Raw genomic sequence first — 55,808 nt, 5'->3', positions numbered from 1 at the left:
GCAGTCCGCAATCGAGCTCCGGCTCCAACGAAATGGGCAGCAAACTGATCGTCGGTCCCAACATCAAACTCAAGGGCGTCGAGATCAACGATTGCGACACGCTAGTCGTTGAAGGCCGCGTTGAAGCGACCATGGATTCGCGTGTGATCCAGATCGCAGAGAAGGGCGCCTTCAAGGGCTCGGCGGAAATCGACCTGGCGGAAATTCGCGGCGACTTCGATGGCGATCTGACCGTGCGCCAAAAACTGGTGATCTACTCCAGCGGCAAAGTGTCGGGCAAGATCCGCTACGGCAAACTGGTCATTGAAGAAGGCGGGCAGCTCAGCGGCGACGTGCAGGTCGGCGGCGCAACAGAGCAGCGCGAACTCTTGCACAAAACTGCATAACTTGACCAATACGTCAGCCAACGCGCCGATTCAGCGCATCACCTGATAGAAACTGAAGGCCGTTTGCAGCATCGGCGGCTCTTTTTTGTTTTCGGCATGACAAATGAAGCCTTCCGGGCGGCGTCCGGACGGTTTTATCGTTGTTTGTTGTCGCTTATTGCCGTTTGTTGTCGTTTATTGTGGCTCTCAGCGGCTTGTACGCGCGCCGCTTAGTTTTGCGCGTATTTGATCTTTCGGGGGCCGCCTGTGGCGGGACCGGGGCTTTGTGCGCATGCGCCGGGCATGCGACAATAGCGCTTTTCGTCTTTTCAGATGCTCTTTTGCTGCATTCGGGAAACATGCACAGGTAAATGCCGCATGCGACCCGGGATGCGGGTGAGCAGCGGACGACAGTGTTTTTAAGATTGACTATGGCCCACCCGGAATACATCCTCACCATCTCCTGTCTCGACCAGCGTGGCATCGTTCATCGCGTGTCGGGTTTCCTCGCCGACCACGGCTGCAATATCATCGATTCGGCCCAGTTCGGCGATGCGCAATCGAAGCTGTTCTTCATGCGCGTGCATTTTTCTTCGGAAGACGCCGGCGTCACCGATGCAGCGCTGCGCGCCGATTTTGCCGTGCTGGGCGGTTTGCTCAACATGGACTGGCAACTGCACGACGCCGCCGCCAAGCCGCGTGTCATGCTGATGGTGTCCAAGATCGGCCACTGCCTCAACGACCTGCTGTTCCGCTACAAGAGCGGCCTGTTGCCCGTAGAGATTCCTGCGATCGTGTCGAATCACACCGATTTCTACCAGTTGGCGGCAAGTTACAACATCCCGTTCCACCACCTGCCACTGGCGGCCGGTGCATCGGAAGAGGCCAAGCTGGCGCAGGAAGCGCGCATCCTCGAAATCGTCGAAACCAACCAGATCGATCTGGTGGTGCTGGCGCGCTACATGCAAATCCTGTCGCCGTCGCTGTGCAGCGCGCTCAAGGGCCGCGCCATCAATATCCATCATTCTTTCCTGCCCAGCTTCAAGGGCGCCAAGCCTTACTATCAGGCGCATGACCGCGGCGTAAAACTGATCGGCGCCACGGCCCACTTCGTCACCAGCGACCTGGATGAAGGCCCGATCATCGAGCAGGGCGTGGAACGCGTCGATCATTCGATGGGCCCGGATACGCTGACGGCCATCGGCCGCGACATCGAATCCGTTGTGCTGGCGCGTGCGGTGAAGTGGTTCACCGAGCATCGCATCCTGCTGAACGGTCATAAAACCGTCATCTTCAACTGATCCAGAGCTGAATTTGGTCTGAACCGGATCTGGCTAAGCGCTTTTGCAAAGGCGCTTGGCAGACCCAGACCAGGTTTTTTAACGCCGGCGCAGATTCTCTCTGCGGCCGGCGTTTTTGCATCTGTGGCCGGGGTTTGTGCAGCCCGCCGCGAGGGGCTTCCCATTTTTGGCGAAAAAGCAGGCTACGGGCGGGAATCCGCTGCTTTCGCGTATGGCAATGCGGCAATGATTCGGCCATAATGCCGGTGGAGCAAGAATCTCGCGTTTTATCGATATTTTTGCAAAATAAATTTCGCGCTTCGTCGCTTTATACCGCTCAGGTCGTTGCGCCGTATCTCTTCTTCCTCAGGAAAGCCCGCTCAGCATGAAAAATTGGACGATCAAACAGCGACTACTCAGCAGTTTTGCGGTCATCCTGATCCTGATGGTCATCATGGCGGCGGTGGCTTCAACGCGTCTGGCGAAGATCGATGATGAGGCCACCAGCCTGCGTCAGGACTCGACTCCGGGTTTGTACTACAGCACCATGATCAATGCCGCCTGGTACGAAAATCTGTTGCTCGGCCAGCAGATTGCTCAGGTTGACGAAAGCGACGCCACGCGCCAGGCCGACATCGCGCTCTTGCGCGCCAACGGCGAGCGCCTGAATCGCTTGCAGGAAGAGTACGACAAGACCATCTACAGCGCCCGCGATCGCGCGTTGTTCGACCAGTTCAAGCAGGCGCGCATGGCCTATCGCCAGATTCAGCAAGACATCCTGAAAATGGATTTGTCCAGCCCCAGTCCCGCCGTCAACAAGATCATCGCCGAGCAGCTGCGTCCGGCCTGGCGTACCGGCTATGCCCTGACGCAAAAGATGGTCGAAATCAACAAGACCATTTCCGATGACTCCGCGCAGCGTATTACCGACGCGGTGACGCAAGCCAAGACCAGCATGCTGATCTCCGTGATTGCAGCGGTGGCGGCGGCCGTCGTGTGCGGCTATTTCCTGCTGCGCGCGATTACGGGGCCGATGGAGCGCCTGATGGGCATCCTCGACGTGATGCGCGCCGGCGATTTTTCGCAGCGTTTGTATTTCGAGCGCCGCGACGAGTTTTCGCATCTGGCGGCAGGATTCAACCGTATGACCGATGAACTGACCGCGCTGGTGGGGCAGGCGCAGAAGTCGTCGGCCCAGGTGTCGACCTCGGTGACTGAAATCGCCGCCACCTCCAAGCAACAGCAAGCCACGGCTGCCGAGACCGCAGCGACGACCACGGAAATCGGCGTGACCTCGCGCGAAATTTTCGCCACCTCGCGCGACCTGGTCCGCACCATGAATGAAGTCTCGCTGGTCTCCGAGCAAGCCGCCACACTGGCCGGCAGCGGCCAGACCGGCCTGACGCGTATGGAAGAGACGATGCACGACGTCATGGACGCGGCCGGTTCGGTCAGCGGCAAGCTGGCCATCCTCAACGAGAAGGCCGGTAACATCAATCAGGTCGTCACCACCATCACCAAGGTCGCCGACCAGACCAATCTGCTCTCGCTCAACGCCGCCATCGAAGCGGAAAAAGCCGGCGAGTACGGCCGCGGGTTCTCGGTTGTCGCCACAGAAATCCGCCGTCTTGCCGACCAGACTGCGGTCGCCACTTACGACATCGAGCTGATGGTCAAGGAAATCCAGTCGGCGGTCGCCGCCGGCGTGATGGGCATGGACAAGTTCTCCGATCAGGTGCGCCGCGGCATGTCCGAAGTGCAGCAGGTCGGCACCCAGCTGTCGCAGATCATCGCGCAAGTGCAGGCGCTGGCGCCGCGCTTCCAGGTAGTCAACGAAGGCATGCAGGCGCAGGCCAATAGCGCCGAACAGATCAATCAGGCGCTGCTGCAACTGAGCGAGGCCGCCCAGCAGACCGTCGAATCGCTGCAGCAATCGAGCCAGGCCATCGACGAATTGAATCTGGTGTCCAACGGTTTGCGCAACGGCGTCTCGCGCTTCAAGGTATCGGCCTGATGGCAATGCGCGCAATGACAACCGTCACGGCAACGCGGACAACACGAGTCTGAGCATGCTTTTTTTGATTTTTCAGATCGGCAATGATCGATATGCCCTGGACGCAAACCAGGTCGCCGTCGTGTTGCCGCCTGCGCCGTGCAAGCAGGTGCCGGACGCGCCGGTCTGGGTGCGCGGGATATTCAGCTATGACGGACGCAATGTGCCGGTGCTGGATATCAGCATGCTGGCGCTCGGCAAGCCGGCGGCAGAACGCCTGAGCACGAGGCTGGTGCTGGCGCATTACACGCCGGCAGGACGAGAGCCGCAGTTGCTCGGCCTGGTCGTTGAAAAAGCCACCGACACGCTGCGCTGCAACGCCGAAGACTTCACGGCATCGGGATTGCTGCACGAGAACGCCCGTTATCTCGGTCCGGTCCTGCGGCATCAGGGTGAACTGATTCAATGGATCAGGGTTGAAGACATGCTGGACGACGCGGTGCAGGCATTGTTGTATCCGGAAGAGAGCCGGGCATGAGCGCGCAGATGAATAACGTGAGTCACAACAATCACGGTCTCGGCAATGGCGCCGCCAATGCCCAGGTGATCGAGCAGATCGCCGCCATGCTCAAGCAGCATATGGGGCTGGATGTCGCCGCCGTCGGCAGCTCGCTGATCGAGCGCGGCGTCCGTGAGCGCATGAGCCAGCTCGCGCAAAACGATATCTACGGCTATTTGCACACCTTGCAGTCGGGTGTCGGCGAATTGCAGGAACTGATCGAACTGGTGGTCGTGCCTGAGACCTGGTTCTTCCGCGACCGCGAAGCAATCCTGACCGTGGCCCGTCTGGCCCGTGAAAAGATCGTGCGCTCGCCAAGCGCCGGCGTGCGGATACTGAGTCTGCCATGTTCGACCGGCGAGGAGCCGTATTCCATCGCCATGGCGCTGCTTGATGCCGGCGTGCCGGCGGGACAGTTCCGTGTCGATGGCATCGACATTTGCAAGCGTTCGCTATCGATCGCGCAGCGCGGCATCTATGGCCGCAATTCCTTCCGCGGCAAGCAACTCGAATACCGCGACCGGCATTTCACCGGTTACGACAACACGGCATCGGCCTTGTCGGAAGAAGTACGTCGCCAGGTTGGTTTGCGCCATGGAAATATGCTGGCCGCCGATTTTCTGGCGAACGAAGCGCCTTACGATTTCATCTTTTGCCGTAACGTGCTGATCTATTTTGACCGCGACGTGCAGGCGCAGGCCGTCAAGGTACTGGAGCGTTTGCTCGACCAGGACGGTTGCATTTTTGTCGGCCCTGCCGAAGCGGGCATCATGTTGCGCCCGCATATCGAATCGATCGGCATTCCGCTGACTTTCGGCTTCCGCCGCAAATCCGTGACGGCGGCGAAAGCGGAGGCACCTGTCTTGCCACCGTTTGCCAAACCGGCCGCGCCCGCCTGGATGCCGACATCGGCACAGGTGCCTGCTCCGGTTCGGGAGCGCAGCAAGGTGTTCGCATCATTGCCGGTCACGCGGCCTGCCATCGAGAAAGTTTCCGTTCCTGCGCAAGACTTGCTCGTTCGTGCGCGCGCCTGCGCTGACCGTGGCGAGCTGGCGGAAGCGCAAGACCTGTGCGAGCAGCACCTGCGCGCCGCAGGTCCATCCGCTGATGCTTATTATTTGCAAGGCTTGATCAACGATGCGCGCCAGGATACGGCGACCGCGTTACAGCTATACCGCAAGGCCATCTATCTGCAGCCGGATCACCGCGATGCCTTGCTGCATTTGTCCGGTTTACTGGCGGCGCAGGGCGATGCCGCAGGTGCGCAGCGTTTGCAGCAGCGTGCCGAGCGCGCGCAACTGACGCAGGACAATGAGGAGCAGCCGCATGTCTGACGTTTTGCAAGCAACGCCGGCACTGGACGTGGTGGTTGACGACTGCTGGAATCGCATCGGCGTGCGCGGCGACAACAGCTGCCCGAAGCTCAAAGAATATTTCCGCTGCCTGAATTGCCCGACCTTTGCCGCCGCTGCTTCGGCTTTGCTGGATCGGCCGGTATCTGCGGCCGGTACCCGTACGCCAGGCGATACGAAATTGCAGGAGGCCGCCGGCAAGGATGCGCTCAGGCGCGGCCGCGGTGACGCCACGGCATCGATGCTGGTGTTTCGCGTCGGCGAAGAGTGGCTGGGCTTGCCGACCACGACGATCGTCGAAGTGATTGAGGCGCGCGCGATTCATTCGCTGCCGCATCAAGCCAATCCTGCGGTGCTGGGACTGACCAATATTCGCGGTGCGCTGAAGATCTGCGTGTCGCTGGGGCGGATGCTGGGCATCGGTGCCGTTGGCGCAGCCGATATGCATGCCGGGCAGCGTCTGCTGGTGGTGGCGCATGAGGAGCAGATCCTGGCGTTTCCCGTCAATGAAGTATCGGGGGTGCATGCCTACGCGGCTGACGCGGCACAGTTGCCGCCGTCCACCGTGGCGCAGACCGGTTCCGCCTACACTCAGGCCGTCATCGGCTGGCGCAACAAAAAAGTCGGCCTGCTCGATTGCGGTCTGCTGTTCTATGCCTTGAATCGGAGTCTGACATGAGTTCGACCGATATCCGGCAGATGACCATGCTGGAATTATTCCGGCATGAAGTGGAAAGCCAGGTTCAGGTGCTTAACGCCGGCTTGCTGGAGCTGGAGCGCGGCAGTGATCACGCTGGCCACAGCGACCGCGAGGCTTTGCTCGAACCGTTGGAGGCGTGCATGCGTGCAGCGCATTCGCTCAAAGGCGCGGCGCGCATCATCAGTCTCAACGCCGGCGTCAATGTTGCGCACGTGATGGAAGACTGCTTCGTGCTGGCGCAGCAGGACAAATTGCGTTTGCGGCGCCGGCAGATCGATGCATTGTTCAAGGGCGTCGATTTGCTGACGCGCATCGCCAATGCGCCAGGCGATGATGAAACCTGGGGCGAGCATGCCGGCAAGGTTGAGATCGATACCTTCATGCTGGCGCTGAGCACCGCGATGGCAGACGATAGCGACGACGGCATCGCACCTGCGGCCGTGCCGGCCGATGCAACGACCGCTGATGCCGTGCCTGTGGCGGCAGCCTTAACAGCCACCGCAACGGCAGCACCGTCGATACATGTGGACAGCCGCGAGCAACGCGAACTGCGCGATGCTGTTTCACCCAATGGCGTGCGTTCGGTGCGCGTCAGCGCCGACAATCTTGATCGTCTGCTCAGCCTGAGCGGCGAGTCACTGGTCGAATCGCGCCGCCTGAAGTCGTTTGCCGCCTCGATGCTGCGCCTTAAGCGCATGCAGCGCGACGCCGCACAAGCCCTCGATCTGTTGCAGCAAAAAATGACCGGTAGCGACGAAGCCACGCACGTTGCGCTGGCGGAAGTGCGGACGCTGATGGTGCAATCCCAGCACATGGTCGGCGATCAGTTGGCCGAGCTGGAAATGTTCGACCGCCATTCCGTCAACCTGTCGCAGCGTCTGTATGAAGAAGCGCTGGCTTGCCGTATGCGCCCGTTTGCCGACGGCACCGGCGTCGGCTCGGGCAACTATGCGCGGATGGTGCGCGACGTCGGACATTCGCTCGGCAAATCGGTACGGCTGGAAATCGTCGGCAACGCGACACAGATCGATCGCGACATCCTGGAAAAACTCGATGCGCCCATCGGCCATCTGTTGCGTAATGCCGTAGACCACGGCGTCGAATCGCCGCAGCAGCGCGCGCTGGCCGGCAAGCCTGAACAAGGCAAGGTCACGCTGGAGGCACGTCATAGCGCCGGCATGTTGCAGGTGAATGTGGCGGACGACGGCGCCGGCATCGATTTTGATCGTCTCAAGCAAATCATCGTCAGCCGCAAGCTCTCGACCGAAGAGATCGTAGCGCGTCTGAGCGAGTCGGAGCTGCTCGATTTCCTGCTGTTGCCGGGTTTCAGTCTGCGCGACACGGTGACCGATATTTCGGGCCGCGGAGTCGGTCTCGACGTGGTGGCCGATATGCTCAAGCAAGTGCGCGGCACCGTACGCATCACCAGTACGGCCGGGCAGGGCACGCGCTTCCAGTTACAGTTGCCGCTGACCCTGTCGGTAATCCGCAGCCTGCTGGTCAGCATTGACAACGAACCCTATGCTTTTCCGCTGGCCTACGTCAATCGTACGCTGGAGTTGCAGCGCGATCAGCTGGATGTGCTCGAAGGCTATCAGCACTTTCATTTCGAAGGCCGCCAGATCGGCCTCGTCAGCGCACACCAGATTTTGCAAAAAGGCGAGTTGCGCGCCAGGGGCGAGTCGGTCATGGTAGTGGTCATCGGCGATAACGAAAACACCTATGGCCTGGCAGTTGACCGTTTCCTCGGCGAACGCATGCTGGTGGTGCAAGCCCTCGATTCACGCCTCGGCAAGATTCCCAACGTGCAAGCCGGCGCCCTGATGGAAGACGGCGCGCCGGTGCTGATTCTGGATGTGGCGGATATGTTGCGCTCGGTGGAGAAGCTCAGCGTCTCCGGTCAATTGGAAAACGTGCAGCATGCCACCAGTGAAGATGCCGGGGCGGCGCGCAAGAAAGTATTGATCGTGGACGATTCGCTGACCGTGCGTGAACTGGAGCGCAAGCTGCTGGCCAATCGCGGCTATCAGGTCACTGTGGCGGTCGACGGCATGGACGGCTGGAATGCCGTGCGTACTGAGCAGTTCGATCTGGTCATCACCGACATCGACATGCCGCGCATGGATGGCATCGAACTGGTGACGCTGATCCGGCAGGCGCCGCATCTGCGCACTTTGCCGGTCATGATCGTGTCTTACAAGGATAGAGAAGAGGATCGCCAGCGCGGCCTGGAAGCCGGCGCGGATCATTATTTCACCAAGAGCAGTTTCCACGACGAGACCCTGTTGCAGGCCGTAGTGGATTTGATCGGAGCCGCCTGACGTGAAGATCGCAATCGTCAACGACGTGCCCATGGTGGTCGAAATTTTGCGGCGGGTGCTGGCCGAGTGGCCGGAACATCAGTTGCTGTGGGTGGCGCAAGATGGCGCCCAGGCGGTGGAATTGTGCGCCTGGCGACTGCCGGATCTGGTCCTGATGGACATCGTCATGCCGCATGTCGATGGCGTTGAAGCCACGCGTCGGATCATGCAAAAGACGCCTTGTCCGATTCTGATCGTGACGGCGGATATCGGCGCCTGCGCCGATCAGGTGTATCAGGCGCTTGGTTACGGTGCACTGGATGCGGTCGATACGCCGGCCTTGTCAGGCAGCGATTTGCGCCAGGGCTCGGCGGTATTGATGGAAAAGATCGCGCGTATCGGCCGCATGGAACACAAGCCCGCCGCAGCAAAGCTGACGCCGCAGCGAGAGCGGAGTGCCGCCAGGCCGTCCGCACTGGCCGGCGTATCCGCGCCTGCCGGCGTATCCGACAAGTTGGTGGCCATCGGTGCATCGGCAGGCGGGCCGGGTGCATTGGCATCGATACTGCGCGAACTGCCGAAGGATTTTTCGGCTGCGGTGGTGATCGTCCAGCATATCGACCCCGGTTTTGCCGGCGGCATGGCGGCATGGCTGCAGCAACAAACCGGCTTGAAGGTGCGCGTGGCGCAAGAGGGCGACCGGCCGCAATGCGGGACCGTGATCATGGCCGGCACGAATCAACACCTGCTGTTCAAGAATCGCGACACGCTCGGCTACATGCCGGAGTCGCCGGAGGATGTCTACCATCCTTCGATTGATGTGTTTTTCCAGAGCCTGGTCCGGCAGTGGCGCGGCCAGGCTGTGGGGGTATTGCTGACCGGCATGGGGCGCGATGGCGCCATCGGTCTCAAAGCCATCCGCGATGCGGGGTATCACACCATCGCGCAAGACCGACAAAGCAGTTCCGTCTACGGCATGCCGAAGGCGGCTGCGGCGCTGGATGCCGCCACCGAAATCTTGCCTCTCGGCGATATCGCCAAGGCATTGGTCAGTCAATTTACGTAATAAGGAACGACAACATGGAGTCACCGACTCTTACCAATAGCGACGATAGCGAGCTGGGCATACAGCTACCGCCGGCGGACTACAAGATCATGGTGTTGCTGGTCGATGACCAGGCGATGGTTGGCGAAGCAATTCGCCGTGCTTTGCTGAGTGAATCCGACATCGATTTTCACTATTGCCCGCGCGCTGAAGATGCCGTACGCGTCGCCGAGAAAACCCAGCCCACCGTGATTCTGCAGGATCTGGTCATGCCCGGCGTCGACGGTCTGACACTGGTCAAGCAATACCGCACCAATCCGCTGACGATGGACATTCCCATCATCGTGTTGTCCAGCAAGGAAGACGCACTGATCAAGCGCGATGCGTTTGCCACCGGCGTCAACGACTACATGGTCAAGCTGCCGGACAGCATCGAACTGATTGCGCGCATCCGCTACCATTCGCGTTCGTACAACAATCAACTGCAGCGCGATGCCGCTTACCGTGCATTGCGCGAGAGCCAGCAGCAATTGCAGAAGACCAATTTCGAGTTGCAGCGTCTCACCAATACCGATGGTCTGACCAGCATCGCCAACCGCCGCTATTTCGACGATTATCTCAATGCCGAGTGGAAGCGCGCCAAGCGCGTGCAGCAAGAGATTTCGCTGCTGCTGATCGACGTCGACAACTTCAAGCTGTACAACGATAACTACGGCCACGTCGCCGGCGATCAGGTGCTAAAAAATGTGGCACGCGCGATGGAGGCAAGTGCAGTGCGTTCCTCCGATCTGAGCGCGCGTTTTGGCGGCGAGGAATTTACCGTGATCTTGCCGAGTACGGATGAAGCCGGCGCGATTGCTGCCGGAGAAAAGTTGCGCGAGATGGTTGAAGCGCTGCATATCGGTCACGCACATTCCACCACCGGCGAATGGCTGACCGTCAGTGTCGGCGTTGCGACGATGATTCCGAAAGATGAACAGACTCAGAGCGATCTGATCCGCCTGGCCGACAAGCGTTTGTACAAGGCTAAACAGCAAGGCAAGAACCGCGTGATCGCAAAAGACGACTGAACGAGCACAACCCGGCAGGTCAGCTCATGCTGAACGCTTGCGTCGATTCCGGAAATGAAAATCCGGAATCGACGCATTTTTTTTAGCCGGGATATTGTTCGCGCATTACACGCTTGTTGAGCTTGCCGACGCTGGTGCGCGCCAACTCGCTGACAAACTCGATGCGATCCGGCACGCCGTATTTTGAGATCACGCCATCTTCGGCTGCGGCCAGCACCAGCTTGCGGATGTCGTCGACGCTGACGTCAGCGGCCCGGCCCGCTTTGAGCACCACCAGCGCCACCGGGCGTTCGCCCCATTTGGCGTCCTTGATGCCGATGACCGCCGTTTCCGCCACTGCCGGATGGCGCGCGATGATCTCTTCGATTTCCAGCGACGACACCCATTCGCCGCCGGTCTTGATCACATCCTTGATGCGATCGGTCACCTGCAGATAGCCGCGCTGGTCGATGTTGCCGATGTCCTGCGTATGCAGCCAGCCGTCTTCCCACAAATCTTTCGACGCCTCCGGATTGTGCAGATAGCCTTGCGTCAGCCAGGGTGCGCGCACCACGACTTCGCCGGTGCTCTTGCCGTCGTGCGGGCAGTCGTTCATGTCGCCGTCGACCGTGCGCAAGGCCACCAGCGGCAGCGGGCGGCCGGTCTTCACGCGCGTGGCGACGTCCTGTTCCGTACCCAGCTCTGCTGTCGGTACGTGCGCCAGCGACAGGATGGGGCAGGTCTCCGACATGCCGTAGCCGGTGAACACATCGATGCCGCGCTCGCGTGCCGTCTGCGCCAGTGTGCTGGTCATGGCGGAGCCGCCGATGATCATTTTCCATTTCGACAGATCGACCTCTTTGGCGGCGGGCGCGCTCAGCACCATGTGCAGGATGGTCGGTACGCAATGCGAAAAGGTGACTTTTTCGGTATCGATCAGCTTGAGGATGGTGTCGGGGACGTAGCGGCCGGGATAGACCTGCTTGAGTCCGGCCATGGTCGCGACGTAGGGCAAGCCCCACGCGTGCACATGGAACATCGGCGTCAGCGGCATGTAGACGTCGTCGCGATGCAGGCGGCCCTGTTGCGGCGCCAGTGCAAGTCCTGCGGTCACGGCCAGGGTGTGCAGCACCAGCTGGCGATGGCTGAAGTAGACACCCTTGGGCATGCCGGTGGTGCCGGTGGTATAGAAGGTGGTGGCGCGAGCATTCTCGTTGAAGTCGGGGAAGTCGCACCTGGGCGAAGCCTGCGCCAGCAAGTCCTCGTACTCGCCGGCAAAGCCGGGGCCCCGCGGCGCCGGTGTGCCGTCATCGGTAATCAGCACGCAACGCGTGAGCGTAGTCAGTTCGCCGCGGATCTGTTTGAGCACCGGCATGAAGTCGGAATTGACCAGCAGCACGTCGGCCTGCGCATGGTTCAGCGTGTAGGCAATCTGTTCCGGCGACAGGCGCACGTTGACGGTTTGCAGCACGTAGCCAAGCATCGGGATCGCAAAGAAACATTCCAGATAGCGGTGGCTGTCCCAGTCCATCACCGCGACGGTATTGCCGGGTTGCAGACCCAGTTCGCGCAGCATGTTGCCCAGACGCTGGATGCGTTCGTACAGATCGGTATAAGTGTGGCGGCGCTGGTTGGCGATGCCGTAGACGATTTCCTGATCGGGCGCGGTCGCCAGCGAAGAGTGGAGCAGTTGCTTGATCAGCAGCGGGTAGCCGTAAGCCTCGGGTGTGGTGTCGATGATGTGGGCGTTCATGGGGTCTCCTGTCTTTGTTGTAGGGGACGGCGACGTGGTCTGTCGCCATCCTCATGTTCATCAACCGATGATAGCCCGGTTTGCTGTCGCGAGTCTTACTTCTGTGGAGCAAGCTCGATACTGGTGACGGTCAGCACGCCATTGATTTTCTCTGCGGTGAAAAGGACCTGATCGCCGGCCTTGACCTTGCCGAGCATGTCGGGCGATGCAGCACGAAACACCATGGTCATGCCCGGCATCTCCAGATTGGGGATCTCGCCGTGGCGAATGGTGATCTTGCCGGTGTCGGTATCGACCTTGCGGATTTCACCGTTGACTTTGGGGATGACGTCGCTCTGTGTTACGACGGACATTGCATGGTGCATCGTGTCTGGCTTCATCTCCTGCGCGGCTGCGGGCAGAGCCGCCGCCCCCACTGAAAATACAGCGGCAAGCAACACAGTACTGAAGAAAACGGTGTTCATATTTTTTCCTTTTTTGATGGTGAATCGGTATCAGTGTTTGTGCGCGCCATCGGTGGCGGCGGCAGTCACGACGGTGACGCTGCCTTTCATGCCGGCGTCGTAGTGACCCGGCTGCAGGCAGGCGAAATTGACAGTGCCGGCTTGTGTGAACTGCCAGATCAGTTCGCCGTTTTTGCCCGGCGCCAGGCTGATCTGGTTGTCGTCGGCGTGTTCCATTTCGGGATTTTTCAGCATGGCGGCGTAGTGTGCCTTCAATTGCGCTTCGGTGCCGAAGACCATTTCATGTTTGATCTTGCCGCTGTTACTGACGACAAACCGAATCGTATCGCCGGCTTTCACTTGCAGTTTTTCCGGCGTGAAGCGCATGTTGTCGCTCATGTCGACCTTGACGGTACGCGTGACTTTGCCTGCGATGCCGGGCTGGCCGACTGTGTCGTCGGCATGTTCTGCATAATGATGCGACCCTGGATGCGACCCCGGATGCGACATGGCCTCCCTGGTTTGTGCGCCGGCACTCCATGAGGCTGCGGTCAGCAAGGCGGCGATGAGGAGGTTTTGTGTGTACATTTTCTTCATGATTTTTCCTTGATCAGTGTTGATGATTGCGTCGGATCACGTTGACGGCGTTGCCGTCCGTGCTGAGTTTCTTGTCGGGCGCGGAAGCCGCCGGCTGCCCCGCGCCGCGCCATTCGTAAGCTACCGTGCCGGGCGGCGCCTTATACCAACCCGGGTCGCGGTAATCGTTGCGTCCCAGGTTCTTGCGTACCTTGACGACGCTGAACATGCCGCCCATCTCCAGCGAGCCGTACGGGCCGCTGCCACCCATCATCGGCAGCGTGTTGTCGGGCAGCGGCATTTCCATCTCGCCCATGGAGCCGCCTTTATCACCCATCACCATGTAGTCCGGAATGAGCCGGTTGATCTTCTTCGCCAGATCGCGCTGGTCGACGCCGATCATGGTCGGCACGTTGTGGCCCATGGCGTTCATGGTGTGATGCGCCTTGTGGCAATGCAGCGCCCAGTCGCCTTCTTCGGTGGCGTCGAATTCGATGGCGCGCATCTGGCCAACGGCAATGTCGGCGCTGACTTCGGGCCAGCGCGAAGCAGGCGGCGTCCAGCCGCCGTCGGTGCCGGTGACCACGAATTCATGGCCGTGCAGATGGATGGGATGATTGGTCATCGTCAGGTTGCCGACGCGGATGCGCACGCGGTCGTTTTGTCGCACCGGCAGCGGATCGATGCCGGGGAAGGCGCGGCTGTTCCAGGTCCACAGATTGAAGTCGAGCATGGTATTGACCTTGGGCGTGGCGGCGCCGGGCTCGATGTCGTAGGCATTGAGCAGGAAAACGAAATCGCGATCCACACGCATGAAGCTCGGATCCTTGGGATGGGTGATCCAGAAGCCCATCATGCCCATCGCCATCTGCACCATTTCATCCGCGTGCGGGTGGTACATGAAGGTGCCGGCGCGGCGCGCAGTGAATTCGTAGACGAAGGTTTTTCCGGGCGGGATGCCCGGCTGCGTCAGGCCGGTGACGCCGTCCATGCCGTTGGGCAGGCGCTGGCCGTGCCAGTGCACGGAAGTGTGTTCGGGCAGTTTGTTGGTGACAAAGATGCGCACGCGGTCGCCTTCGACAACTTCAATCGTCGGGCCCGGACTCTGGCCGTTGTAGCCCCACAGATTGGCTTTCATGCCAGGTGCGATTTCGCGCACCACCGGTTCGGCGACGAGGTGGAATTCCTTGACGCCGTTATTCATGCGCCAGGGCAGCGACCAGCCGTTGAGCGTGACGACAGGATGGTAGGGACGGCCATCGGGCGGCGTCAGCGGTGCTTGCGTGCCGGCGCTGTTTTGCGTGGCCGCTTCCGGCAGGGAGGCGGCGCCGATGCGCGTGACCGCAGTGGCGCTGACGGCCAGCGCCGAGCCTTGCAGGAATGCGCGCCGGCTTAGTGTGTTGGTGGAGTCAGTCATGGATTTTTCCTTCAGTCTTGTTCGGTGCCGATGTCGTCACGCTCGACGCCGGCCCGCCCAGCGCCAGTTGCAAGTCGCTGTCGGCGACCCAGTAATCGCGTGCGGCGTCGATGGCGGCGTTGACGGCATTGGCTTGTTCGCGTGCATCGGCCAGCAGTTCAAACACGCTCGCCAGCATGCCGTTGTAGCGCAGCAGGTATTCGTCGGAAATGCGTTTGCGCAGCGGCACCACTTCGTCCTGATATTGGCGCGCCAGCAGGTAGGCGTGCTGTTGCACGGCATAGGCGCTGCGTACTTCCGATTGTGCTTGTACGGCAGTGGCGGCGAGACGATGCACGGCCTGCATGTAGATTGCCTCTGCCTTGGCGACGCGCGCGCCGCCCCAGTCGAACAGAGGAATCTCGATGCTGGCCTGATAGCCGATCTCGGCAGGCTTGCCGCTTTCCGCATTGCGCACATAACCAAGATCGAGCACGTTGATGAAGCGCGTGGCTTTGGTCAGGCCGAGCGAGCCTTGCAGCGCGGCGACTTCCAGCTTTGCCGATTGCACGTCGAGCCGCTGTTCCATCGCAACTTGTTCGCTGTCGTCGAGCGTGACGGCGCTCTTCGGCAGTTCTGGCAGACGTGACGGTAACTGCAAGGAACCGTCCTGCTTGCGCAGACCGAGCAGGCGGATGAGATTTTCCTGCTCCTGCACTGCCTGCGTTCGAGTCCGTGTCAGCTGCGCAGAAGTCTCCAGATAAAACGCTTGCTCGCGCGCCGCATCGAGTTGCGAGAAATTGCCTTGCTTCGCCATGCGGGACGCCAGTTCGTGTGCGACTTCTGCGGCCTGGCGAACCTGCTCCTGATAGCGCACGCTCTGCGTTGCTGCGATGCTCTGGTAGTAGGCCTTACGCGTCATCGCTGCTGTTCGCAGCATGGCGTCGGCCAGCTTCAGTCTGGTCTGCTCGAAGCGGCGCGCTTCGATGCGTGATGCCGCCGGCATGGTCAACAAGCTCATCACCGACAGCGTCAGGCTGCGGTCGATCTTGATGTCGTCGCCGGTGTGCGTACGGCCGAAGTTGAAACCGGGATTGGGCAGTCGTCCGGCCTGCACCAGATCAGCTTCGGCAATGCCGAGCTCACTGTAGGACGCTTGCAGTTCGCGATTGTTGAGCAAGGCGATCTGCACGGCGTCGCCGACGCTGAGCGGTTTGGCCAGCATGGCGCGCACGCGTTGCGCAACGCTGTCGGCATCCTGCTCGGAACGACTCCAGCCGGTTTGTTTGTTGAGCCGCTGTTGTGCGACTTGGTTGACGGCGTCAAAGCCGCCGTCGTCGCTGAAGCTCGCACAGCCGCTCAGCACAATGGCGAGCAGCGGCGGCGCGAGTTTCCGCAAAGGGGAAAGTGCATTCATGTAAGCCTCGTGCAAACGAAATGTTCACCGGCGGGAGTTAAATGCCGGAACGGTTGCAGGAAGCTGCAAGCCGGGCGACACCAACTCGCCAGACTCAGGCAGCTTCAGTGATTACACGGACAGTGAAGGGGGACGTTCGGGATTTTCCGGCGTATAGCCGACGAAGCCATGTTGAACCATGGCGACATGGATGTCTGCCGCGACGGGCAGGTTGATGAGTTTGTCCAGCGCCAGCGGCAGGATGGCGCCGATGGTGCAGACGCTGCAGGAACTGCACGAAGCAGCGGAGGCTTTGTGCTGATGCGGCATGGCGTGACCGGTGGCGGAGCCGGTGTCGGCTTGCGCACTCATGCTGGTGTCTTGCATGGCGTGCATGGTGTGCATCGCATGCATGTCATGAGCAGCGTCGTGATCCATTGAGGCTGAGGGTACCGCGACCTCATAAATTGCCGGAGTCAGTTGCGAAGGCGCGCAACCCATCTGTACCGCGGCAGCGAATCCCTGAACGGGAATCGCAAAGGCCAGCAGCCAGAGCAGGAGGATTTTTACGCGCGAAGTCATGGGCCGTAGTGTAGCACTGCCTGGAAATGGACTCGTTATTTTACGAGCTTTGTTGCGAGATTCGTTACTGGATTCATGAGGGATGAAAGCGGGCGCGGCCCGGTGTAAGCCGCGCGCGGCCGGATCAGTTCACCGGTGGCGCGTTGCTCCAGCGCTTGCGCGATCCAGCCCATGCCGCGTCCCAGTGCGAACAGACCGAAAGCTGCACCGACCGGCAGTTGCAGATGGCGCCGTACGGCGACCAATGCAAAATCGACTGAGGGATGATGGCCGATCAGGGCATGAGCCGCCTTGATCATTTTCTGCCATTGAGGATGCTGCGGAAGGATCTTTTCCAGCAAGGCAATCGCCCGCGCATCGCCATCTGGATACAGGTGATGGCCGAACCCCGGCAGGTCTTCACCGCGTGTCAGACGCTGCTGCATTTTGCCGGCAACATTCTTGCCGGCTTGAATATCGATCTCATCAAACATCGCTTCAACGCGGGCGGTCGTGCCGCCGTGCTTGCCGCCGGTGAGCGCCGCCAGTCCGGCAATCACCGCAGCGCGCAGGCTGGTGCCGGTGGAGGCCACGCAGCGCGCCGTGAAGCTCGACGCATTGAGCTCATGATCGGCGCACAGCACCAGCGCCATGCGCACCAGCGCGGCACCGTGGGCATCGAGCTTCCATGCTTTGGCGCACTGCTCGTGAATCGGCATCGCGCTTGGTCGCGTGCCAAGCAGGCTGGCGGCGAGCAGACGCATGAGTACGCCGCAGCCTTCGGCTACGCGCTCCGGCGAGATTTGCCAGGCGGCGGTGGCGGCATCGTCGCTGGCGATGGTGAACAGGGGGAGCAGAGCATCCTCGGCGCGACGTTCGCTGAAGTGTTTGAGCATGCCGGCATAGGCAGCATGGACAGGCACATTGCCGGCAGCGAAGGCCTGTGCCGCACTGCAATTCCACAGCAGGGCGGCGACGTCTTCCACGCTGTGCGTCGCGGCGAGAGCGATGGCGTCGTGGCCGCGATAGTAGAGCCGTCCGTCTTCGATCAGCGTGATGCCGGATTCCAGCACCGGCAGGCCCCAGCTGAGCGTGGCCTTGGCGACTTCCTTCGGTTTGCGTCCACGTGTGCGTTGGGTGGCAAGACGCTTGACTTCTTCCTCCAGGTAACGGCTTTCGCGCACCTTGCCGTCGGTTTGTGCGGTCAGTAGGCCACGGCTGACGTAGGCGTACAAGGTCTGGCGCGACACGCCGAGCGCGGCGGCGGCTTCGGCGGAACTCAGGTAAGTAGGCATGGCGTCGAATGAGAAGAGCGTGTTGGTGCGTGAACTTGACGGGCTATATTGCGCATTATGTTGATTATATTAATCAATATTGACAATTAAAACGAGCGGAATATGCTTCAGTCATCTTCACTTATCTTCATGACGCGAGGTCCGGTATGTCCACTTTGTCTGCTGTTTCAGAAGCAAGCGCGCGCGGCTTTTTGCGTGAAATCTGGCTGGCCGCCCAAGGCGGGCACGACTCTCTCGAACAAGTACAACTAACCGGTAGCGGCAGCTTGCCGTCCATCTTTGCTGTCACCGATCTGGCGGTGGGGGCGATAGGCGCAGCCGGCCTGGCCGTTGCCGAGCTGACGCATGCCGCCGGCAACGCTGTCGCCGAGGTGCAGGCAGATCGCCGGCTGGCTTCGTTCTGGTTCGGCACTTCAATACGGCCGCAGGGTTGGGAAGCGCCGGCCTTGTGGGATGCCGTCGCCGGCGACTACCAGGCGGCGGACGGCTGGATACGTTTGCATACCAACGCTCCGCATCATCGCGCGGCAGCGTTGACGGTGCTGGGCGCAAGAGTTGATCGTGCTGAAGTGGCTGCTGCCGTCGCGGGCTGGTCAGCGGAAGAGCTGGAGATCGCCCTGGTCGCTCAGGGTGGTTGCGCAGCGGTCATGCGCACGACGGATCAGTGGCGGGTTCACCCGCAAGGGGCGGCGGTCAGCAGCGAACCATTGCTGCATATTGTTGACGGACCGGCGGCCGCGAAGCCCGGCTGGCCCGTCGCCAGACAACGTCCTCTGCAAGGCATCCGCGTGCTGGATCTGACGCGCGTACTGGCGGGGCCGACGGCGACGCGGTTCATGGCGGGCTTCGGCGCTGACGTGCTGCGCATTGATCCGGCCAGTTGGGATGAACCCGGCTTGATACCGGACATGGTGCCGGGCAAGCGTTGCGCGCGGCTCGATCTGCGCACGTCGCTGGGGCAAGAGATTTTCACGCAATTGCTGGCGCAAGCCGACGTGCTGGTGCATGGCTATCGTTCTGATGCATTGGCCGGCATGGGTTTTGATGCAGAAAACCGTCGCCGCATCAATCCCGCGCTGGTGGATGTGAGTCTCGATGCCTACGGCTGGAGCGGGCCGTGGAAGACGCGCCGCGGTTTCGACAGTCTGGTGCAGATGAGCAGCGGTATTGCCGAAGCGGGCATGCGCCAGCTCGGACGCGACAAGCCGACGCCGCTGCCGGTACAGGCGCTTGATCACGCGACCGGCTATCTGATGGCGACGGCAGCGATACGTGGATTGACCCAAAGACTGAAGACCGGCAAGGGCATGGAAGTGCGCACTTCGCTGGCGCGCATGGCGCAATTGCTGGTGACGGGATCGGGGCAGCAGGTCGACGCCATGCTTGTGCCGGAAAACAAGGACGATCTGGCGCCAGCGATTGAGAAGACATTCTGGGGGCCGGCGCAACGTGTGCGTGGTGCAGTGACAGTCGGAGGCGCAACGATGTCGTGGGATCGGCCGGCTGCGCCGCTGGGTTCGGCGCAACCGGCGTGGTAGGAAGAGTTAAAGCGAACGCACCAGCCGCAGGCCGTTGAAGACGACGATCAGGCTCGCACCCATGTCGGCAAACACCGCCATCCACAGCGAGCTTTCGCCGGTCAGCGCCAGCACCAGAAAAACCGCCTTGATGCCGAGCGCAATCGCAATGTTTTGCATCAGCACGCTATGGGTCTTTTTGCTCAGACGGATGAAGTCGGGGATCTTGCGCAAGTCGTCATCCATCAGTGCGACGTCAGCGGTCTCCAGTGCGGTGTCGGTGCCGGCCGCGCCCATGGCGAAACCGATCTGCGCGCGCGCCAGCGCCGGGGCGTCGTTGATGCCGTCGCCGACCATGCCGACGTAGGCGTGTTTGGCGATCATGTTGCCGATGGCGTTGAGCTTGTCTTCCGGAAGTTGATCGCCACGCGCATCGTCGAGCTGTACAACATCGGCGATGGCGCGTGCGGTGTGCGCGTTGTCGCCGGTCAGCATGGTGACGCTGACGCCGAGTTTCTTCAATTGAGCGATGGCGTCGCGGCTGCTGTCGCGCACCGTGTCGGCGACTGCCAGCAACAGCTGCGCCTTGCCTTCGCGGCACAGGATGGTGGTGGTCTTGCCTTGCTTTTCGAGCGCCAACAAACGTTCTTCCAACGCCGGGCTGCACATGCCGAGCTCATGCACCATACGATGATTGCCGAGATAAAAAGCGGCGCCGCCGATGTTGCCTTGCACGCCTCGGCCGGTCAGGGCTTCAAAGTCGCTGACGTCTTCTGCGATTGCATCGGCCTGTTGCGATTTCCAGCGCATTTTCCAGTATGCGGCAATCGCCGCCGACACCGGATGGTCGGAACGCAGGGCGAGACTGGCGGCATGCGTGAGCAGACTCGCCTCATCGCCCTCAGACGAGGACAAGACCTGCACGTCAGTGACCACCGGCTTGCCATGCGTGATGGTGCCGGTTTTGTCGAGCGCCAGCGCCTTGAGCAGCCGGCCTTGTTCCAGATACACGCCGCCCTTGATCAGGATGCCGTGGCGTGCCGCCGCAGCCAGTCCGCTGACAATGGTCACCGGCGTGGAAATCACCAGCGCACAAGGGCAGGCGATGACCAGCAACACCAGCGCCTTGTATAGCCACGGATAGAAGGGCGCGCTGAACAGCAGCGGCGGCAACACCGCCACCAGCACGGCCACCGCCACCACCGCAGGGATGTAATAGCGCGCAAACTGATCGACGAAGCGCTGCGTCGGCGCGCGCTGTCCCTGCGCCTGCTGCACGCTCTTGACGATGCGCGACAGCGTCGATTCGCTTTGCACGGCGGTGACGCGATAGTCGAAGGATGTATTGCCGTTGATGGTGCCGGCAAACACCTGGTCGCCGGGCTGCTTGGCGACCGGCATGCTTTCGCCCGTGATCGGCGCCTGATTGATGGCAGGCTGGCCGTCGGTGACGACGCCGTCGAGCGGGATGCGTTCGCCCGGTTTGACGCGCACTGCGGTGTTCAATACCACTTGTTTGGCGGCGACGCTGATCCAGTCGCCATCCTGCAACACCGTGGCCTGGTCCGGCGACATGGCCATCAAGCCGGCTATGGCATTGCGCGCGCGGTCCAGCGACAGCGACTCGATCATCTCTGCCAGGGTGAACAGCACGATGACCACTGCAGCCTCCGGCCATTGGCCGATGATGGCCGCGCCGATAACGGCAAGCGACATCAGGAAGTTCATGTTCAGCGAGAGATGGCGCAGCGCGATCCAGCCTTTCTTCAGCGTGTCGATGCCGCCGATGGCGATCGCAAACAGCGCCAGCGCAATGACGACGAGCGAGCGGTCGTTACCGGTATTCCAGGCGACGACTTCGGCAGCGAGTGCGGCCACGGCGGCGACGCCGACCATCAGCCATTTGCGTCCGGGAATGGCGTAAGAGGCGCTGTGATCGTCACCGCCTGAGCCGGCGGTGGCATCAAGCGTGTCGCTCTTGACCTTGGGCAGCATGTCGAGCGCAGCGAGCGTGGTCACGATGGGCTCGACCGAGGACAGGCGATGCTGTACCGTCAGTTCGCGCTGGATCAGGTTGAACTGCATCGCGGCGATGCCATCCATGTTGGACAGGCGTTCGCGGATCAGCTTTTCTTCGGTCGGGCAATCCATCTTCTGGATGAAGAAGACAGCTTCTTCGGCATCTTTCAGGCCGGTCGGTTTGATGTTGTCGATGGTGGAGATTGCGTCGTGGTGATGCGCGTGATCGTGCCCATGAGCGTGGTTGTGCTCATGATTGTGCTTATTGCTGTGATTATGTCCGTGATCGTGATGACTGCAATTCGACATGCGTGCTCCTGATAAGCAGAATATGGGGGCTTCCTGTATATTAAAAACCCTGAACCAGCTACAAGGTCAAGCCTTTAATGACCCTGCTTGCGGGGCGGTTATGCAAATACAGAGGAGTGGGGAATGGACAGCTTGAAGATAGGCGAACTGGCGGCACGCACCGATTGTCCGGTGGAAACCATCCGCTATTACGAGCGCGAGGCTTTGTTGCCGGAACCGACGCGTTCTCAGGGCAATTACCGTCTGTATGGCGACAGCCACGTCGAGCGCCTGCAATTTATCCGCCACTGCCGTTCGCTCGACATGACGCTCGACGAAGTGCGCAGCCTGTTGCAGTTTCGCGATGCGCCGGAAGACAACTGTGGCGAGGTCAATGCCTTGCTTGACAAGCATATCGGCCACGTCGCTCAACGCATCAGTGAGCTCAGGAAATTGCAAACGCAATTGAAAGGCTTGCGCGCGCAATGCGACAGCGCGCAGGCGGTCAAGGATTGCGGCATTCTGCAGGGGCTGGCCAACATGAGCGACGACAGCAAACCGGTGAATTTGGGCAGCCATGGCAGCGGCTGTCACTAACCCTATATGAAAAGCGTCCGAAGCATCTGGCTGCTTCGGACACCAGAAACACTCAGGCAAGATTACCGAGGATGCTGTCCATGGCCCAGCTCGTATGCGCCGCCGAGCGTCCGGTCGACGGATGTTTGCCGGTGCCGCGCAAATGTTCGTGCATCTTGCGCACGTGATGGAGCTGAATGTTTTCCGGATGGGCGATGTCCAGTTGCTGTGTGCCGCCGGCATTGGTCAATGTCAAAGGCACATCACCAAAAATTGAGAAAACGATCTTGCCTTCGCTGCCGGTGATCTCGACGTGATCAACGCGCTCAAAGCTGCCGAAATTCCAACTGCCGCTGCCGGTTACGCCGGAGGCGTGCAACCAGCTTGCGCTCACCGCATCCTTTGCTGAATACAGTCCTTGTTGGTTGGCGCTGCTGCCGGAAGCTTCCAGCATGTCGCCGAAATAATGCGAAAACAGATTCAATCCATGACTCGCCAGATCGTCGAAGTAGCCGCCCGGTGCAATCTTGGCGTCGGTGCGCCAGTTATCGGCGCGGCCGAGATCGGTCAGCGAAGGCGTGCGGCTGAACTGCCAGCTGACATGCCGCGCCGTGCCTATCTTGCCTTCGTTGATCCAGCTCTTGATCTGCGCAAAGCGCGGCAGCGAACGCCGGTAGTAGGCGACAAACAGCGGCAGGTCGCGTTCTTCAAAAGCGGCGCAAATGCTCAGGCACTCGTCGTAGCTCGGGGCCATCGGTTTTTCGATGCAGCAGGGCTTGTTCGCCGCGGCCACCTTGAGTGCGTAGTACAGGTGTGTATCGGGCGGCGTGGCGATGTAGACGGCGTCGATGTCGGGATCGGCGATCAGGGCGTCGGCGTCGCTGTAGTGTTTCGCGACGCCATGGCGCTGCGCGTAGTCGGCCGCTTTGTCGGCATCGCGGCGCATGACGGCGTGCAGCGCGAAGCCTGGCGTCTTTTGATAAGCCGGGCCGCTCTTGCGTTCGGTGACGTCGCCGCAGCCGATGATGCCCCAGCGGATGGTATCGGGAAGATCGGTTTTTATCATGATGATCGACTCTTGTTTTGTGACCGTTCTTGATTGCGCCGGTTGACGCGGTATGACATCAGGCTTTTACATCAGGCCTTCATCAGACTATTGCTTTGCAGTATTGCATCACCGCATTACATCACGTCGCGTGCGCGCTGGGAAGCTCTGCGCCGAGTGCGTCGAGTATCGGGCAGTCCGGGCGGTTGTCGCCGTGACAATCATGCGCAAGATGCTGCAGTGTCGATTTCATCGCCTGCAGTTCTCGGATCTTGGCATCCAGCTCGGCGATATGCTCGTTGGCCAATTGCTTGACCTTGCGGCTCGGACGCGACTGATCGAGCCATAGCCCCATCAGGTCGGCGATCTGTTTCATGGAAAACCCGAGTACGCGCCCTTGCCGGATAAAGCGCAGCAGATGCACGTCGCGCTCGCTGTAGATGCGGTAGCCGGCGTCGGTGCGCGCTGCCTTGGGCACCAGGCCGATCTCTTCGTAATGGCGGATCATCTTGGCCGAGACGCCGGATGCTTGTGCGGCGTCGCCGATATTCATGCTCATGCGCGTTCCCCTTTGTGACTTCCTTTGTGGTCTTGCTTCCCATCTTGCGGTTGCCAGCGTTTCAGCAACAGAGCATTGCTGACCACACTCACGCTCGATATCGCCATCGCTGCGCCGGCGATCATCGGATTCAACAAACCGAAGGCCGCCAGCGGAATGCCGACGATGTTGTAGATGAAGGCCCAGAACAGGTTCTGGCGGATCTTGTTATAGGTGCGCCGCGAGATGTCGATGGCATCGGCCACCAGCGCCGGATCGCCACGCATGAGCGTGATGCCGGCCGCCTGCATGGCGACGTCGGTGCCGGTGGACATGGCAATGCCGACATCGGCCGCCGCCAGCGCCGGCGCGTCGTTGATGCCGTCGCCGACCATGGCGATGCACTGGCGCTGCTGGCCGTCTTTGTCAGCTTTATCGGCTTTGCGCAGGTCCATGATCGCCTGCGCCTTGTCGGCCGGCAGAACATTGGCGCGGAAGTCGTCGAGTCCCAGTTCCTGCGCCACGTGCGCCGCCGCGCCCTGATTGTCGCCGCTCAGCATGACGGTGCGGATGTGCAGCTGATGCAGGCGTTCAATGGCTTGTCGCGCATTGCTCTTGATAGTGTCGCCAAAAGCGAGGAGACCCAGCAGCGTTACGCCATTGTGTGCGTCGGGATCTGCGTCGGCTTGGGCCAGCCACGAGATGGTGCGGCCTTGCTGTTCCAATTCTTTGGCCTGCATGTTGAGTGCCGTCTGACTATCCGGTGCTGCACCGAGTTCCTGCATCCAGCGCGCGCTGCCGAGATAAGTCAGGCGACCATCGATCAGCGCTTGTGTGCCGCGTCCGGGCACAGCCTTGCTGTCGTTGGCCTCGGTCAAGGCGACGCCTTTGTTGCGAGCGGCATCCATGACGGCATGTGCAAGCGGATGTTCGCTGTGGCGTTGCAGGGCTGCCGCGATACCTAGCAGCTTGTCCTCATCACGGTCGACGGCGTACAGCGCAGCCAGCACCGGCTTGCCTTCGGTCAGCGTGCCGGTCTTGTCGAAAGCAACGGTGCTGATGCGGTGGGCGATTTCCAGTGCTTCCGCATCCTTGATCAGAATGCCGTAGCGCGCCGCCACCCCGGTGCCGGCCATGATCGCCGTCGGTGTCGCCAGGCCGAGCGCACAAGGGCAGGCGATCACGAGTACCGCGACGGCGTTGAGCAATGCCTGTTCCCAGTCGCCGCCGACGATGCCCCAGCCGATCTGCGTCAGCAGCGCCAGCACCAGCACCACGGGCACGAACACGGCGCTGACCTGATCGACCAGGCGTTGTATAGGGGCCTTGGCGGCTTGCGCGTGTTCGACCATGCGGATGATGCGCGCCAGCACGGTCTCGGCGCCGATGGCGGTGGTCTCGATCAGCAACAATCCGTCGCCGTTGATGGCGCCGGCAGTGACTTTGTCGCCGGGTTGCTTTTCCATGGGCAGACTTTCGCCGGTGAGCATGGACTCGTCCAGATGGCTGAGACCTTCCCGCACGACGCCGTCAACTGCAACGCGTTCACCGGGACGCACGACGACCAGGTCGCCGATGCGGATGGACGACAGCGCAACCTCGGTGTCGACCCTGTCGCGCCGCACAGTCGCCTTGTCGGGACGCAGCGCATTGAGTGCGCGGATGGCGTCGGCGGTCTGGCGCTTGGCGCGCGTTTCCAGCCATTTGCCGAGCAGCACCAGCGTGATGACCGCAGCTGATGCTTCGAAGTAAAAGTGAGGTACAGCGTGGCCGCCATGCATGCTCATCGATTGATTGAGCAGCTGATACAGCGACAAGCCATAAGCGGCGCTGGTGCCGAGCGCTACCAGCAAATCCATATTGCCGGTGTGCGCCTTGACCGCGCGCCAGCCGGCACGATAGAAGCGTGCGCCCAGCCAGAATTGCACCGGCGTCGCCAGCAGCAGTTGCCAGATGCCGGGCAATTGCCACTCGATGCCGAAAGGCATCAACAGCATCGGTAGCATCAAAGGGGCGGTCAATGCCGCGGCAACCGCGACCGGCCACCACGCCGGCAAAGCAGGGCGCGCCGATTCCGTCTGTGCAATGGCCGGCAGTGTGGCGGTGTAGCCGGCGCGTTCGACGGCGGCGATCAAGATATCTGTGGATACTGCGCTGGTAGTGGTCAGCGTCGCCTTTTCGCTGGCGAGATTGACGGAGACCTCGCTGACGCCGGGAATTTTATGGAGTGCCTTTTCGACGCGGCCGACGCAAGAGGCGCAGCTCATACCGGCGATGTCGAGCGTGATTTCTTCTTGTTTGACGTCGTAGCCGGCCTTGTGGACGGCTGCGATCAACTGGTCGGCATGTACGCCGGACTCGGCTTGCACGGTAGCAAGCTCGGTGGCCAGGTTGACGCTGACGTCGCGCACCGAGGGGACTGCGCGCAGGGCTTTTTCGACACGGCCGACGCAGGAGGCGCAGGTCATGCCTTCGACGGCGAGGGTCAGTTCTTGCAGACGAGATGAAACGATGGAAGTGGCGATATTGGACATGATGCTCTCATTGACGGTTTGATCATGGATTCAGCATGATCCTTCCCATCATGGTAAGGTCAAGGCCTATTTTGACACGATTGTTGAAAATGTGCGCTTGACCTTGCCCGTATGGGAAGGTTTAAGCTGGCTTCATCAATTCTCATCAACTGAAAAAGGAAAGCATCATGCTGACATTCAACGTCCAGGATATGACCTGCAACCACTGTGCAAGCGCCATTACCCGCGCCGTGAAGGAAGTGGACGCCAACGCCAGGGTTGACGTTCAGGTAGCCGAAAAGCGCGTCAATATCGACAGCGGCATGGAGGCTGCGGAATTTGCGGAAGCCATCAAGGAAGCCGGCTATACGCCGGTCGCAGCTTAATGCGCTGCTGTTTTGCTATTTGCTCAGCAATCGCATTGCCCGTTCCAGCCCCTCGATAGTCAGCGGAAACATGCGCTGACTCATCAACTGCTGGATGATGGCGATCGATTGCCGGTATTGCCACAGGCCTTCCGGCTCAGGATTGAGCCAGGCGAAATTGCTGAAGGTGCTGGTGAAGCGTTGCAGCCAGACGGCGCCGGCTTCGGCGTTGTTGTACTCGACCGAGCCGCCGGGCTGGACGATTTCGTAAGGACTCATGGTGGCGTCGCCGACGAAGATCAGCTTGGTATCGGGTGAATATTTGTGCAGCAGATCCCAGGTCGGGAAGCGCTCCGCATGGCGGCGGCGATTGTTCTTCCACACGTAGTCATAGACGCAGTTGTGGAAGTAGAAGAACTCCATATTCTTGAATTCGGTCTTGGCGGCAGAGAATAATTCTTCGGTACGGGCGATGTGGTCGTCCATGGAGCCGCCGACGTCGAACAGCATCATCACCTTGATGTTGTTGCGGCGCTCCGGCTGCATCTTGATGTCGAGATAACCGGCGTTGTTGGCGGTGGCGCGGATGGTGTCGTCGAGCGCCAGTTCTTCCTCGGCGCCGTCGCGCGCGAACTTGCGCAGGCGGCGCAGCGCCACCTTGATGTTGCGCGTCCCGAGTTCGCGCTCGCTGTCGTAATCCTTGTAGGTCCGTTCGTCCCACACCTTCACCGCGCTGCGGTTCTTGCTCTCGCCGCCGATGCGTATGCCTTCCGGGTTGTAGCCGCTGTTGCCGAAGGGGGAGGTGCCGCCGGTGCCGATCCACTTGTTGCCGCCTTCGTGACGCTCGTGCTGTTCCTTGAGCAGTTCTTTGAGCCGGTCCATCAGCTTGTCATAGCCGAACTTCTCCAGCGCCGCTTTTTGCTCCGGTGTGAGTTCGCGCTGCATGCGTTTCATCAGCCAGTCGAGCGGGATCTCGGGATTCTTTTCGAAGATGGTTTCTATGCCCTTGAAGTAACTCCCAAAGGCTTTGTCGAACTTGTCGTAATTGGCTTCGTCCTTGACTAGCGTAATGCGCGAGAGGTAGTAGAAATCGTCGATCGACGGCGAGATGACGTTCTTTTGCATGGCCTCAAGCAGGATCAGGAACTCCTTGATGGAGACCGGAATCCGTGCGTCTTTGAGCGTGAAAAAGAAGTCGATCAGCATAAGAAAAATAATTGAATCTGAATCAGTGTCCGAGCTTGAATTGCAGGTGGCGTTTGACCGCCGGCCACTCGGATTCGATGATGGAATACACCACCGTATCGCGCAGCGAACCGTCCGGCATGCGCTGATGATTGCGCAGGATGCCGTCCTGTTTCGCTCCGAGCCGCAGAATGGCCGCACGCGATTGCTGGTTCAGCCAGTGCGTGCGGAATTCGACGGCGATGCAGTGCAGCGTTTCGAAGGCGTGGGTCATCAGCATCAGCTTGCATTCAGTATTGATACCGGTGCGCTGGGCGCTGGCGGCGGTCCAGGTTGATCCGATCTCGACGCGGCGATGTACCGGGTCGGCGTTCATGTAAGTCGTCATGCCGCACAATCCGCCGGTATCGTGGCGCCGTGTGACGAAGGGCAGCATCGAGCCTTGTTCCTGCAGCTTGAGGCGGCGTTCGATTTCGGCGCGCATGTTTTCCGGCTTGGGGATCGAGGTGTACCAGAGCTTCCACAGCTTGCCGTCTGATACCGCAGCAATCAGTGCATCGTGATGATCGAGCGACAGCGGCTCCAGCGTGGCGTACTGGCCTTTGAGCGTGATCGGGTGCAGGAATTGCATGGCGGACTCCCTGGGTTGGCGACGACGATGTAAGACGATTTACGGCAAATTGGCGATCAGCTTATCGGTTATTGCGCGACATGAACACCAGGCGCTCGAACAGGTGTACATCCTGTTCGTTCTTCAGCAGCGCGCCATGCAATGGCGGAATCGCAGCTTTGCCGTCCTTGCTGTGCAAGGTTTCCGCCGGGATGTCTTCGGCCAGCAGCAGCTTGAGCCAGTCGATCAGTTCCGACGTCGATGGCTTTTTCTTCAGGCCGGGAATGTCGCGCACTTCGTAAAAAGTTTGCAGCGCCTGCGCCAGCAGATCGCGCTTGAGGTTGGGGAAGTGCACGTCGACGATCTGCTGCATCGTGTCCTTGTCGGGGAACTTGATGTAGTGGAAGAAGCAGCGGCGCAGGAAGGCGTCCGGCAATTCCTTCTCGTTGTTCGAGGTGATGATGACCAGCGGCCGATGTCTGGCTTGCACCATCTCGCGCGTTTCGTAGACGTAAAATTCCATGCGGTCGAGCTCACGCAGCAAGTCGTTGGGAAACTCGATGTCGGCCTTGTCGATTTCGTCGATCAGCAGGACTTGCGGCTCGTCGGCGGTGAAGGCTTGCCACAGCACGCCCTTGACGATGTAGTTGTGGATGTCCTTGACGCGCTCGTCGCCGAGCTGGGAATCGCGCAAGCGCGATACGGCGTCGTACTCGTACAGACCTTGCTGCGCCTTGGTGGTCGATTTGATATGCCACTGCAGCAGCGGACGGTTGAGCGCGGCAGCTACTTCTTCGGCCAGCATGGTCTTGCCGGTGCCGGGCTCGCCTTTGATCAGCAGCGGGCGTTGCAGGGTCAGCGCGGCGTTCACGGCCAGCTTGAGGTCATCGGTGGCAACGTAGCTGGAGGAACCTTCGAATCGAGTTTCTTGTCGCATGGCGGGGATGTCATCAGGACGAAAATAAATTCGAGTATAAGGTAGAACGCATCTCGCGATTATTGATGGGATGCATTCGACAAGATTCAAGGCTATTTTTTCTGTTATTTGATTGAATTCACGCCTTTCATCCCCAGATAGCATAGTTACGAGGTTCCGGCTGGCCTGCTGGGGCAGCCGGGATCCTTTTCCCTCATAAATACACAGAGTGAGGCATGAAGTTCCTTTTTCTTAAAATGCGCGTGATCTGGCGGCGCTTTCGCCACGGTCTGCAAGCGCGTTACGAACACCACGTTGACTATGCGCCGCAACTGGAAGTGTTGATGCGGCGCGCTGACGTCGACTCCGTCTGGCACGACCGCGCCAACTGGATGATCGATGTGGCCGAATGGCTGCGCCATCAGCCGAAAGTTTCTCTGCTCGATGCGGAAGGGCGCCGCCGTGTCCGGCACCAGCGCGTACACGCCATGCTCGACTGGCTGGATGAACATCGCGATGTGCGGCGCCAGGTGCAGAATTGCCTGCAAAAGACGCTGCGCGAAGCCAGCGGACCGGAACTGTTTTCAGTCACCGGCCTGCCGCATGAGTCGGCGTTTTTCAGCGAACTGACTGAGCGCGCGTTCAAGATGGTGCTGCCGCGCCATCTGTCGCCCAGCGAGTTACCGACTTTGTTTGCGGCCATGTTTCCCGATCCGGAGGATGCGGAATGGCTACTGGAACTCGATCAGGACCAGCAGGAGCGCTTGTGGAAGCTGGCCGCCGATGACGGGATTTCTCACGCCTATTGGCAGCAGATTGAGGAAGCGCTGACCTATCTGACCACCGTAGTCGTCGCCGACGGCATCAGCCCGGCGTTTCGCCAGCGGCTGGAACCGAAGATGCCGCTGCAGGCAACGCCGTTCATGGCCTTGCGGCGCGAAATGGAAGCCTATCTGCGCGCCAGTCCGAACGACGAAGGTGCATTGCGCAGCGCACGCATGCTGATCGCGGTGTGTCAGGCGCAGACCGACCGCATCTATGCGCATCTGGACGAATACGGCGTGTCGGTGAGCCTGGTGTACCGGATCGAGCGCATGCGTGCGCAGCTTACGCGTATGGGACGCCTGATCGACGTGCGCTCGGCGACATGGCGCGAGCCGGGGGCGGGTGGCAGCACCGGACGCGTGCAACTGCTGCTGGCTGACCTGATTTCCGCTCATCACAGCCGCTCATCGGTGCGCAGCCTGGTGCGCCGCAGTTTTGCGCTGCTGGCGCGCAAAATGGTCGAACGCAGCGCCGATCATGGAGAACATTACATTGCGCGCGACCGCTCGGGTTACCGCGCCATGCTTAAAGCGGCTTGCCTGGGCGGCGTCGTCACTGCCTTCACCGTGCTGATGAAAATCGCGCTGGGCAAGCTGGGACTGGCGCACTTCTTTGAGGGAGCGTTTGCTTCGGTCAACTACGCGGTCAGTTTTCTCGTCATTGCCGCCATCGGCGGCGTACTGGCGACCAAGCAGCCGGCGGTGACAGCTCCGGCGCTGGCGGCCAAGATGGGCGAGCTGGATACGGTCGACGGTCTGCGCGCCTTGCTGACGGAGACGGCGATGCTGCTGCGCTCGCAGGCGGCGGCGATTTTCGGCAATCTGATAGCGGTCATTCCGACCATGTTGCTGATTACAGCCGGATTCATGCTGGCGTCCGGCACGACATTGATGAGTCCGGCAAAGGCGGCTGGCGCCATGCATGACCTGTCGCTGATCGGGCCGACGCCCCTGTATGCAGCGCTCACCGGTATTTTGCTGTGGCTGTCCAGCCTGGTGGCGGGATTTGCCGACAACTGGTTTGCTCTGCGCCGTCTGCGTGAGGCACTGGCGCATCAGCGGCGTCTGGTGCACGCGCTGGGACCGACCCGCGCGGCGCGCTGGGCGGCATGGCTGGAGCGTCATGTGGCGACGATTGCCGGCAACGTTTCCCTCGGCATATTGCTGGGGATGACGCCCGTGGTGGCGCAGTTTTTCGGTTTGCCGCTGGACGTACGTCACGTCACGCTGGCCACCGGCACGCTGGTGGCGGCGTCTGCAAGCCTGGGCTGGAGCGTGCTGACGACGCCGCAGTTCTGGCTGGCGGTCAGCGGCATCGTGCTGATCGGCGTGCTGAATGTCGGTGTGGCGTTTGCCAGCGCCATGGCCCTGGCGTTGCGCGCGCGTGATATTCCGGCGCGGATACGACGCGTAGTTTTTCGTGCTGTGCTGCGACGATTTACGGCTTCTCCCTTGAGTTTTTTCTTTCCTGAAAAAGCCGCGAGCGCCGCTGCCAAGCCCGTTCCCGCCGAATCGGAAACGGAAGAAGAACGCTGAAGCAGTGCAATATGAGAACAGTAGGCGGAAGGATGTTGTAATTTGGAGCGCCCCGACAGTTTGACTCGGGGCGCTGTTGGGGTAAAATCAACCGGTTTTTTGGCATCGCAGGGGACGGGCGAGAATGCTTAAGCCGAAATGGTTGAGCCAATAATGTATAGCCAAACCTGTGGGACCAGCTTCGAACAGTGTCGTATTTCGACTTAGTTTGTGCCTTAGTTTGATTTTATTTACCCCTGCCAATATGAAAAAACTATTCGTACTGCTCGCTTTCGCGGGTGTTGCCAGCGCGGCCTCGGCCGTCGATCTTGCAGGTAACACCGGTAAGGTCAATGTGTCGATGTGCATCGGTTGCCACGGCATTCCAGGTTACAAAGCGACTTTCCCCGAGGTCTATCAGGTCCCCATGCTGGGCGGCCAATCCGCAAAATATATCGAGAACGCACTGAAAGCCTATCAAAAAGGCGAGCGTAAGCATCCGTCCATGCAGGGTATCGCCGGTAGCTTGTCCGATAAGGATATCGCCGAGCTGGCTGCTTACTACTCACAGCAAAAATAAGGGAAGCACGAGATGAAAAAGATCATGACTTCGGCGGTTTTCGCCGCTTCTTTCGTTGTTTCGCTGAGCGCGGTGGCGGCCGGCAATGCTGAATCCGGCAAGCTGCTGACCGAGAAATACAATTGCGCTTCCTGCCACGGCAAGGATTTCAACTCGCCGATCGATCCGTCCTATCCGAAGCTGGCCGGCCAGCATCAGGATTACCTGCAGCACGCGCTGGTGGCCTATCGCCGGGGCAACGACGGCATGAATGGCCGCACCAACGCCATCATGTCGGGCCAGGCCAAAGCGCTCACCGACAAGGATATTCAGGATATCGCAGCGTATCTGCATAGCCTGCCGGGTTCGCTGGTGCTGGAAAAGTAAAAGGCAAAAGTTAAAAGCTAAAAGCTAAAAGTTAAAAGCTAAAAGCTAAAAGCTAAAAGCTAAAAGCTAAAAGCTGGCGAAGTCGATAACAACGACGCGAGCTGAAATAAAAAAAGCCACGGCATGCCGTGGCTTTTTTTATGGGAGCGTCATTTGCGTGTCATCTGCCGGGAGCAGTCTCGCAGACTGCTGGCTTAGCGGCGCCGGATGCTTTCGATGTAGGCGGCGCTGTCGGGCGGCAAGCCGCTGCGCTGGGAGTTCCAGATGACTTCGCCCAGGCATTCCATGATTTCGTGCTGCGCCTCATGCTCCGAACCCTTGCGTTGCGCCAGTGCCTGAAATGCTTTGCGGATGCCAGGCGGCTGGTCGATGGAAATCTGCTCGCTGATCGACAGGTGCATCGACAGGTGCAGGAAAGGGTTGGTCTGGCCTTGCTCGACCGAATAGTCGGCTTCCAGCGCGCGTTCGACATCGAGGAGGTCGTCGTCGTATTCGGGGTGCTGGATGATCCAGTCGCGGGCGATGGCTTCGAGCGGGGTCAGGATCTGATTTTCGCGATGTTTGCGGAAGGCTTCGCAAAAGAAGCGGCGCACATCGTGCTGGGACGGGTTGAACATTGCGGCTGCTGGGACGACGTAAAGGCATCATTGTACGTCTTATCGCCGAAGTCTTCCCGCCGCCGCCGGACCTGGACTTTCTCCATTCGTCACACCCTACTGCGCCAAAATATTCCGGCTTGAGTTGTCGTACGGTAATATGGGTGCAGATGGCGAGGACACATCGCCACATTTCGGAAAGGGACGCCGATCATGAAGCTCCGGTTTTGCACGTGGCAACAGCCTTTGCCGCTTGCCTTGTTGATGTGCGCACTTTGCCTTGTGATGAGTCCGGGCGCAGTTGCTTCACTCAAAACAGACAAAGCGGAAAATGCCGAGAAAGCAGAGAAGGCCGGCAAGGAAGCCCAGACGGTCCTGATCGGCTATGCCGGGCCGCTGAGCGGCATGTCGTCCGGCGTCGGCAAGAGCATGGCCAATGCGGCGCAACTGGCCGTAGACGAAGCCAACAAGCGCGGCTTGCAGATTCAGGGTAAACCGGTCCAGCTGCAATTGCTGCTGCAGGACGACCGCACCAATCCCCGCACCGCCGAATTCATCGCCCGCTATCTCGCCAAAACCGGCGTGGTCGGCGTGATCGGCCATTGGAACAGCGCAGCCAGCCTGGCAGCAGCGCCTATCTACAATGCAGCCGGTGTCATCCAGATCTCGCCCGCCACCATGAGTACGCTCTACACGCAGCAGGGCAATCGCGCCACTTTTCGCACCATCGGCAACAACGGCAGCGCGGGCAGCTATACCGCCGACTATGCGATAAAAATCCTGCAAACCAGGCGTGTCCTGGTAGTCGATGACGGCACGCCGTTCGGGCGCGGCTTCGTCGAGCAATTCAGCCGTACCGCCAAGGAGCTGGGAGCACAAATCGTGGGTGCGCATACGGTGAGCGACAAGACTTCGGACTTCAATGCGGTACTGGCGGATGTGGTCAGCGTGCGTCCCGATGCGGTACTGTTCGGTGGTCTGGACATGCAGGCGTCAACCCTGGCGCGCGCCCTCAAGCGGCGCAAGCTGCAGACGCGCTTCATCGGCGCCAGCGGCACCGTCGGCCTGCCGTTTCTGAAGGCCGCCGGCGCCGACGGCAATGGCAGCATCGTGCTGGAGCCGGGACTGCCGACGGAAAAAATGCCGGGCTGGAAAAATTTTGAAAAGAACTACATGCAAAAATTCGACAGCAATATCGACTTGTACGCGCCGTTTGCCTACGACGCCGCGCAGGTCCTGATTGCCGCCATGCGGCAGGCGAATTCAGTCGACCCGAAGAAAGTGGCGGAAGCCTTGCACGACATCCGTTTTGCCGGCATGACCGGCACCATTTCCTTTAATCGGGAAGGCGATCTTATCAACCCTACCTTTACCATCTACGAAGTGCAGGATCAGAGCTGGGTGGTGCGCAAGATCATTTCCGGCAGCGTGAATTAGGCTGCTGTCGGAGGAAGCGGATAGCGCTCAGACGCCTTTTTGCGGCAGCGGTGTTTTTTGTTTGAACTCACACAGGTCGGCAATGATGCAGTTCCAGCACTGCGGCTTGCGCGCGATGCAGGTGTAGCGGCCGTGCAGGATCAGCCAGTGATGGGCGTCCTGCAAAAACTCCGGCGCGACGAATTTCATCAGCTTGCGTTCGACTTCATCCACGTCTTTACCCGGCGCAAGGCCGGTGCGGTTGGAGACGCGGAAAATATGCGTGTCGACGGCAATGGTGGGATGGCCGAAGGCCGTATTCAATACCACGTTGGCGGTCTTGCGGCCGACGCCGGGCAGGGCTTCCAGCTCTTCGCGCGTCTGCGGCACTTCCCCGCCGTGCTGTTCCAGCAGGATGCGGCAGGTTTCGATGACATTCTTCGCCTTGGTACGGAACAGGCCGATGGTCAAAATATACGGAATCAGTTCATCCACGCCGAGCTTGTAAATTTTGGCGGGTGTATTGGCGACCGGATACAGCTTGCGCGTGGCCTTGTTGACCGAGACGTCGGTGGCTTGGGCCGACAGCAGCACGGCGATCAGTAGCTCGAACGGCGTGGTGTATTCCAGCTCGGTGGTCGGAGTCGGGTTGGCTTGACGCAGACGGGTGAATATTTCGCGGCGCTTTTCGCTGTTCATGGTTGGCTGGACCTGGCTATTTAATGTGGCTTGGCTGTCGGATTGCCGTCGGTTGCTGCGGCTTGTTCTTTCTTCAGGCGCGCACGTTCGATGGCGGCCTGGATAATAGCTTTCTTGCGATCTTGCTCGGCTTTTGCTGTCGGCGACAGCGCGTTTTCCGATTCAACTTCTTTTAGTTTTGCAGCAGCTTTGGCGGCGAGGCGGGCATCGTTTTCTTCCTTCTCGCGGCGCAGGCGGAAGCTGCGGAAATCGTGCTGAGCGCGTGCCGTGTCTGCTTGCGCTTGCGACCAGGCATCCCAGCCGGTTTTGCCGGGCGTTACTTCGATCATGGCGATGCAATCGACCGGGCAGGGCGCAACGCACAGGTCGCAGCCGGTGCATGCGTCCGCCAGCACGGTATGCAATTGCTTGGCCGCGCCGACGATGGCGTCGACCGGACAAGCCTGGATGCACAGCGTGCAGCCGATGCAGACGGCTTCATCGATGATGGCGCGGGTACGGCTACGTTCGATGCCGTTGGCGGGGTTGAGCGGCAACAGTGGACGTTCCAGCAGTTGCGCCAGGCGCGCGATGCCTTCGGCGCCACCAGGCGGGCATTGATTGTAGGAAGCGCTGCCTTCAGCGATGGCCTCTGCGTACGGACGGCAGGCAGGATAGCCGCACTTGCTGCATTGGGTTTGCGGCAGCAGATTTTCGATCTGATCGGCGAGTGTAAGGACAGCGGGAGAAGACACGGTGAATGAGCAGCAGTGAGCGGTAGTAAGAGGTAAACCAGTGAGCAGCGCCGCAGACGACGCAAAGGATCTGGAGCCGTATTATCCGGGAAACCGGGCTGGTGTGGGAAATCGCTGGGCAATAAAAAAAAGCCCTTGCCGGTTGCCGGCAAAGGCTTTTTCAGCTTTTCAGTGCAGCGCCCGGTCTCAGGAATTCGCCTGGATGAATTCGCCGATCTTCGGACAGATGACTTCGCGCCAGCGGCGGCCAGAGAAAATCCCGTAGTGGCCGCACTTCGGCGCCGTGAAATGTTGCTTGCGCGCCTTCGGAATCGACGAGCACAGGTCTTGCGCCGCCTGTGTCTGGCCGGAGCCGGAGATGTCGTCTAGTTCGCCTTCGATGGTGAACAGGGCGACCGACTTGATGTCTTGCGGACGCACGGTTTTGCCATCGATTTCCCAGGTACCCTTGGGCAAATCGAAGTCCTGGAACACGATTTTGATGGTTTCGAGGTAAAACTCTGCCGGCATGTCGAGCACGGCGTTGTACTCGTCGTAGAACTTGCGGTGGCTTTCTGCGGACTCGTCGTCGCCGTCGCGCAAGTGCATGTAGAAGTCCCAATGGCTCTCGGCGTGGCGGCGCGGATTCATGGCGACGAAGCCGGCGTGCTGCAGGAAGCCGGGATAAACCTTGCGGCCGAAGCCGGGGTAATTCGGCGGCACGCTGTAAATAACGGTGTTTTCGAACCAGCTGAACGGTTTTTCCGTAGCCAGGTCATTGACGGCGGTCGGTGATTTGCGCGCATCGATCGGGCCGCCCATCATGGTCATGCTCTTGGGCAGCTTGGGATCATTGGCGCTGGCCATCAGCGCAATCGCTGCCAGCACAGGCACGGTCGGCTGGCATACCGAGATCACGTGGACGTCCGGACCCAGCGTGCGGATGAAGTCCTGAATGTAATAGACATAGTCGTGCAGGTGGAAGGCGCCCTTGTCCATCGGCACCATGCGCGCATCGGTCCAGTCGGTGATGTAGACGTCATGGTTCGGCAGCAGGCCGCGCACAGTGTCGCGCAGCAGCGTCGAATGGTGGCCGGACAGCGGCGCGACCAGCAGCACAGTGGGTTGCTTCAGCGCGGCGAGTTGCTTGGTTTCCAGATCCTTGCGGAAATGGATCAGGCGACAGAACGGCTTGGTTTCGGCAACTTTTTCGATGATATCGACGGTCTCGCCGTTGATGTCGGTCGATTCGATCTGGAATTGGGGTTTTTCGTAGTCTTTGCCGAGGCGGTAGAGCAGTTCGTAACCGGCGGCGATGCGTTGTGCAAAGGGAGTATGCGCGAACGGGGAAACAGGATCAGAGAAAAGTTTTGCCGAAGTTTCCGCCCACTGCATCAGGGGATTGAGAAAGGTGCGGTTTAATTCGTGAAGTTGATAAAGCATAGCTAACCTTTACACATAATACGCATGAAGCTGGCTGATATATCCGTAACGGCATTGTGTGCCATTCGGACTACAAAACTTGCTATGTTGCAACGCAATATTTTACCACGGTTCGACCTTCGCCGTCCTTGTCCGGCCCATGATAAAAACGCGAAATGTCGACAAAGAATTTTCAGCTTGTCGATCAAATAAAGCCTTTTTATTCAACGATTTATGGCTACATTATCGGCATCAGGTTGTCTTTCCTGAAGCCATATGAGGGATATTCAGGCAAGAAAAAAGCCCCTGTCCGCAAGGAGAGGGGCTTTTTTTCATACCGGCCTGATCGCCAGTGATGCATTCATCAGTCGAAAACCGGTGTTTCCACGCCGAGGATTTTATGCAGTTTCGGCGACGTTGTCGTGTATTGCATGTGGATCTTCTTCTCGGGGAAGATGTACGGCGCCGCCCCGAAGGCTGCCAGCGCGGCTTCGTGGAAACCCGACAGGATCAGCTTCTTCTTGCCCGGGTAGGTGTTGATGTCGCCGACCGCGAAGATGCCTGGAACGTTGGTTTCGAACTTTTCGGTGTCGACCACTTTCAGTTGCTTGCGCTCGATATCCAGGCCCCATTCGGCGATCGGGCCCAGTTTTGGCGACAAACCGAAGAACACCAGCAGCATGTCCAGCGGCAGGCGGCGGGTGACACCGTCGGCGCCGGTGACCTTGATTTCGGACAGCTTGCCGTCCTTGGCTTCAAAGCCGGTGGCCTGGCCGACCAGGAATTGCATTTCGTACTGTTCGCACAGTTCTTTCATCTTGGCCACCGATGCCGGCGCTGCGCGGAATTCTTCACGACGGTGCAGCAGTACGACGGATTCTGCCTTGCCGACGAAGTTCAGCGCCCAGTCCAGCGCGGAGTCGCCGCCGCCGCAGATGACGATGTTCTTGCCTTCAAATTGGGCCGGATCTTTGACGCGGTAGAACAGCTGCGAGCCGTCAAAGGCTTCGATGCCGTCGACCTTCAGGGTGCGCGGCTGGAACGAACCAACACCGGCGGCAATGAAGATAGTCTTGGTGATGAACTTGGTGCCGGCGGAAGTTTCGAGGTCGAAACGGCCGTCTTCGCGTTTTTGCACGACGGTGACTTCCTGGCCCAGATGGAAGATCGGATCGAACGGCTCGATTTGCTTGAGCAGGTTGTCGGTCAGTTCCTGGCCGGTGCAGACAGGCACGGCAGGAATGTCGTAGATCGGCTTGTCCGGGTACAGTTCGACGCATTGACCGCCGACATTGGCGAGCGAGTCGATGACGTGCGCCTTGATTTCCAGCAGGCCCAGTTCGAATACCTGGAACAGGCCGACAGGGCCCGCGCCGACGATGACGGCATCGGTTTCGATCGGCGTTGTTTTGCCGGCGTCAGCGGCCGCAATCTTGAAGTTGTCCATAAAAAATCCAATTCCCGTTTCAGTTGAGAGGTGTTTCCAGACTCAATTGGCTACCGGCCAAGGCAGGTTTGTACGGCATGTTGCAACTGCCTGTACATTCCCGATCTTGGCTATATGGCTAGAGGTGAAGGCTGTGTCCGTTGCAGCCGGTGGACCGGATGAATATCAGATTCCGGCTGCCGGCTGGTGCATCGCTTAGCGTTGCAGGAACTCCAGTTTGTTCTTGGCGTCTTTCCATTCCTCGGCTTCCGCCAGGGGAGCCTTGGTCTTGGTGATGGAAGGCCAGTTGCGCGCCAGTTGCTCATTGAGCTTGATGAATTCTTGTTGATCGGCCGGGACGTCTTCTTCCGCATAGATCGCATTGACCGGGCATTCCGCAACGCAAACGGCGCAGTCGATGCACTCGTCCGGATCAATCGCGAGAAAATTCGGGCCTTCGCGGAAGCAATCAACCGGGCATACATCAACGCAGTCCGTATAACGGCAGCGGATGCAGGAGTCGGTCACAACGTGGGTCATAACAGTCCTATCTGTAAAATTTCTTTAAAACCGATGTCAAACTCAGCCGGATTTAATGGCAATATGGCGCGCAATGTGTCGCAATTATGTAGCGATTCATTTGCGCAGGCATTGTTGCCGCAGCTTTTGCGGATCGGGAGTGCCTTTTGAGGCAGGCTCGGCGCAAATTCACTGCTTGCGAACAATTCTTATCTAACCGGCTGGAAAGCCTTGTATTTTAAGGCAATTCAACTTTTCTCACAAATGAGGCTTATACAGATTACGTATAAGTAAATATGAAATATTCATTCGCCAAAGGACAGGTTTAAAAGTGCACGCCGGACATACAAAAACAAAAGTACGACTCGGCCGCCTGACCAGCCCGACAAGCCTGGTTGCTGTCTGCCTGTTCATGCTGACGGCGATTGCGCAAGCGCAGAACATCCGTATCGGCGAGATCAACAGCTACAGCGGCGTACCGACATCGAGCCGGTCGTACCACAACGGCGCTGAGCTGGCCGTGGCGGAGATCAATGCGGCAGGCGGCGTGCTGGGGCGCAGCGTCGAGCTGGTTTCGCGTGATGACACCGGGATTCCCGATGAGGCCGTCAAACACGCCGAGCAGTTGCTCAAGACCGACAAGGTCGACGTGCTGAGCGGTTCCATGCTGTCGAATGTGGCGCTGGCGGTTTCCAAGGTGGCCGCTTCGGAGAAGAAACTGTTCCTGGTCGGCGACGCCTTGTCGGACGCAATCACTCTGGACAAGGGCAATCGCTATACCTTCCGCCTGCGCCCATCGACTTACATGCAGGCCGCGATGCTCGCGGAAGCCGCGGCCAGACTACCGGGCCGGCGCTGGGCCATCATTGCGCCCAACTACGAATACGGCCAGAGTGCCGTTTCCAACTTCAAGTTGCTGCTGAAAGAACGCCGTCCCGATATCGAGTTCGTCGCCGAACAATGGCCAGCCATGGGCAAGCTGAAAGCGGCGGAAGCTGTGCGGGTGCTGCGCCAGGCGCGTCCCGATGCGATCTTCAATGTGACCTTCGGCACCGATTTGCAGCAGTTTGTGGAAGAGGGCAGCCGCCAGGGTTTGTTTGCTTCGAGTACGGTGTACTCCATGTCGGCCGGGGAAGCGCTGGGCGATATGCTGGGCCAGTATGAAGCGGTGCGGAACTGGGTGGTGCTGGGTTATCCATCCGATCAGATTGCAACGGCCGAACATCAGCGCTTCCGCGATGCCTACCTGAAGCGCTATGGCGAAAAACCGCACCAGGCGGCGATTTTCGGCTATAGCACGATCATGGCGATTGTCTGCGGCATGAAAAAGGCCGGTTCGACCGACTCGGACAAGCTGGTGACGGCAATGCGCGGCATGAACATGGATACCCCGGTGGGGCCGATATTGTTCCGTATACAGGATCAGCAATCCAGCATGGGCGCTTTTGTCGGTACCCTCGGATACAAGGATGGCCGTAGCCCCTCCAGCGACTGGCGCTATCTGGACGGCGCGCGCTACATGCCTGACGAGACCTACGTCAAAGGCCGCCGCCCGGCTTCAGCGATGCGATAACGCGGGTCGTCGCTTACATGGCCGGGATGTACAAGCCCGTATTCCGGTCCTGCCTGAAAATAAACCATGTACGCAGGCGGGGCACCTTCTGTTCTATCCAAGGTAAGATAGTGCCCCTTGTATCCTCTATCGCACACGTGGTGGTGCGTCGCCAGGTCCCATGATTATTTCTTCTTTGCTCGATACCGATCTGTACAAATTCACCATGATGCAGGTCGTGCTGCATCATTTTCCCGGTGCCCAGGTCGAATACCGATTCAAATGCCGCAACGATGATGTCGACCTGACGCCCTACATCGATGAGATCAAGGCGGAAATCGCCGCGCTGTGCCGCTTGCGGTTCCAGGAGTCGGAGCTGGCTTATCTGCGCAGTTTCCGTTTCATCAAAAGCGACTTCGTCGACTTCCTCGATCTTTTCCACCTCAACGAAAAATACATCAGCGTCACGCCATCGCCACTCAACAACGGCGAAATCGATATCCAGGTCAAAGGTCCGTGGCTACACACGATTCTGTTTGAAGTGCCGGTGCTGGCGATCGTCAATGAAGTATATTTCCGCGCGACCCAGCGCGCGCCTGACTATGAAACCGGTCGCACGCGCCTGCGCGACAAGATCGCACTGCTGACCGACAATCCTTTGCTGGAAGGCTGCAAGATTGCCGACTACGGCACCCGCCGCCGCTTTTCTCGTAGCTGGCATGCGGAAGTGATCTTGGCGATGAAGGACAAGATGGGTAGCCATTTTGCCGGTACCTCCAACGTGCAGTTCGCCATGCAACACGACCTGACGCCGTTGGGCACCATGGCGCATGAATATCTGCAAGCCTGCCAGGCGCTCGGTCCGCGTCTGCGTGATTCCCAGATTTACGGCTTTGAAATGTGGGCGCGCGAATACCGCGGCGACCTCGGCATCGCCTTATCCGATGTGTACGGCATGGACGCTTTCCTGCGTGATTTCGATATGTATTTCTGCAAGCTGTTCGACGGCGCGCGCCACGACTCCGGCGACCCGTTCGAATGGGGCGAGCGCTTGCTGGAACACTACAATAACAATCGTGTCGACGCCAAGAGCAAGGTGCTGGTGTTCTCCGACGGACTTGATTTCGACAAAGTGGTGTCGCTGTACCTGCGCTTCAAGGATCGCGCAAAAGTCGCCTTCGGCGTCGGCACCAATCTGACCAACGACCTCGGCTATACACCGCTGCAGGTCGTCATGAAAATGGTGCGCTGTAACGGCCAGCCGGTCGCCAAATTGTCCGATACGCCGGCCAAAAACATGTGCGATGACGAGGCTTATGTGAAGTATCTGCGGCAGGTGTTCGAGATCAAGTAATCGCTTGCAGCAAGCGCAATTTTGCAAGGAAATTGCGCGACTTGAAATATTTTAAAGCAAGCCGATTCCGGTCATCCGGGCCGGTCTTGCTGGTATAGTGTGCGCTCGACTGATTCGGATTTTCTCGAACGAATTTCCCCGATTCTACAGGGCCAAAATTGCATAAAAAATTCATCACAACCTCGGCCTCTGTGGCCCTTGTCTTACTGCTCCCCAATCTGGCCTTCGCGGCCGATCTTGATGGCAGTAGCTTGTCTGTGTTGTGGGGGATTCCCTTCATCGGCTTGCTGTTGTCGATTGCTCTTGGACCGCTGTTGTTCGAGCATTTCTGGCACCATCACTATGGCAAAATCGCCATTGCCTGGGGACTGGCTTTCCTGGTGCCTTTTGCAGCCGTGTTCGGCGGATACGCCGCAGCCGCCGGTACGGTACACGCCTTGCTGGCGGAGTACATTCCTTTCATTGCCTTGCTGACGGCCCTGTTCGTCGTGGCGGGCGGCATTTGTGTGCGTGGCAACTTGCACGGCACGCCGGCGCTCAATACCGGCTTGCTTGCACTGGGTACCGTACTGGCCAGTTTCATGGGAACGACCGGTGCGTCGATGTTGCTGATTCGTCCGCTGATCCGCGCTAACGACAACCGCAAGCATGCAGTGCACATCGTCGTATTCTTCATCTTCCTCGTGGCCAATGCAGGCGGTTCGTTAACGCCGCTGGGCGATCCGCCGCTGTTCCTGGGTTTCCTGAAAGGCGTAGACTTCTTCTGGACCATGCAACACATCTTCCCGGAGACGCTGTTTGTCTGCATCTCCTTGCTGGTGATCTTTTATCTGCTGGATCGCCACTACTATCAGAACAAGGAAGAAGTGTCGCCGCCGGCGCTGGATCCGACACCGGATTCGCGCATCCGCTTTGAAGGCAAGATCAATTTTGTGTTGCTGCTGGTCGTCATTGGCCTGGTGCTGATGAGTGGTTTCTGGAAGTCAGGAGTCGAGTTTTCGATCATGGGCACGCCCGTCGAATTGCAAAGCTTATTGCGCGATGTCGCATTGGTGGCCGTGATCTTGGTTTCGCTGTGGGTCACGCCGAAATCTGCGCGAGAGGGCAATGATTTTGCCTGGGGGCCGATCGCCGAAGTAGCCAAATTGTTTGCCGGGATTTTCATCACCATCACGCCCGTCATTGCGATGCTCAAGGCCGGCGAGGCGGGCGCCTTTGGCGCGGTGGTGCGCGCCGTGACGGGGGCTGACGGCCAGCCGATCAATGCGATGTATTTCTGGATTACCGGCTTGCTGTCGTCCTTCCTCGACAATGCGCCGACGTATCTGGTCTTTTTCAATACGGCTTCGGGCGACGCCAAGACCCTCATGACGACGCTTTCGTCGACATTGGCGGCAATCTCGGCGGGCGCTGTTTTCATGGGCGCCAACAGCTACATCGGCAATGCGCCCAACATGATGGTCAAAGCCATTGCGGAAGAGCGCGGCATCAAGATGCCATCGTTCTTCGGCTATATGGCGTGGTCGCTGGCGATCCTTGTGCCGCTGTTCATTGTGATGACCTTCATCTTCTTTGTTTAACGATAAAAAGAGACAAGCATGAAACCTAAGATTTTCGTAGCCCGCGCAGTATTTCCTGAGGTGCTGGAGCGCCTGGCGCAACATTTCGACGTCGAATCGAATCAGGAAGACCGCATCTTCACCGCCGCTGAGTTAATGGAAAAAGTGCGCGGCAAGGACGGCCTGTTTTCAACGCCCAGCGAGCCGGTAACGGCGGCCTTGTTTGCCGCCAATCCGGAGTTGAAAGCGGTCTGCAATATGGCCGTCGGCTACAACAATATTGACGTGGCGGCCGCGACACAGGCCGGCGTCCAGGCTACCAATACGCCCGACGTGCTGAATGAAACCACCGCCGATTTCGGCTGGGCGCTGTTGATGGCGACCGCGCGCCGCGTGACGGAATCGGAGCACTGGCTGCGAGCCGGCCACTGGAAAAAGTGGAGCTATGACAGCTTCACCGGTCCTGACGTGCATGGTTCCACGCTCGGTATTATCGGCATGGGGCGTATCGGCCAGGCGATTGCCCGTCGCTCGATGGGCTTCGACATGAACGTGATTTACCATAATCGTTCGCAACTCTCGCCGGAACTGGAGGCGCGCGCCAACAAGGCCCGTTACGTTGGCAAGGAAGAGTTGTTGCGCACGGCGGATCACGTGATCCTGGTCCTGCCGTATTCCAAGGAATCGCATCACACCATCAAGGCAGCCGACATCGCCTTGATGAAGCCGCAGGCGACGCTGATCAATCTGGCGCGGGGCGGCATTGTCGATGATGCGGCGCTGATTGCTGCTTTGCGCGACAAGAAGATTGCGGCGGCGGGATTGGATGTGTTTGAAAACGAACCGGCTTTCAATCCGGATTTTCTCGGGTTGTCGAACGTGGTGCTGACGCCGCACATCGCCAGCGCCTCAACACCGACCCGGCTGGCGATGGCCAATTGCGCAGCCGATAATCTGATTGCTGCGCTGTCGGGGCAGACGCCGCCGAATCTGCTGAATCGCGACGTGCAGCCGAAGCGCTAATGCATGTTTCCTTTTGAGCAATAAAAAACCCGCCGAAGCGGGTTTTTTATTGTGCTGGCCTGCAAAGCCAGAAACCGGGAGGACGTTATTCAGTCCCCAATTTCAGCCCTTCAGATCAGCGATCAGGTCGATGTATTGCTGTTGCGCCTCTTCCTGAGGCAGGCCCTTGATGGCTGCCCAGGCATCCCATTTGGCGCGCGCCACGAAGTCGGTCATGCCCGGACGTTCGCCTTGCACGTCGCCGCTGCTGCCTTGCTTGTACAGACCGTACATCTTCAGCAGCGTCATGTTGTCAGGGCGTTCCGACAGATTTTTGGACTCCGCCACGGTTTGCTCAAATTGTTCCTGCAGACTCATCGTCTTCTCCTTGAATGGATATCAGGCTAAACGGACTCAGACAGCCAGCAGTTCGACTTCGAAAATCAGCGTTGCATTCGGCGGAATCACGCCGCCGGCGCCACGTGCGCCATAGCCCAGCGAGGCTGGAATGATCAGCTTGCGGATACCGCCGACCTTCATGCCCTGGACGCCTTCGTCCCAGCCCTTGATCACATGGCCTGCACCCAAAGGGAACGCAAATGGATCGTTGCGGTCTTTACTGGAGTCAAATTTGCTGCCGGCGCTGCCGTCCGGATTTTGCAACCAGCCGGTGTAGTGCACGCTGACATGGTTTCCGGCTTTGGCTTCGTCGCCTGTGCCAACCTGGATTTCTTCGTATTGCAGTCCAGAGGAGGTAGCGATAGTAGACATTTTTTTCCTTTCAAAGAGTATGTTTATGCCGTTGGTTGGCAACTGATTAGCTGTATTTTTAGCCGCGCGTTCGGGAGGTAGGACCTTTGAAAGGCCCGGTTTCCCTATGTTCTGCGCATCTGCATGCTGCGTTACTGAACGGGGTTGGTCGCAGTGTAAACCAAAACATAGTCTTCAACACCTCTCGTGTCAGCCGAATCGGCATCAGAGGCGTTATGTGCCCTGGGGCGTGCTTTTCAAAGATGTTACGCACGATAAGATCGAAAATTTTTAAGTAAAGTTTCTTCATGCTGCATAGTTTTGCCCGGCTTTTCCGGATATCCCGGCTTTTCTCCTTCGTGCTGTCGCTGTGCATGCTGCTCGCTGCTCCGGTGTACGCAAACGTCGTCGTCGTTCTCAACTCGGGCGATGCGACCGTGACCTTGCTGGATCAGGCGACTTATAAGGAAATCAACACATTTTCCGTCGGCAAGGAACCGCACCATCTGATGGCGACTCCGGACAACAAGTCCCTGATCGTCGCCAGCGCCACCGGCAACCAGCTGATTTTCCTCGATCCCAAGACCGGAGAGATCCAGCGCCAGCTGCGCGGCATCATCGATCCGTATCAAATCGGCTTCTCGCCCGATCAAAAATGGTTTGTCGCCAATGGCTTGCGTCTGGACCGCGTCGACGTCTACCGCTATGACGGCCGCGATCTGGAATTGGCCAAGCGCGTGCGGCTGGCGAAGACGCCGAGCCACATCGCGTTCGACGCCGCCAGCACCACCGCGTTCATTACCCAGCAGGGCAGTAACGAAATCAGCGCCATCGATCTGGCGACCCAGCAAGTCAAGTGGACCATGCCCGTCGGCAAATTGCCGGCAGGTATTTTCATGACGCCGGACAACAAATATCTGCTGGTCGGCATCATGGGCAAGGACTACGTGCAGGTCATCGACTGGCGCACGCAAAAGACGGTCAAGACGATCCGTACCGGCGAAGGAGCGCACAACTTCCGTGCCCATGGCGACAAGCGCTTCGTCTACGTCTCCAATCGCGTCTCCAACACGATCAACGTCATTGACCTGCAAACGTTGGAAAACGTCGGCAACATTCAGGTGCCAGGCGGTCCGGATTGCATGGAAATCACCGAAGACGGCAAGACCATGTGGGTCACGTTGCGCTGGATTAAGAAAGTGGCTGTCATCGATCTCGCCAGCAAGAAAGTCATGAAAGTCATCCCCGTCGGCCGTTCGCCGCACGGTATCTATTTCTTCAATCGGGCTCCCGACCTCTGATGCAAATCGAATCGTCTCGCTTGCGCAAGATTGCCGCTCTGGCAGCCACGGCTGCCGTCACTGCAGCAATCTGGCCGGCGCAGGCGGCGACCGACAATGCCGGCTCCTGCAAGGGAACGATTTACCTGACCTTTGACACCGGCAGCCAGTCTCAGGCGGAGTACATCGCCCAGACGCTCAACAAGCATCACATCAAGGCGACGTTCTTCCTCGCCAACGAAAAAACCATCCACGGCGACTACACGCTGGATCCGGCCTGGGCGCCTTATTGGAAGGCGCGGGTAGCCGAGGGGCATGCTTTCGGTACGCACACCTTCGATCACGTGTACGTCCAGCGCGATCTGCCGGATGGCCGTATCGAGGTCAAACCGCAATTCGGGGCGCAAGCCGGCAAGAAAGAAGTCTGGACCGCCGGACAATACTGCAGCGAGTTGCAACGAGTGGCTGATCGCTTCACCGAATTGACCGGCTCCAAACTAGATCATCTGTGGCGCGCGCCAGGCGGCAAGCTGACGCCGCAATTGCTGGCGGCGGGCCGCGCTTGCGGCTATTCTCATGTTGCCTGGGCCGAGGCCGGTTTTTCCGGCGACGAGCTGCCGAGCGACAAATGGCCGAACGCCATGTTGCTGCAAAAGGCCTTGCAAAAGCTCAAGGGCGGCGACATCGTGATGGCGCATCTGGGCATCTGGTCGCGCAAGGATCCATGGGCGCCGGCCGTGCTGGAGCCGCTGATTTCCGGACTGGAGCAAAAAGGGTATTGTTTCGCGACCTTGCGTGACCATCCCGCTTACCAGGCTGCTCTTGGCAAGCAGCAGACAGCCGTCATCAAATAGTTACGTACTGAATTACGCACGGATTGAGCATGATGCACCTGATTCAAACTTTCTCAGATTTGTTCGCCACGGCCCAGGGCTGGCTGTTCGAGACGCTCGTTCAGCCCGCGGTGTTCGCGCTTGGGCTGGGCGAATTCGTCGAAGAAGCGTTCACCGGCACCGAATGGTTTCTGGTCGGTGTGTGCGAGCTAGCGGTGTTGTTCATCATCCTGCGTCCGCTGGAATCCATGATCCCGGTGCACCCAATCCTGGACAAGCGGGCGCGCTGGAACGATTTCATTTACACCGCCTTGCATCGTCTGGGCGCTTTTTCGATCATTGTGTTCTTTCTGCTCGATCCGGCGATGTCCTATCTCAGCGAGTTTCTGCATTGGGAAGGATGGGGCACGTTCAATCTGGACGACGTCTGGCCCGGCGTGACCGACCAGGCGCTGGTCAGCTTCCTGCTTTACCTGATCGTGCTGGATTTCTGCGATTACTGGTATCACCGTGCGCAGCATGGTTTCCGCTGGTTATGGGCTTTGCATAGCCTGCATCACAGTCAGGAAAACATGAATCTCTGGAGCGACGACCGCAATCATCTGCTCGATGATCTGGTGCGGGATGTCCTGATGGGCTTGGTTGCGCTGGCGATCGGCGTGCAGCCGGGACAATATATTCTTCTGGTGTCCGCATCGCGCATGTTGCAAAGTCTGCAACATGCCAATGTGCGTATTCACTTCGGCCGTATCGGCGAGTACCTGCTGGTGTCGCCGCGTTTCCATCGTCTGCATCACGCCATCGGCATCGGTCACGAAAGCCGCGGCAAGAACTCGCTGGGCGGGCATAATTTTGCGGTGCTGTTCCCGATCTGGGATGTCATCTTCCGCACCACGCATTTCGGCAAGGCGTTTGCCATGACCGGTGTGCGCGACCAGTTGCCGCCGCCGGCCGGCAAAGGGCGCAACTACGGACGCGGCTTCTGGGCGCAACAGTGGCTCGGCTTGAAGCGTATTGTCGAATTCTCTCGCCGGACCGCCCGCTGATGCGCTTGTTCGCAACCTCATTTGGTCGGGCGCTGTTGTCGCAGCTGCACATCAGGATGCTGCTGCTGACGGTGCTGCCCTTTGCGTTGTCCATCCTGATCTGGGGCATCGCCTTATGGTGGGGATTGCAGCCGATGATCGACTGGCTGCAAGACTACTTTGTCGGCCACAACGGTTTCGGCGTGGCCGGCTCGATACTCAACTGGTTCAACATGGGCGCACTGAAAACGGTGATCGTTCCCTTGATCGCCATGTGGGCCTTGCTGCCGCTGATGATCCTGACCGCGCTGGTGTTTGTCGGGTTGTGGGCAGTGCCTGCCATTGCGCGTCACGTCGGCAGCCGTCACTATCCACATCTTGAACAACGTCACGGCGGCTCGTGGTGGGGCAGCATCTGGACTTCACTGTGGTGTTTCGCCGTATTTGTTTTTGCGTGGATCATCACGCTGCCGATCGCCATTTTTCCGCCGCTGGCCTTCGTGATTCATCCGCTGCTGTGGGGCTGGCTGACTTATCGCGTGATGGCCTACGACACGCTGGCCGACTATGCGACGCCTGCCGAGCGGCGAGCGATCCTGCATGAGCATCGCTGGCCTTTGCTGCTCGTTGGCGCGATTGCCGGAACCATGGGCGCGGCGCCAACTTTGCTATGGCTGGGGGGCGCGCTATCGGTGATCTTTTTCCCTATTCTGGCCGCCGGTGCGATCTGGCTGTATGTGCTGGTGTTCGTCTTCACTGGCTTATGGTTTCAATACTATTGCCTGGAAGCGCTCAGCAAACTGCGCGCCGGCAATCCGACTCCGGAAGTGCTTGAAATACCAAACTAGCATTCGGCCTGCCTGATTTTTCGGATCAGGGCATAATTCCGGGTTACCACCTGCAGGAGTGAACGGATACATATGGCTATCGGACTCATCATCATCGGCGACGAAATCCTGTCCGGAAAACGCGTCGACAAGCATTTCCCCAAAGTACTTGAACTGCTCACCGCACGCGGCCTGCAACTGGCCTGGGTGGAATATGTCGGCGACGACACCGAGCGGATCACCGCGACATTGAAGAGAACCTTCGCCAGCGAAGACATTGTCTTTTGCACCGGCGGTATCGGCGCCACTCCCGACGACCATACCCGCCAATGCGCTGCGGCGGCATTGGGCGTCTCGCTCGCATTGCATCCGGACGCCAAGGTAAAAATCCAGGAACGCATCGCCGACACCGCACGCGAAGCTGGCATCACTCCGAACTACGACGCGCCGGAAAATCTGCACCGCCTGAAGATGGGCGAGTTTCCCGTGGGCTCTTCGATTATTCCGAATCCCTATAACAAGATTCCCGGCTTCTTCGTACCCAATGTCAGCGGCGAGGGCGCGCATTACTTTGCGCCCGGCTTCCCGGTGATGGCCTGGCCGATGTTCGAATGGGTACTCGATACGCGTTATGAACATCTGTTCCACCGTCTGGCCTGGGCGGAGAAGTCCGTGCTGGTCTACGAAATGCCGGAATCGACGATCACGCCGCTGATGGAGGCCATCGAGGCCGAATATCCGTTGGTGAAGGTATTCAGTCTGCCGCATGTCGGCGATGCGCAGACACGCCGCCACATCGATCTGGGCGTCAAGGGCGAGCCGTCACAGGTGGAGGATGCCTTCCGCAAGATGGAAGACGGACTGCGTAAACTGAACGCCGATTATCAGCCGAACAGCAAATAAAACGATAGCGCCATGCAGGCCGGGCAGGAGAGTGGGCTGAACGGGCAAAAAACGGGCAAAAAAATGCCCCGGCTCACCGAGGCATCAGAAACGGTATCTTAGGAGGAAAATCAGATACCGAGGAGACAAAGATTGCTCTGAGGCGCTACGGGTGAAACGGGGTATTCGCCTCTTTGCTGAATTCGTGTCTTGCACAAGCGTCGTTGCGTGAAACTCAGGGAATCTTGCAGCGTTACAACTGTGTCAACGTGATGAAGCAACCGGGCAGAACAGTCATCATATCCAATTCCGTCTGCCCAGGTGGGCTTCTTGCTGAAATTATTTTTTCGCGCCGCGGCCTGTTGCTTTTACGGTCGCTTGCGACAGCTGGTCAACCGCTGTCGTCACGTTGGCTTCCATCGCTTCGGCAGCTTGCTTGGCGCTTTTAGTGAGCTGCTCATATCCCGCATTGAGATTGCCAATCGTTGTCTTGACGAAAGAGATCGCGCCTTCGGTGCCGGCGGGCGCATTCTTCGCGGCTTCGTCAATCATCGAAATCACCTTGCGGTTGACTTCGGCAAGCTGGGATTCTGCTGTCTTGGTCAGTTCCGCCTGGGTGCTGGAGAAGATGCCTGCGACATGGCGGCCGTAAGCGATACCTTTTTCTACGCTAGGCTGGGCTTGTGCGCTCGACAGCGAGAAGAATTCCTGTGCATCTTTGGCAGTCAGCAATTTCTGGACTGCATCGTGCGTTTCTTCCAGGGAAGATTTCGTTGCTTTCAAATTCAGATCCACCAGCTTTTCGACGCCCTCGAAAGTCTTGTTTGCGAACTGGCTGAACAGTGCGACTTGAGCTTCGAAGTTCGCTTTGGTAGCGGCGGAAAATTGGTCGGTGAGAGTCGTCATATTCGTGGTCCTTTGGTCTGATTAAAAAAAGAGAATGAAGGGTTCAGGGAACATGCACGCGTATTGTTGGAAACTGAATTTGTGCGGTGCACAATCAGGATTTTAGGTGAAAATACTTACAAGTCAATATTTTTTGTCGCCGATTTTTAAAAAGATTGTGAGCTGTTTTTTTAAGCCAACGCACATACTTCCGCGTCGGTTTTTTTAAGGGAAAGAAGACTGTTTTGAAAGCGTTTTACAGCGACCATTTTGTACTGCCGCTACCCGCAGGCCATCGCTTCCCGATGGTGAAATACCGCATGATTCGCGAGGGCGCGGCCGATGCGGTTCCTGATCTGGAGTTCCACGAAGCGGTCGCCGCCAGCGACGGCATGCTCGCTCTGGCTCATCATCCGAAGTATGTTGAACTGGTGTCCAATGGCCAGTTGTCCGATCACGCGCAAAAGGAAATCGGTTTTCCCTGGTCTCCCGAAATGGTCGAACGTTCGCGGCGGTCGGCAGGCGCCACCATCGCTGCATGTCGCAGTGCAATAGAACAAGGCGTCGCCGTCAATCTGGCTGGCGGCACGCACCACGCTTATGCCGACCATGGCGCAGGTTTTTGTGTATTCAACGACGCCGCAGTGGCGTCTCGCCTGATGCAGGCGGAGCGTCGCGTGTCCCGGGTGGCGATCATCGACCTCGATGTGCATCAGGGCAATGGCACGGCGTCGATTCTGGCCAACGACGATTCTGTTTTCACTTTGTCACTGCATGGCGAGCGCAACTATCCGTTTGAGAAAGAGCAAAGCGATCTCGACGTCGCCTTGCCGGATGGCGTGACCGATGTGGAATACCTATCTGCATTGCAAGACGCATTGGGGCAATTGATGTTGAGATTCGATCCGCAATTGATCATTTATCTTGCCGGCGCCGATCCGCATGAAGGAGATCGGCTCGGCCGTATGAAACTCAGTCTGGCAGGCCTCGCCGAGCGCGACAGACTGGTGTTCGAACTAGGCCGTCAGCAAAGAATTCCGATCGCGGTTACGATGGCGGGCGGTTACGGAAAAAATATCGAAGACACCGTCGCCGTTCACATACAAACAATTACGCTTGCCAGTCGATACGCTGCCGACTGGCGTTGATCGCGCTGCGCCGGACTCATGATGTGAGCCTGCCGTACAGAGCGTTCCGGCGGAGACACCAGGCAGCCGTTTTGGATAATCATGATTCGCGTCACCACCGGTAGTCGGCCCGATATTCAGTCCGATATTCAGTCCGACACCCCGCAGGACAAGCGGTCCTGGCATCCCCGGTTGCTCAATCTCGTGCCGCTGGCATTTGTGCTGATCTGGAGCACAGGCTTCATCGTTGCCAAGTTCGGTCTGCCTTATGCGCCGCCGCTGACTTTCCTTATCCTGCGCTTTATCGGCGTGCTGCTGTTTTTGCTGCCGCTGGTGTGGGTGTTGCGCGCGCCATGGCCGCGCGGCAAGCAGGCTGTGCATATCGCCATCTCTGGCATGCTCTTGCATGCAGCTTATCTGGGTGGTGTCTGGACAGCAATCAAGCTGGGCATGCCCGCCGGACTCAGTGCGTTGATCGTGGGTTTGCAACCGGTCTTGACCGCCTTTGCAGCGCCGTTCGTCGGCGAGCGCGTCAAAGGACGGCAGTGGCTGGGATTGGGGCTGGGCTTGTGTGGCGTGGGGCTGGTGGTCGCCAACAAGATTTCATTGATCGGCTTGTCGTGGACGGCGATCTGGTTGTGCGTGATGGCACTCGTTGCCATTACGATCGGCACGCTGTATCAAAAGCGGTTTTGCGCGCACTTCGATTTGCGCACCGGCACCATCATTCAATTCATTGCGTCCGCACTGGTGTTGTTGCCGTTCGCGATTTTCGTCGAGGATTTCAGTCTCGACCTCCATACGGTCACGTGGACGTCGCATTTTATCGGCGCGTTGCTGTGGTCCATCCTTGCCTTGTCGATCGGCGCGATTTTCCTCTTGTTCGCCTTGATCCGCCGTAGCGCGGCAACGCAAGTCACCAGTCTGCTTTACCTGACGCCGCCGACCACAGCGGTGATGGCATGGCTGATGTTCGGCGAAGCGTTCAGCATGGTGGGTATTGCCGGCATGGTGATTGCGGTGATCGGTGTCGCCTTCGTCGTCAGAAAATAAAGCGAATCGAAAGCGAAGCAAAATCAGGCCGGCATCAGTGTAATCAGCTTGAGATCCGGCCGATTCGCCACGCGAAAATTTACTTGCTGATATGTCAAGGTTCCGCGTACCGGATGCTGGAATAAACGTTCGCCGCCTTCGCGTTCCACCACGTCCTGCAAACTCCATGCGCGTTTGAACAGACTGCTGCGTGAAGACAGCTCTTCGACCATCTGCTTGATCTGGGGATCGTCCAGGTATTGTCCGCAATCTGCCCGAAATTCGCCAACCAGGCGGCGCGCACGCTGTTCCCAATCCGTAATCAACTCCTGCGACGCCGTCGTGCAAAAGGTGAAGTAGAGCAGGTTGCTGCTTTCGCTTTTAGGACTCAGCCAGCCGGTGAATAAATTCTTGGCGGGGACGTTGCAGGCCAGCGCATTCCAATAGCGATCCAGTACATAAGCCGGCTGGCGAAAATTGCGCACTACATCCAGAATTTCCGGCGCCACGATTTCTGCGTGGTCGTCCTGATGCACGGGATCTTTCTTTTCCGCCAACTCGAACAGATAAGCACGCTTGGCGCGCGGCAGGTGCAGGGCATCTGCAATACGCGACAAGGCCTGCGGCGAGATGGAGTCGGTGCGTCCTTGTTCTATCCACGTATACCAGGTCACGCTGATGCCGCATAACTGCGCCACTTCTTCGCGGCGCAACCCTGGCGTGCGGCGGCGTGTGCCATGCGACAGATGACTGAGGCCGGCCAGCGCCGGCGAGGTTTGCTCGCGCTGCGATTTGATGAATTCGCCGAGTGCTTTGCGTTTGATGTCTTCGTTTGGCATGAGATCCAGGTAGGGTGCTGATCGTCGGATGGGCATTCCGTAGCGCCCAGAGTATGGCAAAACTTGAGGCCTAAGGTAGTAGTAATTCGATCAAGTCTATTGGTTTTAATAATAGTATAAACACTGGTCTTGTACCAGAATGCACGATCGCTAAACTAGCACTTCCCAGCTGTTTTTATTAACTCTTCCCCCATCAGGAGCCAGGAATGCGTAGCCATAACCAAGTCATCTCAGAACAATTCGGTACCACCGCAGCGTCGTATCTGACCAGCGCCGTACATGCCCAGGGCGCAGATCTGCAAGACCTCGCGGCTTACGCTGCGGCATATCCGCAAGCGCGCGTGCTGGATCTGGGGTGTGGCGGCGGCCATGCCAGCTTTGCCGTCGCGCCGTTTGCGGCGCAAGTCGTTGCTTATGACTTGTCGGCGCAAATGCTGGAAGTGGTGCGCATTGCGGCAGAAGACCGCAAGTTGCCGAATATCGAAATCCAGCAGGGCAGCGCAGATAGCTTGCCGTTTGCTGATGCGACATTTGATGTTGTCTGCACCCGTTTCAGCGCGCACCACTGGCGCAATCTGCCGCAGGCCTTAAAGGAAGCGGCGCGGGTATTGAAGCAGGGCGGCCGCTTCATTGTCATCGATACTGCCGCACCGGCAGATGTCCTGGCCGACACCTACATGCAAGCCATCGAGTTGTTGCGCGACACTTCGCACGTCCGCAATGTCAGCATGACGTCGTGGAAGAAACTGATCGCCCAGACCGGCTTGCAGGTGGAGTTTTCCAAGAGCTGGAAACTGACGCTGGAGTTTTCTTCCTGGGTAGCGCGCATGCGTACGTCGCCTGAGCACATCACCGCCATTCAGTCGCTGTGGCGTGCGGCGCCGGCCGAGGTGCGGGATTATTTCCATGTCGGCGACGACTATTCCTTCGACATCGACACCGTGCTGGTCGAGGCGATCAAGAAGTGATGCCCGGTAAATAATATAAATCACGACCTAAATCCACCCCAATAATATATTGGACCAAGGATGAGGCGGCGCTTAAGCTGGCGGCATTTCTTCACACGCCAGTCTTCGCCAGCCTATGAGAGCCCCGCGCTCATCCAGTTCATCCGCCATCCTTGCCGTGTTGGCGCTCGCCACGGCAGCGT

General features: G+C 59.1%; 53 protein-coding genes (2 of these 53 only partly in view). 29 read left to right on the top strand and 24 right to left on the bottom strand.

Going from position 1 to position 55,808, the window contains the following annotated elements; translation table 11 throughout:
• From AC1RN6_RS00835 to AC1RN6_RS00795, 9 genes are all read left to right on the top strand, one after another.
• Positions 1–386, top strand: the 3' portion of a protein-coding gene (locus AC1RN6_RS00835) for a bactofilin family protein (protein WP_493002344.1). The gene continues 133 nt to the left of window position 1, outside the view; 386 of the gene's 519 nt are visible here — the last part of the coding sequence; its start codon lies beyond the left edge, outside the window; the stop codon is at positions 384–386.
• Positions 387–796: 410 nt separating this feature from the next.
• Entirely contained in the window at positions 797–1,666 is an 870-nt protein-coding gene (gene purU, locus AC1RN6_RS00830; protein ID WP_493002342.1) for a formyltetrahydrofolate deformylase, read from the top strand.
• 364 nt (positions 1,667–2,030) lie between these two features.
• Positions 2,031–3,659: a methyl-accepting chemotaxis protein gene (locus AC1RN6_RS00825; RefSeq protein ID WP_493002340.1), complete on the top strand. Its 1,629-nt coding sequence runs from the start codon at positions 2,031–2,033 to the stop codon at positions 3,657–3,659.
• Between the two features lie 55 nt (positions 3,660–3,714).
• Positions 3,715–4,176, top strand: coding sequence for a chemotaxis protein CheW (locus AC1RN6_RS00820; protein ID WP_493002338.1), 462 nt, complete (start codon positions 3,715–3,717; stop codon positions 4,174–4,176).
• 8 nt (positions 4,177–4,184) lie between these two features.
• Positions 4,185–5,531 (top strand): CheR family methyltransferase, encoded by a 1,347-nt coding sequence (locus AC1RN6_RS00815; RefSeq protein WP_493002337.1) that lies wholly within the window; start codon positions 4,185–4,187, stop codon positions 5,529–5,531.
• Entirely contained in the window at positions 5,524–6,228 is a 705-nt protein-coding gene (locus AC1RN6_RS00810) for a chemotaxis protein CheW (RefSeq protein WP_493002336.1), read from the top strand. Before AC1RN6_RS00815 ends, AC1RN6_RS00810 begins: the two co-directional genes overlap by 8 nt.
• Complete coding sequence (locus AC1RN6_RS00805) at positions 6,225–8,570, top strand: hybrid sensor histidine kinase/response regulator (protein ID WP_493002335.1); 2,346 nt, start codon at positions 6,225–6,227, stop codon at positions 8,568–8,570. Before AC1RN6_RS00810 ends, AC1RN6_RS00805 begins: the two co-directional genes overlap by 4 nt.
• Before the next feature lies 1 nt (position 8,571).
• The gene (locus AC1RN6_RS00800) at positions 8,572–9,615 is read left to right on the top strand and encodes a chemotaxis response regulator protein-glutamate methylesterase (protein WP_493002333.1); all 1,044 of its coding nucleotides are present in this window, start codon (positions 8,572–8,574) and stop codon (positions 9,613–9,615) included.
• A 14-nt stretch (positions 9,616–9,629) separates the two neighbouring features.
• Complete coding sequence (locus AC1RN6_RS00795; protein WP_493002331.1) at positions 9,630–10,664, top strand: diguanylate cyclase; 1,035 nt, start codon at positions 9,630–9,632, stop codon at positions 10,662–10,664.
• A gap of 82 nt (positions 10,665–10,746) precedes the next feature.
• Here AC1RN6_RS00795 and AC1RN6_RS00790 read toward each other — a convergent pair whose 3' ends face one another.
• The 7 genes from AC1RN6_RS00790 to AC1RN6_RS00760 form a co-directional block, all read right to left on the bottom strand.
• Positions 10,747–12,396, bottom strand: a complete 1,650-nt coding sequence (locus AC1RN6_RS00790; protein ID WP_493002329.1) for a fatty acid--CoA ligase — start codon at positions 12,394–12,396, stop codon at positions 10,747–10,749.
• 95 nt (positions 12,397–12,491) lie between these two features.
• Positions 12,492–12,749, bottom strand: coding sequence for a copper-binding protein (locus AC1RN6_RS00785; RefSeq protein ID WP_493002327.1), 258 nt, complete (start codon positions 12,747–12,749; stop codon positions 12,492–12,494).
• A 141-nt stretch (positions 12,750–12,890) separates the two neighbouring features.
• Complete coding sequence (locus AC1RN6_RS00780; protein WP_493002325.1) at positions 12,891–13,436, bottom strand: cupredoxin domain-containing protein; 546 nt, start codon at positions 13,434–13,436, stop codon at positions 12,891–12,893.
• 13 nt (positions 13,437–13,449) lie between these two features.
• Complete coding sequence (locus tag AC1RN6_RS00775) at positions 13,450–14,832, bottom strand: multicopper oxidase family protein (RefSeq protein ID WP_493002324.1); 1,383 nt, start codon at positions 14,830–14,832, stop codon at positions 13,450–13,452.
• Positions 14,825–16,228, bottom strand: coding sequence for a TolC family protein (locus tag AC1RN6_RS00770; RefSeq protein ID WP_493002322.1), 1,404 nt, complete (start codon positions 16,226–16,228; stop codon positions 14,825–14,827). Before AC1RN6_RS00770 ends, AC1RN6_RS00775 begins: the two co-directional genes overlap by 8 nt.
• A gap of 111 nt (positions 16,229–16,339) precedes the next feature.
• A complete protein-coding gene (locus AC1RN6_RS00765) occupies positions 16,340–16,789 on the bottom strand; it encodes a hypothetical protein (protein ID WP_493002320.1) in 450 nt (149 codons plus the stop codon).
• A gap of 35 nt (positions 16,790–16,824) precedes the next feature.
• Positions 16,825–18,063 (bottom strand): citrate synthase, encoded by a 1,239-nt coding sequence (locus AC1RN6_RS00760; protein ID WP_493002318.1) that lies wholly within the window; start codon positions 18,061–18,063, stop codon positions 16,825–16,827.
• A 146-nt stretch (positions 18,064–18,209) separates the two neighbouring features.
• Here AC1RN6_RS00760 and AC1RN6_RS00755 point away from each other — a divergent pair, with 146 nt between their 5' ends.
• Positions 18,210–19,601 (top strand): CoA transferase, encoded by a 1,392-nt coding sequence (locus AC1RN6_RS00755; RefSeq protein ID WP_493002316.1) that lies wholly within the window; start codon positions 18,210–18,212, stop codon positions 19,599–19,601.
• 6 nt (positions 19,602–19,607) lie between these two features.
• Here the strand turns inward: AC1RN6_RS00755 and AC1RN6_RS00750 are convergent, their stop codons facing one another.
• Positions 19,608–21,908, bottom strand: coding sequence for a heavy metal translocating P-type ATPase (locus AC1RN6_RS00750; protein WP_493002314.1), 2,301 nt, complete (start codon positions 21,906–21,908; stop codon positions 19,608–19,610).
• A 123-nt stretch (positions 21,909–22,031) separates the two neighbouring features.
• On the opposite strand from AC1RN6_RS00750, the gene cadR reads away from it, so the two are divergent.
• On the top strand, positions 22,032–22,484 hold the full coding sequence (gene cadR / locus AC1RN6_RS00745; protein ID WP_493002313.1) for a Cd(II)/Pb(II)-responsive transcriptional regulator: 453 nt from the start codon (positions 22,032–22,034) through the stop codon (positions 22,482–22,484).
• 52 nt (positions 22,485–22,536) lie between these two features.
• Here cadR and AC1RN6_RS00740 read toward each other — a convergent pair whose 3' ends face one another.
• The 3 genes from AC1RN6_RS00740 to AC1RN6_RS00730 form a co-directional block, all read right to left on the bottom strand.
• Positions 22,537–23,529 (bottom strand): Gfo/Idh/MocA family protein, encoded by a 993-nt coding sequence (locus AC1RN6_RS00740; RefSeq protein ID WP_493002311.1) that lies wholly within the window; start codon positions 23,527–23,529, stop codon positions 22,537–22,539.
• Between the two features lie 121 nt (positions 23,530–23,650).
• Positions 23,651–24,061, bottom strand: a complete 411-nt coding sequence (cueR, locus tag AC1RN6_RS00735) for a Cu(I)-responsive transcriptional regulator (RefSeq protein WP_493003480.1) — start codon at positions 24,059–24,061, stop codon at positions 23,651–23,653.
• 2 nt (positions 24,062–24,063) lie between these two features.
• Positions 24,064–26,580 carry a heavy metal translocating P-type ATPase gene (locus tag AC1RN6_RS00730; protein WP_493002309.1) on the bottom strand — a complete coding sequence of 839 codons (2,517 nt, stop codon included), beginning with the start codon at positions 26,578–26,580 and terminating at the stop codon, positions 24,064–24,066.
• Positions 26,581–26,747: 167 nt separating this feature from the next.
• Here AC1RN6_RS00730 and AC1RN6_RS00725 point away from each other — a divergent pair, with 167 nt between their 5' ends.
• Positions 26,748–26,945, top strand: coding sequence for a heavy-metal-associated domain-containing protein (locus AC1RN6_RS00725; RefSeq protein WP_493002308.1), 198 nt, complete (start codon positions 26,748–26,750; stop codon positions 26,943–26,945).
• A 15-nt stretch (positions 26,946–26,960) separates the two neighbouring features.
• Here AC1RN6_RS00725 and AC1RN6_RS00720 read toward each other — a convergent pair whose 3' ends face one another.
• The 3 genes from AC1RN6_RS00720 to AC1RN6_RS00710 all read right to left on the bottom strand — a co-directional run bounded on the left by AC1RN6_RS00720 (position 26,961) and on the right by AC1RN6_RS00710 (position 29,656).
• Positions 26,961–28,130 carry a vWA domain-containing protein gene (locus AC1RN6_RS00720; protein ID WP_493002307.1) on the bottom strand — a complete coding sequence of 390 codons (1,170 nt, stop codon included), beginning with the start codon at positions 28,128–28,130 and terminating at the stop codon, positions 26,961–26,963.
• A gap of 22 nt (positions 28,131–28,152) precedes the next feature.
• The gene (locus tag AC1RN6_RS00715) at positions 28,153–28,740 is read right to left on the bottom strand and encodes a GNAT family N-acetyltransferase (RefSeq protein WP_493002305.1); all 588 of its coding nucleotides are present in this window, start codon (positions 28,738–28,740) and stop codon (positions 28,153–28,155) included.
• A gap of 61 nt (positions 28,741–28,801) precedes the next feature.
• Entirely contained in the window at positions 28,802–29,656 is an 855-nt protein-coding gene (locus tag AC1RN6_RS00710) for an AAA family ATPase (protein ID WP_493002304.1), read from the bottom strand.
• Positions 29,657–29,871: 215 nt separating this feature from the next.
• On the opposite strand from AC1RN6_RS00710, the gene AC1RN6_RS00705 reads away from it, so the two are divergent.
• The 3 genes from AC1RN6_RS00705 (at position 29,872) to AC1RN6_RS00695 (ending at position 32,920) form a co-directional block, all read left to right on the top strand.
• A complete protein-coding gene (locus tag AC1RN6_RS00705) occupies positions 29,872–31,995 on the top strand; it encodes a site-specific recombinase (RefSeq protein ID WP_493002302.1) in 2,124 nt (707 codons plus the stop codon).
• Positions 31,996–32,239: 244 nt separating this feature from the next.
• A complete protein-coding gene (locus AC1RN6_RS00700) occupies positions 32,240–32,554 on the top strand; it encodes a c-type cytochrome (protein ID WP_050476919.1) in 315 nt (104 codons plus the stop codon).
• Between the two features lie 12 nt (positions 32,555–32,566).
• Positions 32,567–32,920 (top strand): c-type cytochrome, encoded by a 354-nt coding sequence (locus AC1RN6_RS00695; RefSeq protein ID WP_493002300.1) that lies wholly within the window; start codon positions 32,567–32,569, stop codon positions 32,918–32,920.
• 194 nt (positions 32,921–33,114) lie between these two features.
• Here AC1RN6_RS00695 and AC1RN6_RS00690 read toward each other — a convergent pair whose 3' ends face one another.
• Positions 33,115–33,537, bottom strand: a complete 423-nt coding sequence (locus AC1RN6_RS00690; protein WP_493002298.1) for a DUF1841 family protein — start codon at positions 33,535–33,537, stop codon at positions 33,115–33,117.
• A gap of 192 nt (positions 33,538–33,729) precedes the next feature.
• Between AC1RN6_RS00690 and AC1RN6_RS00685 the strand changes: the two genes are divergently transcribed.
• A complete protein-coding gene (locus tag AC1RN6_RS00685; protein WP_493002296.1) occupies positions 33,730–34,953 on the top strand; it encodes a branched-chain amino acid ABC transporter substrate-binding protein in 1,224 nt (407 codons plus the stop codon).
• A 27-nt stretch (positions 34,954–34,980) separates the two neighbouring features.
• Here the strand turns inward: AC1RN6_RS00685 and nth are convergent, their stop codons facing one another.
• From nth to fdxA, 5 genes are all read right to left on the bottom strand, one after another.
• Entirely contained in the window at positions 34,981–35,631 is a 651-nt protein-coding gene (gene nth, locus AC1RN6_RS00680) for an endonuclease III (RefSeq protein WP_493002294.1), read from the bottom strand.
• Between the two features lie 20 nt (positions 35,632–35,651).
• The gene (rsxB, locus tag AC1RN6_RS00675; RefSeq protein WP_493003478.1) at positions 35,652–36,413 is read right to left on the bottom strand and encodes an electron transport complex subunit RsxB; all 762 of its coding nucleotides are present in this window, start codon (positions 36,411–36,413) and stop codon (positions 35,652–35,654) included.
• Positions 36,414–36,551: 138 nt separating this feature from the next.
• Positions 36,552–37,787, bottom strand: coding sequence for a polyhydroxyalkanoate depolymerase (locus AC1RN6_RS00670; protein WP_493002293.1), 1,236 nt, complete (start codon positions 37,785–37,787; stop codon positions 36,552–36,554).
• Between the two features lie 343 nt (positions 37,788–38,130).
• Positions 38,131–39,213, bottom strand: coding sequence for an NAD(P)/FAD-dependent oxidoreductase (locus AC1RN6_RS00665; protein ID WP_094564362.1), 1,083 nt, complete (start codon positions 39,211–39,213; stop codon positions 38,131–38,133).
• Positions 39,214–39,408: 195 nt separating this feature from the next.
• A complete protein-coding gene (fdxA, locus tag AC1RN6_RS00660; protein ID WP_007878247.1) occupies positions 39,409–39,732 on the bottom strand; it encodes a ferredoxin FdxA in 324 nt (107 codons plus the stop codon).
• A gap of 310 nt (positions 39,733–40,042) precedes the next feature.
• Between fdxA and AC1RN6_RS00655 the strand changes: the two genes are divergently transcribed.
• From AC1RN6_RS00655 to AC1RN6_RS00640, 4 genes are all read left to right on the top strand, one after another.
• The gene (locus AC1RN6_RS00655) at positions 40,043–41,284 is read left to right on the top strand and encodes an ABC transporter substrate-binding protein (RefSeq protein WP_493002291.1); all 1,242 of its coding nucleotides are present in this window, start codon (positions 40,043–40,045) and stop codon (positions 41,282–41,284) included.
• A gap of 160 nt (positions 41,285–41,444) precedes the next feature.
• Positions 41,445–42,617, top strand: coding sequence for a nicotinate phosphoribosyltransferase (gene pncB, locus AC1RN6_RS00650; RefSeq protein WP_493002289.1), 1,173 nt, complete (start codon positions 41,445–41,447; stop codon positions 42,615–42,617).
• Positions 42,618–42,823: 206 nt separating this feature from the next.
• The gene (locus AC1RN6_RS00645; RefSeq protein WP_493003477.1) at positions 42,824–44,197 is read left to right on the top strand and encodes a sodium:proton antiporter; all 1,374 of its coding nucleotides are present in this window, start codon (positions 42,824–42,826) and stop codon (positions 44,195–44,197) included.
• Positions 44,198–44,215: 18 nt separating this feature from the next.
• The gene (locus AC1RN6_RS00640) at positions 44,216–45,199 is read left to right on the top strand and encodes a 2-hydroxyacid dehydrogenase (protein ID WP_493002288.1); all 984 of its coding nucleotides are present in this window, start codon (positions 44,216–44,218) and stop codon (positions 45,197–45,199) included.
• 102 nt (positions 45,200–45,301) lie between these two features.
• Here AC1RN6_RS00640 and AC1RN6_RS00635 read toward each other — a convergent pair whose 3' ends face one another.
• The gene (locus AC1RN6_RS00635) at positions 45,302–45,556 is read right to left on the bottom strand and encodes an acyl-CoA-binding protein (protein WP_094564357.1); all 255 of its coding nucleotides are present in this window, start codon (positions 45,554–45,556) and stop codon (positions 45,302–45,304) included.
• Between the two features lie 36 nt (positions 45,557–45,592).
• Positions 45,593–45,949, bottom strand: coding sequence for an FKBP-type peptidyl-prolyl cis-trans isomerase (locus tag AC1RN6_RS00630; RefSeq protein WP_050476931.1), 357 nt, complete (start codon positions 45,947–45,949; stop codon positions 45,593–45,595).
• Positions 45,950–46,302: 353 nt separating this feature from the next.
• Here AC1RN6_RS00630 and AC1RN6_RS00625 point away from each other — a divergent pair, with 353 nt between their 5' ends.
• The 5 genes from AC1RN6_RS00625 to AC1RN6_RS00605 all read left to right on the top strand — a co-directional run bounded on the left by AC1RN6_RS00625 (position 46,303) and on the right by AC1RN6_RS00605 (position 50,796).
• A complete protein-coding gene (locus AC1RN6_RS00625; protein WP_493002286.1) occupies positions 46,303–47,229 on the top strand; it encodes a YVTN family beta-propeller repeat protein in 927 nt (308 codons plus the stop codon).
• A complete protein-coding gene (locus AC1RN6_RS00620) occupies positions 47,229–48,062 on the top strand; it encodes a polysaccharide deacetylase family protein (protein ID WP_493002285.1) in 834 nt (277 codons plus the stop codon). The genes AC1RN6_RS00625 and AC1RN6_RS00620 overlap by 1 nt, the downstream gene beginning before the upstream one ends.
• A gap of 38 nt (positions 48,063–48,100) precedes the next feature.
• Positions 48,101–49,087: a sterol desaturase family protein gene (locus tag AC1RN6_RS00615; protein ID WP_493003476.1), complete on the top strand. Its 987-nt coding sequence runs from the start codon at positions 48,101–48,103 to the stop codon at positions 49,085–49,087.
• Complete coding sequence (locus tag AC1RN6_RS00610; RefSeq protein ID WP_493002284.1) at positions 49,087–49,914, top strand: EI24 domain-containing protein; 828 nt, start codon at positions 49,087–49,089, stop codon at positions 49,912–49,914. The genes AC1RN6_RS00615 and AC1RN6_RS00610 overlap by 1 nt, the downstream gene beginning before the upstream one ends.
• A gap of 72 nt (positions 49,915–49,986) precedes the next feature.
• Positions 49,987–50,796 carry a competence/damage-inducible protein A gene (locus AC1RN6_RS00605; protein ID WP_493002282.1) on the top strand — a complete coding sequence of 270 codons (810 nt, stop codon included), beginning with the start codon at positions 49,987–49,989 and terminating at the stop codon, positions 50,794–50,796.
• Positions 50,797–51,114: 318 nt separating this feature from the next.
• Here the strand turns inward: AC1RN6_RS00605 and phaP are convergent, their stop codons facing one another.
• Positions 51,115–51,681, bottom strand: coding sequence for a TIGR01841 family phasin (phaP, locus tag AC1RN6_RS00600; RefSeq protein ID WP_493002281.1), 567 nt, complete (start codon positions 51,679–51,681; stop codon positions 51,115–51,117).
• A gap of 224 nt (positions 51,682–51,905) precedes the next feature.
• Here phaP and AC1RN6_RS00595 point away from each other — a divergent pair, with 224 nt between their 5' ends.
• Complete coding sequence (locus tag AC1RN6_RS00595; protein ID WP_493002280.1) at positions 51,906–52,808, top strand: histone deacetylase family protein; 903 nt, start codon at positions 51,906–51,908, stop codon at positions 52,806–52,808.
• Between the two features lie 81 nt (positions 52,809–52,889).
• Positions 52,890–53,840, top strand: coding sequence for a DMT family transporter (locus AC1RN6_RS00590; RefSeq protein ID WP_493002279.1), 951 nt, complete (start codon positions 52,890–52,892; stop codon positions 53,838–53,840).
• Positions 53,841–53,863: 23 nt separating this feature from the next.
• Here AC1RN6_RS00590 and AC1RN6_RS00585 read toward each other — a convergent pair whose 3' ends face one another.
• A complete protein-coding gene (locus tag AC1RN6_RS00585; RefSeq protein WP_493002277.1) occupies positions 53,864–54,658 on the bottom strand; it encodes a helix-turn-helix transcriptional regulator in 795 nt (264 codons plus the stop codon).
• Between the two features lie 206 nt (positions 54,659–54,864).
• Between AC1RN6_RS00585 and AC1RN6_RS00580 the strand changes: the two genes are divergently transcribed.
• Both AC1RN6_RS00580 and AC1RN6_RS00575 read left to right on the top strand, forming a co-directional pair.
• Positions 54,865–55,626 (top strand): class I SAM-dependent methyltransferase, encoded by a 762-nt coding sequence (locus AC1RN6_RS00580; protein WP_493002276.1) that lies wholly within the window; start codon positions 54,865–54,867, stop codon positions 55,624–55,626.
• A 115-nt stretch (positions 55,627–55,741) separates the two neighbouring features.
• Positions 55,742–55,808: the 5' portion of a DMT family transporter gene (locus tag AC1RN6_RS00575; protein WP_493002275.1), read on the top strand. Its footprint extends 866 nt past the window's final position; only the first 67 of its 933 coding nucleotides appear in the window; it begins with the start codon at positions 55,742–55,744; its stop codon lies off the right edge, out of view.

It is taken from the genome of Herbaspirillum sp. GW822-FHT03A08 (assembly GCF_058801885.1).
This window is presented reverse-complemented; position numbering and strand designations above follow the sequence as displayed.

Bases quoted from the DNA above. Each gene is read 5' to 3' on its own strand.
- purU (WP_493002342.1), top strand. From the start codon at position 797: ATGGCCCACCCGGAATACATCCTCACCATCTCCTGTCTCGACCAGCGT.
- AC1RN6_RS00825 (WP_493002340.1), top strand. From the start codon at position 2,031: ATGAAAAATTGGACGATCAAACAGCGACTACTCAGCAGTTTTGCGGTC.
- AC1RN6_RS00820 (WP_493002338.1), top strand. From the start codon at position 3,715: ATGCTTTTTTTGATTTTTCAGATCGGCAATGATCGATATGCCCTGGAC.
- AC1RN6_RS00815 (WP_493002337.1), top strand. From the start codon at position 4,185: ATGAATAACGTGAGTCACAACAATCACGGTCTCGGCAATGGCGCCGCC.
- AC1RN6_RS00810 (WP_493002336.1), top strand. From the start codon at position 5,524: ATGTCTGACGTTTTGCAAGCAACGCCGGCACTGGACGTGGTGGTTGAC.
- AC1RN6_RS00805 (WP_493002335.1), top strand. From the start codon at position 6,225: ATGAGTTCGACCGATATCCGGCAGATGACCATGCTGGAATTATTCCGG.
- AC1RN6_RS00795 (WP_493002331.1), top strand. From the start codon at position 9,630: ATGGAGTCACCGACTCTTACCAATAGCGACGATAGCGAGCTGGGCATA.
- AC1RN6_RS00790 (WP_493002329.1), bottom strand. From the start codon at position 12,396: ATGAACGCCCACATCATCGACACCACACCCGAGGCTTACGGCTACCCG.
- AC1RN6_RS00785 (WP_493002327.1), bottom strand. From the start codon at position 12,749: ATGTCCGTCGTAACACAGAGCGACGTCATCCCCAAAGTCAACGGTGAA.
- AC1RN6_RS00780 (WP_493002325.1), bottom strand. From the start codon at position 13,436: ATGAAGAAAATGTACACACAAAACCTCCTCATCGCCGCCTTGCTGACC.
- AC1RN6_RS00775 (WP_493002324.1), bottom strand. From the start codon at position 14,832: ATGACTGACTCCACCAACACACTAAGCCGGCGCGCATTCCTGCAAGGC.
- AC1RN6_RS00770 (WP_493002322.1), bottom strand. From the start codon at position 16,228: ATGAATGCACTTTCCCCTTTGCGGAAACTCGCGCCGCCGCTGCTCGCC.
- AC1RN6_RS00765 (WP_493002320.1), bottom strand. From the start codon at position 16,789: ATGACTTCGCGCGTAAAAATCCTCCTGCTCTGGCTGCTGGCCTTTGCG.
- AC1RN6_RS00760 (WP_493002318.1), bottom strand. From the start codon at position 18,063: ATGCCTACTTACCTGAGTTCCGCCGAAGCCGCCGCCGCGCTCGGCGTG.
- AC1RN6_RS00755 (WP_493002316.1), top strand. From the start codon at position 18,210: ATGTCCACTTTGTCTGCTGTTTCAGAAGCAAGCGCGCGCGGCTTTTTG.
- AC1RN6_RS00750 (WP_493002314.1), bottom strand. From the start codon at position 21,908: ATGTCGAATTGCAGTCATCACGATCACGGACATAATCACAGCAATAAG.
- cadR (WP_493002313.1), top strand. From the start codon at position 22,032: ATGGACAGCTTGAAGATAGGCGAACTGGCGGCACGCACCGATTGTCCG.
- AC1RN6_RS00740 (WP_493002311.1), bottom strand. From the start codon at position 23,529: ATGATAAAAACCGATCTTCCCGATACCATCCGCTGGGGCATCATCGGC.
- cueR (WP_493003480.1), bottom strand. From the start codon at position 24,061: ATGAATATCGGCGACGCCGCACAAGCATCCGGCGTCTCGGCCAAGATG.
- AC1RN6_RS00730 (WP_493002309.1), bottom strand. From the start codon at position 26,580: ATGTCCAATATCGCCACTTCCATCGTTTCATCTCGTCTGCAAGAACTG.
- AC1RN6_RS00725 (WP_493002308.1), top strand. From the start codon at position 26,748: ATGCTGACATTCAACGTCCAGGATATGACCTGCAACCACTGTGCAAGC.
- AC1RN6_RS00720 (WP_493002307.1), bottom strand. From the start codon at position 28,130: ATGCTGATCGACTTCTTTTTCACGCTCAAAGACGCACGGATTCCGGTC.
- AC1RN6_RS00715 (WP_493002305.1), bottom strand. From the start codon at position 28,740: ATGCAATTCCTGCACCCGATCACGCTCAAAGGCCAGTACGCCACGCTG.
- AC1RN6_RS00710 (WP_493002304.1), bottom strand. From the start codon at position 29,656: ATGCGACAAGAAACTCGATTCGAAGGTTCCTCCAGCTACGTTGCCACC.
- AC1RN6_RS00705 (WP_493002302.1), top strand. From the start codon at position 29,872: ATGAAGTTCCTTTTTCTTAAAATGCGCGTGATCTGGCGGCGCTTTCGC.
- AC1RN6_RS00700 (WP_050476919.1), top strand. From the start codon at position 32,240: ATGAAAAAACTATTCGTACTGCTCGCTTTCGCGGGTGTTGCCAGCGCG.
- AC1RN6_RS00695 (WP_493002300.1), top strand. From the start codon at position 32,567: ATGAAAAAGATCATGACTTCGGCGGTTTTCGCCGCTTCTTTCGTTGTT.
- AC1RN6_RS00690 (WP_493002298.1), bottom strand. From the start codon at position 33,537: ATGTTCAACCCGTCCCAGCACGATGTGCGCCGCTTCTTTTGCGAAGCC.
- AC1RN6_RS00685 (WP_493002296.1), top strand. From the start codon at position 33,730: ATGAAGCTCCGGTTTTGCACGTGGCAACAGCCTTTGCCGCTTGCCTTG.
- nth (WP_493002294.1), bottom strand. From the start codon at position 35,631: ATGAACAGCGAAAAGCGCCGCGAAATATTCACCCGTCTGCGTCAAGCC.
- AC1RN6_RS00670 (WP_493002293.1), bottom strand. From the start codon at position 37,787: ATGCTTTATCAACTTCACGAATTAAACCGCACCTTTCTCAATCCCCTG.
- AC1RN6_RS00665 (WP_094564362.1), bottom strand. From the start codon at position 39,213: ATGGACAACTTCAAGATTGCGGCCGCTGACGCCGGCAAAACAACGCCG.
- fdxA (WP_007878247.1), bottom strand. From the start codon at position 39,732: ATGACCCACGTTGTGACCGACTCCTGCATCCGCTGCCGTTATACGGAC.
- pncB (WP_493002289.1), top strand. From the start codon at position 41,445: ATGATTATTTCTTCTTTGCTCGATACCGATCTGTACAAATTCACCATG.
- AC1RN6_RS00640 (WP_493002288.1), top strand. From the start codon at position 44,216: ATGAAACCTAAGATTTTCGTAGCCCGCGCAGTATTTCCTGAGGTGCTG.
- AC1RN6_RS00635 (WP_094564357.1), bottom strand. From the start codon at position 45,556: ATGAGTCTGCAGGAACAATTTGAGCAAACCGTGGCGGAGTCCAAAAAT.
- AC1RN6_RS00630 (WP_050476931.1), bottom strand. From the start codon at position 45,949: ATGTCTACTATCGCTACCTCCTCTGGACTGCAATACGAAGAAATCCAG.
- AC1RN6_RS00625 (WP_493002286.1), top strand. From the start codon at position 46,303: ATGCTGCTCGCTGCTCCGGTGTACGCAAACGTCGTCGTCGTTCTCAAC.
- AC1RN6_RS00620 (WP_493002285.1), top strand. From the start codon at position 47,229: ATGCAAATCGAATCGTCTCGCTTGCGCAAGATTGCCGCTCTGGCAGCC.
- AC1RN6_RS00610 (WP_493002284.1), top strand. From the start codon at position 49,087: ATGCGCTTGTTCGCAACCTCATTTGGTCGGGCGCTGTTGTCGCAGCTG.
- AC1RN6_RS00605 (WP_493002282.1), top strand. From the start codon at position 49,987: ATGGCTATCGGACTCATCATCATCGGCGACGAAATCCTGTCCGGAAAA.
- phaP (WP_493002281.1), bottom strand. From the start codon at position 51,681: ATGACGACTCTCACCGACCAATTTTCCGCCGCTACCAAAGCGAACTTC.
- AC1RN6_RS00590 (WP_493002279.1), top strand. From the start codon at position 52,890: ATGATTCGCGTCACCACCGGTAGTCGGCCCGATATTCAGTCCGATATT.
- AC1RN6_RS00585 (WP_493002277.1), bottom strand. From the start codon at position 54,658: ATGCCAAACGAAGACATCAAACGCAAAGCACTCGGCGAATTCATCAAA.
- AC1RN6_RS00580 (WP_493002276.1), top strand. From the start codon at position 54,865: ATGCGTAGCCATAACCAAGTCATCTCAGAACAATTCGGTACCACCGCA.